This is a genomic window from Marinobacterium stanieri, from assembly GCF_900155945.1.
GTDB lineage: Bacteria > Pseudomonadota > Gammaproteobacteria > Pseudomonadales > Balneatricaceae > Marinobacterium > Marinobacterium stanieri.
The window spans coordinates 449682-506881 of sequence record NZ_FTMN01000001.1 but is presented as its reverse complement, the minus strand read 5'-3'; the positions used below and the strand labels follow the sequence as shown (position 1 = coordinate 506881).

Below are 57200 nucleotides of genomic sequence, written 5' to 3'. Positions count from 1 at the left end.
GCTGGCTTCAAGCGCGTTGACCAGCAGGTTCAGCAGCACCTGTTCCAGCTGGATCTGGTCGCCGCGCACGGCGGGCAGGTTATCGTCCAGCTGGCAGAGGATGCGGACGTTGTGACGCTCGGCGGTGGACTCGCAGAACTCGCAGATGCCATTAACCAGGCGCGCAATATCCAGCTCGGTAACCTGGGGTTCCTGTTTGCGGGTGAAATCCATCATCCGGTGAACAATTTCGCCGGCGCGCAGGGCAGTGCTGATGCTGCGGGTGATGGGCGTTTCGATATCCTGCCAGCGCAGCGATTCTGCGCTGGCGAAGCGGCGCTCGATACCGCGCAGGAAGCTGACCATCGCCAGCAGCGGCTGGTTGAGTTCGTGGGCCAGGCTGGAGGCCAGTTCACCCATGGTGATCAGGCGGCTGGCGTGGTCGATCTCAGCCTGATAATGCTTCATCTGTGCTTCGGCGGCTTTCTTTTCGCTCAGATCACGGGCCACCAGTGACAGGTATTCAATATCGCCGTGCAATGAGCGGTGCACCAGCAGTTCGAGCATCACCGGAATAGGGTTGCCCTCGCGGCTCTGCAGGTTCAGCTCGCTACGCCAGCTGCCCTGTTCCTTGGCGGTGGGCAGGCCATCGGCCAGCAGGGTCTTGAAGCCTTTTTGTGCCATTAGCTCCTGTAAAGACAGCCGGGTGTAGTCGGTATGTTCCAGCGCAAGACAGCGTCGAGCTGCCTCGTTGAGGTGTGTGATCTGCAGGTCCAGGTCGGAAAAGATCACCAGATCCTGAGTGCTCTCCAGCACCCGTGCCAGTCGTCTGTTGGCCTTGTCGGCCTTGATACGGTGTGAGGCATCACGCGACACCACGAGGATCTCCTTGATCTCGTGGGTCTCGGGATCGCGCAGGGTGCGACTGGTACTTTCCAGCCAGGTGTAGTGACCGTCCTTGCAGCGGAACCGGTAGGTATGGGTGTACAGACCACGGTCGTAGGTGACGCTGGGCGCACGGTCCTGAAAGTCCTCCACGTCGTCCGGGTGGTAAAGGTCGTAGGCGGACATGCCGACAATCTCTTCCACTGTAAAGCCCAGCAGGTGCGTTACGGCGGGGGAGGCATAGATGAAGCGCCAGTCGCCGGGCGTATGGCGTGAAATCATGTCGGTGGACTGTTCGGCCATTTCGGCAAGCAGTCGGTTGCGCTCGGCGTCGTCGCTCAGGGCGGAGCGGCCCTGTTCAGGCGTTAAGGGTTTCATCTGCATTCCCTGCTCTGGGTGTGCTGGGCAGGATACAACACAGGCAAGCGGCATGGGGAGAGGGTCTGGCCCCGGCGGACGAGTGCCGGGGCAGTGGGCATCATCAATCAGCGCAGAAACTCCATGCTGAACGCCTTGAATTGGGTTACGTCGGAGCGGCGCATCCACTCAAAGCCGACCATTTCCCGTGTGATCAACTTAACCCCTTCCTTCTCCATGCGACGCAGGGCAATCTCGGTATCGAACGGGTTGCGCGCAGAGATGGAATCGGCGACCACGAACACCTCGTAGCCTTCTTCGAGCAGGCGCAGGGCAGACTGCATCACGCAGGCCTGGGATTCCATGCCGCAGAGGATCGCCTGCTTGCGGTCCAAATCACGGAAGGCGCTGCCGAATTCAGGGTCATCGATGCAGGCAAAATGGGCTTTACCGAAGAGCTGCTCGGCACCAACGAGTTCACGCAGGCTCTCTTCGGTGTGGCCCAGCCCCTGAGGGTATTGTTCAGAGCCAATCACCGGCACTTCCATCAGCTGGGCCAGCCGGGTCAACCACTTGCAGTTGTCCACGAGCCGTTGCTGTTCGTGTACGCCAGGCAGCAGCTTGGCCTGCACATCGATCACGATCAGTACGGACTTATTCTTATCCAACAGCATTCTCAATCACTCCTTGCGCTTGTTTGGGATCAGGCCGGGCGGCGGTCAACCATGTTGGTGGCCATGCCTTCGGCGACAACCTTATCGCCCACACGGCAGATGGTTTCGAGCTTCACGCGACGGCGTTCTTCGTTGATTTCCACCACTGTAGCCGTGGCGACCACTGTATCACCGATATGTACCGGGGCCTTGAACTTGAGCTGTTGGTCCACGTAGATGGCGCCCGGCCCGGGCAGGCGTGTGCCCAGTACGGCAGAGATCAGGGCGGCGCTGAACATGCCGTGCACGATGCGCTGTTCAAACATGGTGGTTTTGGCGTATTCGGCGTTGATGTGCACCGGGTTATCGTCGCCGCTGATGCCGGCAAAGAGGATGACGTCTGCATCGGTGATGGTCTTGGCGTAGCTCGCCTGCATGCCGACTTCCAGATCTTCCAGGTAGTAGCCGTGCAGTGCTTGCATAGAGTCCTGCATGTTATTGCTCATTGTTGTTATCCCATGAATCGATACTTTGGATCTTTAGGTTAGTGGTATTCGTTTAATTAACCAAGGGTTTTTACTTGGTTTTTGAAAATGGCTCTGCTAGCCTCGATGCAAACAATGACAACAAGCACTCTCCAGGAGGGGGTTCCGTTATGCAGACTCAGCCAGCAAACCTGTTTGAAAGGGCATTCAAAAAGCTTGTTCCCTATGGGCTTGAAGCGGTTGCCGGTCGCAGAGCCGTGCCAGACATCATGGGACTGGACCCGGACCTGCCTGAGGTGGACCTGGGGCGTGTGCGTGAGTGGGTCGATAATTGCCTTGATGCCCATGCCGGGCAGGTAGAGGCGCGCAATCGGGCGGCGATGCTGGGGCGGATGTACCTGAATCTTTCGCAGGTCGGCAAGGTCCGCTTTCTCGGCATGCTGGCCGAGGAATACGGTATTGATGATGCAGGCGTTGAGCAGGCAATCAGCAGCTGGCAGAGCGCGCTTAATGGTGAGCGTGCACGTAAAGCTCATCAGCTGCGCAAGGCTCTGGAGCCGGCCCATAATCGCCTGCTTAAGCAGTTCACAGGTGTTCCCTCAGGTGTGAAATTCCTGGTGGATATGCGCGAAGAACTGCTGGGGCTCAAGCAGGAACACAGCGAGCTTGAGTCACTGGAAGCAGACCTGAAAGAACTGCTGGCAACCTGGTTCGATGTGGGGCTTCTGCAGATGGAGGAGATCAGCTGGAACTCCAGCGCGGCATTGCTGGAGAAGCTGATCGCCTATGAGGCCGTGCACGAGATCCAGAGCTGGAGCGACCTGAAAAACAGGCTGGATTCCGACCGCCGCTGTTTCGCCTTTATCCACCCCAATATGCCGGATGAACCGCTGATTTTTGTCGAGGTTGCCCTGGTCAGTGGTTTGGCCGGCAGTGTCCAGAAACTGCTCGATGAAGACGCGCCGACCCAGGATATCGACAGTGCCGATACCGCGATTTTTTACTCCATCTCCAATGCCCAACCGGGGCTTGCCGGGATCAGCTTTGGCAATTTCCTGATCAAGGAGGTGGTGAAGAAGCTCAGCCGTGAATTCCCGCACCTGAAGCAGTTCGCAACCTTGTCCCCCATTCCGGGGTTTGCTCGCTGGCTGGAAAACTGTCCGGCTGCCCAGCTGTGTGAACTGCCTGGCGGTGAGCAATGGCTGAGTTTGCCATCACCGCGGGTGGTCTCGGTTATCGAAGCCAATGAATCCATGGACGTCCGTCAGGAGGCGCTGACAAAGCTGGCCGCGGCCTACCTTTGCCAATGCAAAAAAGGCACGCGCGCGCAGGACCCCGTCGCCCATTTTCATCTCAGCAACGGCGCCAAGGTGGCTCGGCTGAACTGGATGGGCGATGTGTCCCAGAAAGGGCTGAAGCAATCCGCCGGCCTGATGGTGAACTACCTCTACGAACTGCCAAAGATCGAACAGCGCAGTGAGCAGTACACATCGGAGGGCGTGATTTCCCAGTCTTCCGCAATCAAGAAGCTTTTGAAGTAAGCCATTCACAATAAGAAGGAAAACATCATGACGAATCGTATCGCAGTGGTAACCGGCGCAACCGGTGGTCTGGGAACATCCATGTGTCAGGCGCTGGTCGATCAGGGGCGTAAGGTCATCGGTACCCATCTGCCAAACGAGCAGGCCACCGCTCAGGCAGAGGACTGGCAGCAGACCATGAAGAGCCAGGGCTATGCGGTCGAACTGTACCCGCTGGATGTGGCGGATTACGAAGGCTGCCAGGCGTTCGTGAAGCAGGTTGAGTCCGAGCACGGCGCCATCGATATTCTGGTGAACAACGCCGGTGTCACCAGCGATGCCCCGCTGAAGAAAATGGGTGTCGAGCAGTGGAACAAGGTGATCGACGTAAACCTGAATTCCATGTTCAACATGAGCCGTCAGGTGTTTGAAGGCATGTGTGAGCGGGGCTTTGGCCGCATCGTCAACATCTCCTCGCTGAACGGTGAAAAGGGCCAGTTTGGTCAGTGCAACTATGCCGCGACCAAGGCCGGCATTTACGGTTTCACCAAATCCATCGCTCTGGAAGGCGCACGTAAGGGCGTAACCGTTAATGCGGTATCTCCGGGCTACATCGATACCAAGATGGTACGCCAGGTGCCGGAAAAGGTGCTGGAAAGCATTGTTGCCGGCATTCCCGTGGGCCGTCTTGGGCAGCCGGACGAAATCTCTCGGGCCGTTACCTTCCTGACAGCTGAAGAAGCCGGGTTTATCACCGGGACCAATCTGTCGGTAAACGGCGGCCAGTACATGGACTAAGGGAGCAGGCAGCATGAGCGAGTACAGAGCACCCACCCGAGACATGGAGTTCGCACTAAGAAGTCTGGCTGGGTTCGACGAAATGGCCAAGGCCTGCAATTACGAGGATGCCTCGCCCGATGTGGTGGCGGCGATTCTGGAAGAAGCGGCCAAATTCGCCGGTAACGCCATCGCGCCGTTGAACCGCAGCGGTGACGAAACCGGTGTACAACTGGACGAAGGCCGCTGCGTCCAGACCCCGGAAGGCTTCAAAGAGGCCTACCAGCAGTACATTGAAGGGGGCTGGGCCGGCCTGCAGTTTGACGCCGAGCAGGGTGGTCAGGCGTTGCCATTCTCGCTGGCCATTCCGGTGCAGGAGATGATCCACGCGGCCAATATGGCCTGGGGACTCTGTCCGCTGCTGTCTCAGGGTGCCACCGAAGCGCTCAGTGAAAATGCCGACGAACCACTGAAACAGATGCTGCTGCCGAAGATGATCAGCGGCGAGTGGACCGGCACCATGAATTTGACCGAGCCCCAGTCCGGCTCGGATCTGGCTACCATTCGCACTCAGGCACGGCCTGAAGGCGATCACTACCGTATCACCGGCCAGAAGATCTTCATTACCTGGGGTGAGCACGATATGGCCGAGAATATCGTCCATCTCGTACTGGCTCGGCTGCCTTACGCGCCGGCGGGGGTGAAGGGCATTTCCCTGTTCGCCGTGCCCAAGTTTATTCCCGGTGCCGATGGCAATCCGGGCGAGCGCAACGACTGTTACGCCCTTTCGCTGGAACACAAGATGGGCATTCACGCCAGCCCGACCTGCGTCATGAGCTATGGCGAGAACGGTGGTGCGCTCGGTTACCTGGTGGGCCAGGAAAATCAGGGGCTGGCTTGCATGTTCACCATGATGAACAACGCCCGCCTGACCGTTGGTCTGCAGGGTGTGGCGGTGTCCGAGCGTGCGCTGCAAATGGCACGCAGCTATGTTGCCGAGCGTATTCAGGGAACGGCGCCGGGCGACCTCGAGCCTTCACCGATTGTGCGCCATCCCGATGTGCGCCGCATGATGATGACCATGAAAGCCTTGACCGAGGCGGGCCGTGGCCTGGCCTATTCCGGCTGTGTCGCGGTCGATTATGCCAAGCATGCTGAGCTTGATGCCGAGCAGCGTAGCTACTATCAGCGCCGTGCCGATTTGCTGACACCGCTGGTGAAGGGCTGGTGTACGGAGATCGCCCAGGAGGTCACTTCGCTGGCCGTGCAGTGTCATGGCGGCATGGGCTTTATCGAAGAGACCGGTGTGGCTCAGTTATACCGTGATGCCCGCATTCTGCCGATCTACGAAGGTACCAACGGTATTCAGGCGCTGGACCTGATCGGTCGCAAGACCATTCGTGACCGTGGTCTGGCCATGCAGGAACTGCTGGCAGACATGCGAGCGACGGCAGAAGCCGCCAGCACTGTCTCCGCACTGGATGAGCAGCGGGTGCAAGCCTTTGAACAGTCAATTCAGCAACTGGAGGAGGCACTGCAACTGGTGTTGGACAGCAGTGCCAATGAGCATTTCGTGGGCTCATCAGCCTTCAACTTCCTGATGCTCACCTCCACGGTTACGGCCGCCTGGCTGATGCTGAAAGCCACACTACTGGCCAGCCGACAGAGCACCGGGGAGCCGGGCGATGAATTCCTGACGGCCCGGCAGGTGACCACGCATTTCTTCGTCGACCATATTTTGCCGCGTTGTGCCGGTTACCTGGCTTCGGTAAAGGCGGGTGAAGACTCCATCATGGCCCTGCCGGAAACGACGCTCTAACAGGGTCCAGCAGTTAACGGAGAGAGTATGTACATTAATGGACACTGGGTGACTGAACGGAGCCATTTCCCGGTCACCAACCCCGCCAACGGCGAAGTAATCGGTGAAGTGCCCGATTGTACGCCCGAGGATATCGATGCAGCCATCACGGCCGCGAGCAACGCACAGAAGAGCTGGAAACAGACAACGGCCTATGAACGCTCCGGCCTGCTGTATCGTGCCTGGGAGATCATGCTCAGCCGCAAGCAGGAACTGGCCGAACTGATGACGCGGGAGCAGGGCAAGCCGCTCAAGGCGTCACTGAACGAGGTGCAGTACGGCGCCGATTTTCTGCTTTGGTTCGCAGAAGAGTCCAAACGCATAAACGGCCAGACCATTCCGTCAGCCCGGGGCAACCAGCGCTTCATCACCCAGAAGGTACCGGTTGGTGTAGTCGGCGCAATCACCCCCTGGAACTACCCGATTTCGATGATCACCCGCAAGCTGGCGCCGGCACTGGCCGCCGGTTGCACGCTGGTGCTCAAGCCGGCAGAACATACGCCGCTCTGTGCCAAGGCAATGGCGGAAGTGTTCGAGCAAGCCGGTTTTCCGGCAGGTGTGATCAATGTGATCACCAGCCGTGACCCTGCGCTGGTGGGTGAGGCTTTCTGTACTGATCCGCGTATCAGGAAGCTGACTTTCACCGGCTCTACAGCCGTGGGCAAACAGCTCAATGCCCGGGCGGCAGCCAATATGAAGCGGGTGTCGATGGAACTGGGTGGTCATGCACCGGCCATTGTCTTCCCGGATGCGGACCCCGTCCACGCCGCCAAGGGGCTGTCGCTGGTCAAGTTCCTCAATACCGGCCAGGCCTGCATCAGTCCGAACCGCATTTTCGTTCACAAGGATCAGGCTGAAGCCTTCCTGGCCGAACTGACGGCGCGGGCCGCTCGACTGAAAGCTGGCAGTGGCTTTGAAGCGGGTAACAGCATCGGGCCGCTGATCAACGAGGCGGCGCTGCAGAAGGTAGATAGCCAGGTGCAGGATGCGCTGGCCAAGGGCGCTACCCTGCACACCGGTGGTCAGCGTCTGACAGACGGTGAGCTTGCTGAGGGCTGTTTCTATGCGCCCACGGTGCTGGCAGGCGTGACGCCTGAGATGAAAATCTACCGCGAAGAAACCTTCGGCCCGGTTGCACCGGTGGTGATCTACAGCGATGACGACGATGTGCTCGCCATGGCCAACGACACCGAATACGGGCTGGCGGCCTATATCTACAGCAACGACCTGTCGACAGCGTTCAAGGCATTTGAAGCCTTGGAGTTCGGCATCATCGGCATCAACGATATCAACCCCACCAGCGCAGCGGCGCCCTTTGGCGGCATGAAGAACAGCGGCCTGGGGCGTGAAGGTGCACAGGAAGGCATCGAGGAATATCTGGAAACCAAACTGGGAGGTTTCGCGCTCTGATGCCCGGCGCGTCATCACATTTGCAAACACCGTGCTCTTGATAATAAGGATAAGAAAATGGAAAACATGTTTGAGCTTGATCTGGACCCTGTCGAGGCGAACTTCTCGGCACTGACCCCAACCACATTCGTTAAGCGGGCTGCGCTGGCGCATCCCAATCGGACGGCTGTGATCCACGGGGATATCAAGCGCACCTGGCAGGAGACCTACCAACGCTGCCTGAAGTTGGCTTCGGCGCTGCGCAAGCTGGGCGTGAAAAAGGGCGATACGGTCGCGGCGCTGCTGCCCAATATCCCGGAAATGCTGGAACTGCACTTTGCCGTGCCCATGCTGGGAGCGGTGCTGAATGCACAGAACACCCGGCTCGATGCCAAGACCATGACTTACATGCTCAACCACGGCAAGGCCAAAGTCTTTTTCACTGACCGTGAGTACAGCGACCGTGCCAGGGAGGCGCTGGCCGGTTGTGATGCCAAGCCGAAGGTGATCGATGTGGACGATCCGCTGTTCGACGGCGGTGAACTGATCGGTGACATGACTTTCGATACACTGTTGGCGACCGGGGATGATGACTTTGAATGGGAGCTGCCGGGCGAGGAATGGCAATCCATTGCGCTGAACTACACCTCCGGTACCACCGGCAATCCCAAGGGCGTGGTTTATCACCATCGCGGTGCTTTCCTTAGTGCGCTGAGCAACGTGGTCGGCTTCGGCCTGCCGGATGGTGCCGTCTACCTGTGGACGTTGCCAATGTTCCACTGCAACGGCTGGTGTTACCCCTGGGCAGTGACGGCCGTAGCCGGAACCCATGTGTGCCTGCGCCAGCCGCATCCCAAACCGATCTTTGAAGCTCTGGCCCGGCATGGCGTGACCCACTTCTGTGCCGCGCCCATCGTGCTGAACATGCTGATCAATGCCCCCGAAGAGCAGAAGCTGCCGTTTGAGCAGCAGGTTACCGCTGCTACCGGTGGTGCCGCTCCGCCAGCGGCGACCATCGAAGCGATGGAAGAAATGGGCATCAAGGTTGTTCATCTTTATGGTCTGACCGAGACCTATGGTCCCAGTGTGGTCTGTGATTTCCAGGATGAGTGGCACCAGCTGAACCCGAAAGAGAAAGCACGGAAAATGTCCCGTCAGGGCATTCCTTCGCTAACCATGTCCGACATGATGGTTGCTGACCCTTCGACACTAGAGCCGGTCCGGCAAGATGGAATGGCCATCGGCGAAGTGTTTTTGCGCGGTAACTCGGTAATGAAGGGCTATTTGAATAACCCCGATGAAACCCGGAAGGCGTTTTCCGGTGGCTGGTTCCACACCGGCGACCTGGGCGTCTGGCATGCCGATGGCTATATCGAGATCAAGGATCGCTCCAAGGACATCATCATCTCTGGTGGCGAGAATATTTCGACTCTGGAGGTAGAGAGTGCCCTCTACAACCATCCTTCGGTGCTGGAGGCTGCAGTGGTGGCTGCACCGGATGAACACTGGGGTGAAATTCCCTGTGCCTTCATTACGCTCAAGCAGGGGACAGATGAGTTGTCAGAGGATGATGTGATCACTCACTGTCGTGAGCACCTGGCTGGGTTCAAAGTGCCGAAAAAAGTGATTTTCACACCTGCTTTGCCGAAGACATCGACAGGTAAGCTGCAAAAGCACGTGCTTAGAATGCAGTTGGCAGGGTAAGTTTAAACTATGGGGGACGGCACCATGTGGGCGGTGCCGCCTGGATTCTCAGCGCTTGCGCGAACACTCAAAATTGACGCCGTCTTCGTCTTGAGTGATTAGTTTCTGATCGCTCAATTCAACAATAAGGGAGCGGTCTGTATCACCGGTAGGAAACATCTCTGCCAATTCTGCTGCTCCCAGCTTGGAGTTGTTGGTCAGGCTGGTTCCCTGAACATCAGTTGTGGTTTCGAGTAGGTAACCGTCCTGAATCTCCCAGTTTCCCTGGAAATCATACTGATTGGCTAAAACGACCATGTTGCCTACAGTAACTTTCAGGTTGCCAAGACTCCGACTAGTGCCGTTTGAATTGTACGACACATCAAAAATAGCGGAGAAATGCGTACCTTCATCGCTCTCCTCATGGCTGCATGCCCAGTTGCCATAAAGCTTGGCTTCATCAACTGAGGCCGCCTGTACTGATACTGAGCAGACAGAAGCAAGTAATCCCGCAAGCAGAGTGTTAACTGTTTTTTTGCAGCGATTCTGATAGTTAACCACGGACATCTTTCTTTCCCTGAAGAACGTTTAATAAAAGGGTTGAATATTAACTTTGACTGACTTGGTGCACCCAAGAATAGACATGCTACTCCTGACTGGTCCCAGGATGAGTTTTAGGGAGTTACAGGCCGTAATGTGGGCCTTCTGCAACCATGTTTTTCATCGTAGCTCAGATGGTAATGGAGATAAGGGCTTTGATACCAGAAAAATCAAACGATCTTCTGCTGTACTGGGTAGTTTGCATGTTTAGAGTGGAAGCCCTCTGTTGCGATCTGACTGGCCGTGTATCGTTACATTATTGTAAGTTACGAAATCTAGGATTGATTTTATTAAGAGGAACTATAAATAAGAAAAATGGAATTTGGTAGTGTCGTTTTTTGGTTTTTTCTAAATTCAAACTTAATAATTTATTTATATTTTTAAAATATATCATATATATTTAGCATTTGTTTAAATTGAATCTATATATAGCCTTTAACTATCTACAATAAATTCATAATTCCAATTGCTGTTTCCTTTTTAATACCAAATTAAGTTTGAATACTATTTTCTAAGTTGTTATATTTGATGGTAATGGAATTTTTATCATATATATGTTGTCAAGGAGTGACACATGCCTTCAGTTTTCTTCTCGGCCAACCGTAAACCTATCTCCGAAGTTGTAGGAAATGATGCTACTTTAGTAGAAAGCTTTAAAAGAGCTAATGGTATTGCCTCTGGTGATTTTCTTTATACGGGACAAGCATATACTTTAGACTTTGAATCACTAGAGTCTAAGATGATTACATCTAGATTCAATCAAATGTGTCTTAAAGACAGAGTGACACTACAAAGCATGGTCGCCACTAATGGCGAAAATCTGTATAGCGAAATGAGTTTCTATAACCGTTATCTTACTCACGCTGCATTAAGTGATGTTAACAGTCTAATTGGGGTGACAGGAGACGCAAAAAATCCCGTTTGGATGACTTCCAAAAAGCTTTATTGAACTACCAAAATGCTTTGTTAGATTTACAGCAAGGTAAATATAATAAAACCCCAATGCCTTATTCAGGAAAACATTTAGCAGAGACAATGGTGCGCAGAGCATATAAAGAGCTAGTTGAACAGCATAAAACCACCATGCAATCTATCGTTTCAGCAAGCGCGTTAAATCGTAATAAAGGAAATGCTCTGAGTAACGCGGAGAGGGGGGTATTACTTGCAACAAGGAGCCAAGGTCGAAAAGTTGATCCTAGATTGATGGTGCACGATGCTTTTACTGCAAATAAAGTCGCTAAATATGCAGGCGTCATTGCAAAAATTTCTGGGCCCTTAACTTTAGTTGTAGATGGTACTTTGAGATATGGGAATGTGGTCACAGTACGTGAAGCTGGCGGTGACTGGCATAGGGAAAGCGTTATCCAACTTGCTGGCTTATCAGGAGCAGTTACAGGAGCAACCCTCGCTGGGTATGCTGCAGCTTACGCAGGAAAATTCGTGGTTACTGCAGCAGCACTTTCTGGACCCATAGGATGGGCATTAATGGGAATCGTAGTTATTGGAAGTATTGCTTTTAGTTTTTATAGCGGGAATGTCGTAGGATCCAAGTTCGAAAACGCTGCAGCAGTCGGATATGACCTTATTTCCTATGATAATAATGATTATTTGGAATACCTGAAAACATTATGAATATTATTTCCTTGGTTCTTTTGGTATGTTCATTAATTTTTATAATCATGTATTTTTTTATTTCATTCTTTTTGTTTTTCTTTACAGTTCGTAGAATAGAATATAATTTAAAAATAAGTGGATATGACCGACCTTCTAGTTGGGATGTGATAGGCCTTAGAACTTATGTGTATGTTTTTGAGTTGATTCAGCCCAAAACACTTTACTCAAAACCATCACCATTTGACTCATTTACTAGTTCTAAACTAATCCATGAATATAAGCGGCCAATAGATGTAATACTTGCTCGATTATTGATTTTAGATGGGTTTTTATTTGTAGTTGTCCTGTTTGTAAACGATCATTTCTATTTATGATGATAACGAATATTGGGTATAGCTGAGCACACTATGAATACTATACCCTTTATTATTATTGTATTGTCGTTCCTTTTATTAATTATTTATTTGTTATTGTCATTGTTTTTGTTTTTCTTCACGGTTCGTAGAATAGAATATAATTTAAAAATAAACGGGTATGATCGACCCTTTAGCTGGGATGTAATGGGTCTTAGAACATATCTTTATGTTATTGACTTGGTTCAACCTAAAAGACTGTACTCAAGACCATCAGTACTTGACGCCTTTACTACGTCTAAACTAATCCATGAGTACAAGCGGCCAATCGATGTATCACTTGCCAGATTGTTGATGTTGGATGGGGTGTTATTATTTGCTGTCGCGATTGTTAGCGATATGCTATATTTTTGAAAGGGTTTTACTTACCACAGGATCTTTTCGGCTAGGGTTCTAAGAGTGTCTGAAGCAGAGTACCCGGGCAGGGTACTCTGCGGTAGGGCAATTACATTCGCTCAAACACAACCGCGATACCCTGACCACCACCAATACACATGGTGACCAGTGCATAGCGGCCTTCAATGCGTTGCAGCTCATACAGCGCTTTGGTTGCGATGTAGGCACCCGAGCAGCCCACCGGGTGGCCCAGTGCGATGGCACCACCGTTGGGGTTGGTCTTGTCGAGATCCAGCTCCAGCCCCTTGGCTACGGCCAGTGCCTGAGCGGCGAAGGCTTCGTTGGACTCGATCACGTCCATCTGCGCCAGGCTCAGGCCGGCTTTCTGCAGTGCCAGGCGGGAGGCCGGAATCGGGCCTTCACCCATGATTTCGTTGGAAACACCGGCCAGTGCATAAGACACCATGCGCGCGATTGGCTTATGGCCATCACGTTTGGCAGCATCCGCTGATGCCAGTACCAGGTAGGCAGCACCATCGTTGATGCCGGAGGCGTTACCGGCGGTGACGGTGCCATCCTTCTTGAAGGCAGGACGCATGCCGGCGAGTGATTCAGCCGTGGTGCCGGGTTTTACGTGCTCATCAGTGTCGATGATTGTTTCGCCCTTGCGTGTCTTGATGCTGACAGGAGCGATCTGGTCCTTGAAGCGACCGGCTTCAATGGCCGCTGCGGCACGACGATGGGATTCGGCGGCAAAGGCGTCCTGCTCTTCACGGCTAATACCCCATTTCTCGGCCAAGTTTTCGGCGGTAATCCCCATGTGACCAGCACCAAAAGGATCGCTCAGGGTCGCGACCATCATATCGATCATGCTGGTGTCGCCCATGCGGGCGCCGCTGCGCATGGCGGTGGACAGGTAGCCGGAGCGGGACATCACCTCAACACCGCCGCCAATACCGTATTCATAGTCGCCCAGCATGATGGTCTGGGCTGTAGATACCACCGCCTGAAGGCCGGAGCTGCACAAACGGTTCACCGCCATGGCGACAGAGTCCATCGGCAAACCGGCCTGGATGGAGGCAACGCGGGCGACATAGGCAAAGCGGGAATCGGTGGGGATACAGTGACCGGAAGCGACATAGTTGATCGTCTGAGGATCAACACCGGAGCGTTCGATGGATGCCTTCATTACCTGGCCAGCCAGTTCGGCCGGCTCCAGCTGGCTCAGGCCGCCCCCGAATGAGCCGATTGCGGAGCGGGCTGCGCTGAGTACAACAACTTCGTTCGTCGTGGACATGTGGATCTCCATCAGTTAGCGGATTAGAAGTAACAGATACTCGATCCTCCGGTATGACGCCACAAGGTCTGAAGGGACTAGGTTCGTGGGGCCGACCCTTCGCTGTTCCTGCTCGGAGGTACTCCCGGGATATCTCATTAGCTTTTATACGGCAAAAACGGATTCGATATAAGCATGAAGTGTTGAGTCAGGCAGGTGCGCCTCTGTGGCAGGTCTTTATGGGTGAGGTGTCTTGTAATGGTGATGTAAACGTTTACATATTGTAGTTAAACGTTAACAGGGGTGTAAAAAACGGAATCTATAGTGCCTCCAGAACTTAAGGAGGTAGCCCATGGCCAAGGCCGTCACAATCAAGGATATTGCTCAGCACTGCGGTTTGTCCGTTGCGACTGTGTCCCGTGTCATCAACAACAAGGGGGCAATACGTGCAGAAACCGTTGAGCGGGTTGAGGCAGCTGTTCAGGCCCTGGGGTATCGCCCAAGTATGGCAGCGCGGGCACTCAAGTCGGCCAGTAACAGAACTCTGGGAGTAATCATTCCCAGTCTGACTAACCCGGTGTTTGCTGAAACGGCCGCGGGCCTGCAGCAACAGGCACGGTTACTTGGTTACACACCGCTGATTCTGTCGTCTGATTACGATGATGCGCTTGAATCAAGTGCTGTTGAAAACCTGCTGGCCTACCAAGTCGATGGTGTTCTGCTGACGGTTAACGATGCAACATCGAGTGCCGCTTTAGAGCGCCTGGATGAGGCTGGCGTTCCTTACTGCTTGATGCATAACGTGCCGCGTCAGCGTGTCGCCGGCTTTATTGGCGTAGATAACTTTCGTGCGGCTGCTGAAGTGGCGACCCGCATACAGGCTTTGGGACATACCCGCATAGGTATGGTGTCGGGTGACTTCATGCGTACCGACCGTGCGCGTGACCGTTATGCGGGCTTTCTTGCAGGGCTCAAATACGCGGGTGTGGAGCTGGCGCACCTCGTTCAAGTTGACCCGGTGAACGCCACAGGGTTGCAAGAGTCCCTGTCCCGTATTTACAGCCAGGAGGGAAGCCATCCGACAGCCTGGTTTTGCTCCAACGACCTCCTTGCTCTGGCGACTATCGCCCAACTGGAAGCCATGGGGCGCTCGGTTCCTGATGATGTCTCCATTGTCGGCTTTGATGGCATCCAGGCGGGTGCCTTGCGCCAGCCGATGCTTACCAGTGTGCGAACGCCCAATCTTGAAATCGGCAGCGCTTCTGTTGATTTGCTCATGGCCCAGATACATGACACCTCCTCCAATACCGGCCGCAAGCTGGATTACCACTTGATGGAGGGCGGTACGCTGGCTGCTGTATCTGAAATGCCAGACCCCGATTCCGGCAACACCCCTGATCCACACCTTCAATCGCTTGATGAGAGTAAAGACGATGCTTAAACAACGCGTGTTCAAGTTGGCTTCTGCCCTGGCCGTCACGGCGGGCACCCTGAGCGGTTCGGCCCAGGCTGCCGATGCCATCTGTTACAACTGTCCGCCGCAGTGGGCGGATTGGGGTACTCAGCTCAAAGTGATCAAAGAAGAGCTGGGCTACAGCATCCCGTTCGACAACAAAAACTCGGGCCAGACGTTGTCCCAGCTGCTGGCTGAGCAGAATAACCCGGTGGCAGACGTGGCCTACTACGGCGTCTCTTTTGGTATTACGGCTGCCGAGAAAGGTGTGACTGAAGCCTACAAGCCGGCAAATTGGGACCAGATTCCGGAAGGTCTGAAGGACCCTGATGGCGAGTGGTTCACCATCCACTCCGGCACCATCGGCCTGTTCGTGAATGTGGATGCGCTGGACGGCAAACCGGTACCAACGAGCTGGCAGGACCTGCTTGATCCAACCTACAAGGGCATGATCGGCTACCTGGACCCGTCCAGCGCTTTTGTCGGCTATGCCGGTGCCGTGGCAATTAATGGCGCCCTGGGTGGTGACCTGGAAAACTTTGAACCTGGCCTGGATTACTTTGCCAAGCTGAAGCAGAACAACCCTATCGTGCCCAAGCAGACAGCCTACTCACGTGTGCTCTCAGGCGAGATTCCGATCATGCTGGATTATGACTTCAACGCATACCGCGCCAAGTACAAGGATGGTGCCAACATTCAATTTGTCATCCCTGAAGAGGGCAGTGTGGTCGTTCCGTATGTGATGAGCCTGGTGAAAAATTCACCTAACCCGGACAAGGGCCGCAAGATTCTGGACTTCGTACTGTCCGATAAGGGGCAGTCTGTCTGGGCCAACGCTTTCTTGCGTCCGGTGCGACCTGATGCCATGCCTGAAGCTGTGAAAGCCAAGTTCCTGCCTGCGTCTGAGTATGCCCGTGCCAAACCCGTCGACTACAAGAAGATGGCCGAGGTACAGGGGGATTTCCAGAAACGCTACCTTGATCAGATGAACTGATTGACCTGTGGAGGCCGGAGCTGTGTCCGGTCTCCTCTTGATTCCTGTTGTTGAGAACACCCATGTCCCCGCGATTGAACCAACCTCTGTATCTGATGATGCTGCCCGTGCTCATCATTACCTGTGCCTTCTTCCTGATTCCAATGGGCAGACTAATCCTTATTTCGATAAGCGGTGAAGAGGGAAGCATGACCTATTGGTATGCCCTGACCGATAGCCGTTATCTAAACAGCCTGCTGCAGACACTGGTGCTGTCGATTGCAACGACGCTGACGACGCTGGCTATCGCCTTGGTGGTAGGCATGTTCCTGGCACGAAATCGCTTTCCCGGCCGGTCAACGCTGGTGTCACTACTGACCTTTCCGCTGGCCTTTCCCGGCGTAGTGGTTGGTTTTCTGGTGATTATGCTGGGTGGTCGTCAGGGGTTAAGTGCTGAATTGGGGCTGATTTTGGATGGTTCGCGCTGGACGTTTGCCTACTCCATAGTCGGGCTCTTCGTTGGCTACATTTATTTTTCGATTCCTCGCGTTTTGATGACAGTGATGTCAGCTGTGGAAAAGATGGATGTGATGCTCGAAGAGGCGGCACGCTCCATGGGTGCATCGCGGTTGCGAGTGTTGCTGGACGTTATTATCCCTGCATTGAAGCCGGCGCTTATCGCCAGTGGCGCCATCTGTTTTGCCACATCCATGGGGGCCTTCGGCACCGCCTTCGCATTGGCCAGTGGTATCAACGTGATGCCAATGACTATCTACACAGAATTCACTCTGGGCGCCAATGTGGCCATGGCAGCAACATTGAGCATTTTGCTGGGGCTGATCACCTGGCTGGTACTGTTGCTGGCGCGCTCGGTGTCCGGTGCCAATACAACGCCTGCGGCTTGAGGAGTCCCTTATGAAACGATCCCTGTCCTCTTATCTGCAGCTGGCTTTTACTCTGCTGATCTGTGCTTTCATGCTGGTGCCTGTGCTGATGTCTGTCGCTGCCGGGCTCACCAATAACTATTTCCAGGGCCTTTCCAGCGGCCTTACCTTGCGTTGGGTCGAGGAAGTGCTGGCGCTGTACAGCGATACGATTTGGCTGACTTTACAGCTGGCACTGGCGACGCTGCTGATCAACCTGATTGTGGGCGTACCTGCGGCGTATTATCTGGCGTCATCCAACAGCCGCTGGGCTCGGGTGTTTGAAGAGCTCATCGTGCTGCCAGTGGCAATTCCTGGCCTGGCCATCGCGCTGGCGCTGATCATCGCTTATGGCGGGGTTCATGGTCTTCGTACCAGCTGGCTGTTCATCCTGATCGGGCATGTACTTTATACCCTGCCTTTCATGGTACGCGCGGTGCTGGCGGTGTTGCACAGCATTAACTTCAGAACACTGGAAGAGGGCGCGGCCAGTCTGGGCGCCGGGTTCTTCCGCCGCTTTATCGATGTGGTGGTACCCAACTGTAAGGGCGGCATTATCAGTGGTGCCTTGATGACCCTGACCCTGTCGGTGGGCGAGTTCAATCTGACCTGGATGCTGCACACCCCGTTGACCAAGACCTTGCCGGTGGGTTTGGCAGATGCCTATGCGTCCATGCGACTGGAGATCAGCAGTGCCTACACACTGATTTTTCTGGTCATGTTGCTGCCGTTGATGATCGGTGTTCAGTGGAGCGGCTCGCGATTACGCAAGCCCCACGCCTGATGCGGTTACCCGTTTTGTTTTAAATATTTACGCGTTTGCAGGATTCAATCATGAACATCAATGAACATGGCGCCTCCATCCGTCTGGAAGGCTGTACCAAAACCTTTGCTGACGGCACTCTCGCGCTTCACCCGCTCGATCTATCGGTACAGGCCGGAGAGACTCTGGTGCTGCTTGGGCCATCCGGTTGCGGCAAAACCACCACACTTCGATTGATTGCCGGGCTGGAGTTTCCGGACGACGGTGGTCGTATTCTCTTCGATGATGAGGACGTTACCCACACGCCTATCGAGAAACGAAATGTCGGCATGGTGTTCCAGTCCTATGCACTTTTTCCCAACATGACTGTGGCCGAAAACGTGGGTTACGGCCTGAAAGTGCAGAAAGTGAAAGCGGCTGAGGTCAAACAACGCGTCAGTGAAATGCTGGAGATGATGGAGCTGGGCGCGCTGGCACATCGCCGTATCGATCAGTTATCCGGTGGACAGCGTCAGCGTGTAGCGCTGGCACGTGCGATCATCACCAGCCCTCGTGTGCTGCTGCTGGACGAGCCTTTGACAGCGCTGGATGCCATCCTGCGTGACCGCTTGCGAGCGGATATCAACAGCTTGCTGCGCCGCCTGGGCATTACCGCAATCTACGTGACCCACGACCAGGATGAAGCAATGGCGTTGGGTGATCGTATCGTGGTGATGGATCATGGCCGTGTATCCCAGATCGGTTCGCCCAAAGAGATCTACTTTGCGCCCCAGAACGACTTCGTGGCCGACTTTATCGGTCAGATCAACACCTTTGAAGGGCAGGTCAGCTGTTCGGACATGCGTCTGCCGGGTGGTGTTCTTTCAGGTGTTGCGCTGGCGGACGGGCAAGGAAAAGTCTATTGCCGGCCTGAAGATATCGAAGTCATCAATAGCGCTAATGCCGGGCTTCGGGGGCAGGTACATCAGACCCAGTTTATCGGTGATCGCAATCGAATTTGGGTAAAAGGTGCCAACCACGAAAGAGTCGTAATCGATACCGATGGCCGTTCAGAGTTCAAAGTCGGTCAGGAAGTGGGGTTACAAATTCGCCCGGAACAGATGATCGTACTCGACCGTCGGGCGGAGAGTGTTTGAATGATCATCGCACAACTGACCGACCTGCATATCAAGGCCGGCGGTAAAACCGCTTATGCCGGCAAGGTGGATACCTTTGCCAAGCTGCAACGGGCTGTCGAGCATCTGAATGCCATGCGCCCGCAGCCGGACCTGGTTTTGATCACCGGTGATCTGGGCGATTTCGGCCGGGTCGAGGAATACCGGCAGGCGCGGCAGGCATTGGATCGCCTGCAAATGCCGTTCTATCTGGTGCCGGGCAACCATGATGAGCGTCAGGCATTGCGTGATGCCTTTGTCGATCACAGCTATCTTTTTCAGGCTGATACGCACCTGAGTTATGTCATCGAGGGCTTGCCGCTGCGTCTGGTCGGTTTGGATACCAGTGTACCGGGCAAGCCTCATGGAGAACTGGATGGTATGCGCCGGGATTGGCTGGAAACCGCGCTGAGTCAGGCACCGGAGCGCCGCACTTTACTGTTTATGCACCACCCGCCAGTGGCAGTGGGGCTGGACCATATGGATGTGCAGCGTTTGCATGGAAGTGATGAACTGGCGACCGCGCTTCAGCGTCACCCACAGGTGGAATTGATTCTATGCGGGCACCTGCATCGTCCGGTGGAGTTCATCTGGTGCAACCGTCCGGTGTATGTGGGCTCTGCTCACAACCACGCTGTCACTCTGGACCTTACACCCGAAGCACCTTCATCCTTCACGCTGGAACCCGCCATGATTCGGTTGATCTATCTGCACCCGCAAAGCGGCATGATTATGAGTCATCAAAGCCATGTGGGGGACTGCGATGGCCCTCACCCATTCTTTGATGAGCAAGGCAGGCTGATTGACTGATGAAAGCCATACAGCAGTTATCTCGACGCCAGGCGATAGGGGTACGTTACATTTTGACTGACGTGGACGACACTCTGAGCTATCAGGGGCAGTTGTTGCCGGGAACCCTGGATGCGCTCTATGCCCTGCGTGATGCCGGCATTACGGTAGTGCCTATTACCGGAGCCTGTGCGGGGTGGTGTGATGCGCTTGTTCGCTTGCTACCTGTGCAAACCCTGATTGGTGAAGGTGGCGCTTTTCGCTTTCAGCTGGAAGGCATGCAGCTCAGCACAGAGTTTTGGCTGCCTGATGTCGAAAGGCAGGAGCGGCGCTTGCAGCTCGAAGCGGCTGTGAAGGCTGCATTAACCCGGGTTCCGCGTGCCAGGCTGGCTGCTGATCAGCCGTTACGATTGACAGATTTTGCCATCGATATCGGGCAGGCAGTTGAGCTAAGTCTCGAAGAGATTGAGCAGCTTTGTGAAGTGCTGGATGCTTTTGAGGTGAATTATTCAACCAGCTCAATCCACCTCAACGTCTGGGCCGGTGATCATAACAAATGGCGTGCTGCCGAGCGTTACTTTACCGATGTCAGGGGGCTGCAGGCAGAGCACATTAGTGAGCAGGTACTCTGTATCGGTGACTCCGCCAATGACGAGCCCATGTTTCGCGCACTGCCATTGAGTGTCGGGGTAGCCAATATTGAACACAGCCGACACTGGCTTAAAACGCTGCCAACGTTTAAAACCGAGGCGGAAGGAGGCCTTGGGTTTGTTGAAATGGCCAGGCATCTGCTGGCGTTACGGTCGCAGGAGGCCTCAGTAGCCTGAGCCCCTGAGTACTTCGTGATAAGGTTGGCACTGAAGATCCATCCATCCTTAAGGAGTTCAAATGCCCACTACATCCTTGCCGCTGAAAGAACTGCTGCAACAGGTTGACGATATCGCCCGCCGCGCCGGTGATGCCATTATGCAAGTTTACGGTGAAGAGGATTTCGGTGTTGAGCACAAGGACGATGATTCGCCTCTGACGCGGGCAGATTTGGCGGCCAACGCTGTCATTCTTGATGGGTTGAGCCAGTTGCAGCCTCAGTTGCCGATTCTGTCTGAAGAAGCGGTGGATGTGTTTGCCGGACCGGATGCGCAGGGGCGTTACTGGCTGGTGGATCCGCTGGACGGCACCAAGGAGTTCATTAAGCGCAATGGTGAGTTCACCGTCAATATTGCCCTGATTGAACAGGGCCGCGCCCTGTTGGGTGTGGTGTTCGCGCCCGTGCTGAAGACGTTGTGGAAGGGGGCTGAAGGCGAAGGGGCTTTTTGTGTTGATGCAGAAGGGCGCTCTGAGCCCATGCAGGTCAGTACTCACCAACCCGGAACACCCTGGAAGATTTTTGCCAGCCGCTCACATCTGGGCCCGCACACTCTGGCCTGGATGGAAGCCTTGGGTGAATACGAACTTATCCGTATGGGAAGTTCTATCAAGCTGTGTCTGGTTGCTGAGGGCAAGGGCGATCTCTATCCGCGGTTGGGGCCAACCTGTCTGTGGGATACTGCCGCTTCACACGCCATTATCAACGCGGCCGGTGGGCAGCTGTTGACGCCGGAAGGTGTCGAGCTCAGCTATGCCGACACCTCCGAAACACTCAATCCCCATTTTATTGTCTACGGTGGTACGTTGCCGGAGTAAGCGCCTGCTATTATCAAGGCAAAGGAATTGCCTGCGGAGTACCCAAACGTGTACCTGGACCGCGACCAGATGCTGGTGGTGCTGAATGCACTGCCCGATCCGGTGTTCGTGCTGACGGAAACCGGCCTCTATGCTGGCCTTTACGGCCATGCTGATCCCAAGTATTACCATGATGCCAAGGACCTTTTGGGGGCTTCTGTTCGGGATGTCATGCCTGCAGAGGTGGCTGAATCGATCATGGAGCATATCCAGGAAGCCCTGCACCGGAACGGCCTTCTTAAGGTGGAGTATCCGCTGTCATCCCAGCAGGTCAAAGGGCTGGAGAATAGTGCTGGTCCCGGTGGCACACTCTGGTTTGAAGGGCATGTGCAGCCCTTTCCCGGTCTGGTGGATGGCGAGCGAGCGGTTATTTGGGTGGCGCGCAATATTACCCGCCGCAAACAACTGGAAGACGAACTGCTTGAGGCTAGCCAGACCGACCCGCTGACCCATGTGGCCAACCGTCGCCGGCTGATGGAAGTGCTGGAGTTTCACTTTGGTGCCTATCGCCGTTATCGCCACCCCATGGCGTTGATCATGTTCGATCTGGATCATTTCAAGCAGCTCAATGACCGCTTCGGCCACCTGACCGGTGACCGAGTGCTGCGCTGTTTATGTGATTTGTGCCGTCAGGATCTGCGCGAAAATGACCTGTTGGCGCGCTTTGGTGGCGAAGAGTTCATGATTGTCTTGCCCAGTACGACTGCCGAGCGAGCGGCTCAGACGGCCGAGCGTATTCGCACACACATATCGACGGGTGTAGCCGCCGAGTTGGACGAAGAACTCAATGTGACCATCAGCCTGGGTGTGAGTGAATTACTGGAGACTGACACCAGCCTGGAACAGGTTATTCAACGGGTAGATGATGCAGTGTATCAGGCCAAGGATGAGGGCCGTGACCGAGTGGTGGTTAACGCTGCCGGTTGAACAGACCGAAGCCGGTTAAACACAGGCTTCGGTCAGGTATGTGATTACTGTCCGAACACGGTTTCCAGCAAGTCAGTAGTACGGGCGACCGGGTTCACGCGAATTTTCTTCTCTTCCTCTGCCAGGCGCAGGAAGAGTCCATCCAGTGCCGACTCGGTGACATGTTCGCCCAGGTCGGGACTAAAGCCCTTCACCATGGGCACCTGCTCCTCGGCAGCACTCACCAACAAATTATAGGCCTGAGTCACTCCCGCCTTGTCCATGGCCTGCTCGACCAGAGGCTGGATACGGGTAGTGAGTTCGTCACGGGTTTTTTCATCAAAGTACTCAGTGGCTGCCTTGTCGCCGCCGGAGTAAATACGTTTGGCATCGTCCAGCGTCATCTGCTCCAGAGTATCAACAAACACCGGTGTGGCGACGCTGATGGCTTCTTCAGCGGCGCTATTCATGCTGGCTTCAAAGGCGTCCACCTGAGACCCCAAGCCATAGTCACGCATCAGGCCGGCAACGGTATCCAGCATGCCCGGCATGGGAATACGAACATCGGCATGGTTAGCGTAGCCACCGCTGGCTGCCAGGGTATCGATGGCACGCTCACCACCAACGCGCAGCGCTTCCTTCAGGCCCCTGGCCAGGGTGTCGGTATCAACGCCGGCCGGCACGGGTGTACCGCTGCTGCCGGTTCCGGTCTGTTCCTTGAGGATCTCTTCGCCTTGCTTGATCAGGTCATCCAGGCCTGCCTGGGCCGGCTGGATCATTGCCAGAGACAAGGCAAGACCGGTAATGGCGAAACGGATAGGTGTTTTCATGGCAGACCTCATACAGGGTTTGGGGGAAGGGCACAGGTTACAACGGCCAGACCAGCAGCAACAACGGCAGACTGACGATCACCACCAGAATCGAGACCGGCAGCCCGAGGCGCCAGTAGTCACCGAACTGGAAACCACCTGGCCCCAGAATCAGGGTATTGTTCTGGTGGCCAATAGGCGTCAGAAAAGCGCAGGAAGCACCAATGGCGACGGCCATCAGAAATGCATCCGCACTAACACCCAGTGTTGCGGCTGTTCCCAACGCAATGGGGCACATGGCCGCAGCCGTCGCAGCATTGTTGACCACGCTGGAAATCACCATGGTCAGTATCAGAATGAGGCCAAGTGCGACCAGTTCATTGCCCTGGGCTACATAGTTCATCAAGTACTCTGATATCAGTGTAGCCGTGCCGGTGCTTTCCATTACGGCGGCGACCGGCATGAGTGCTCCCAGCAGTACGATCACGGGCCAGTCGATGGCAGTGTAAACGGAACGCAGTGGCAGAGTGCGCAGTGCCATGGAAGCGAGAACACCGGCTGCAAAGGCGATGGCCGTGGGCAATAGCGCAAAAGCCGCAGCCGCCACCGAAGCAACCATGATCAAGCTGGCCTTCAGAGCCTGGCCGGGCTCAGGAAGGCGCAACTCACGTTCTGCCAGCGGGATACAGCTGGTGTCTGCGGCAAACTCCGTTAGCGACTCTTCAGGGCCTTGTACCAGCAAAAGGTCGCCCGGCTTGATTTTCAATGTCTGCAGGCGCGCCCGGAAGCGGGAGCCTTCACGGGATACTGCCAGCAGGTTGAGTCCGTACCGTTCGCGCAATTGGATATCCCGTGCCGAGCGACCCTGCAGGGATGACTCTGTGCGCACTACCAGCTCCATAAGGCCCATGCCGTCGCCGTTACTGCTTGCTTCGGTGGTCTCTTCCTCGGTTTCATCCTCGCTATCGCGAGTGTCATTTTCCTTTTCGTTATCTGCGCTTTTCTTCTCTTCCATTTCGGCTGCCGAAGCCGCTTCTTCAAGCTCCAGTCCGAGGGTGCTGAGCATTGCGGTCAGCGCTTCAACTTCCGCTTCGATCACCAGAATATCGCCGCTTTTGATGCGCCGGTTGGATGCCGGGGCGTGCATGCGAACGTTGTTACGAATCAACCCGATGATCAGGGCTTCAGCGTCTCCCAGCTCCCGTTCCACTTCGCGCAGGTGCATGCCCGAGGCTTTGCTGTCTTCGGGAACGCGGACCTCCGTGATATAGGCACCGGTATCAAAGCTTTCACTGCCGGGCTGTTTCCGTGCCGGGACCAGACGCCAGCCGGGCAGGGCGATGAACAGCACGCACAGGAGTGCTACGGAGAGCCCGACTGCGGTGAAGTCGAACATGCTGTAGTGCTGGCCAATGCTTTCGCTGCGAAAGCCCGACACGATGAGGTTGGGGGGCGTGCCGATCAGCGTGGTCATGCCGCCCAGAATAGTGCCGAATGAGAGGGGCATCAGTACCTGGCCGGGTGTGAGATTCAATCGCCCCGATAGCTGAATCGCAACCGGCATTAACAGTGCCATGGCGCCTACGTTGTTCATGAAGCCGGACAGAAATGCCCCCAGTCCGGTCAGGGCTGCCAGACTGAGCGTGGTCCCTGCCTGTTTGGGCAGTACATGCCGGGCCAGAATATCCACAGCCCCCGATACCTGCAGAGCCCGGCTGAGTACCAGCACGCAAGCGACGGTAACCACGGCGGGGTGGGCAAAGCCGAGGAAGGCGTCCGCAGCATCAATCAGACCTGTCATTACGCAGGCCAATAGCGCGGCACCGGCAACCATATCGTGTCGCCAGCGACCCCAGATAAACATCGCCATGGTGGCAAGCAGGATGAAGATGATCAGCAGCTGGTCGTAATCCATTATCCCTGTCTCGCGTGCTGTCGGAAGGAAGGCGCGATAAGCCCTCATTGCTTTCAGACTAGCACAGAGGGCTGGTGAAGCCTTTGAGGGTTAGTGGGTTTTGGCTGGTATTTCCTTGCGCGAAGGGCGCAACCAGGCACGTACGGCCGGCCAGCGGTTTACCAGCATGGCGAAGAAAATCAGTGCGCAGCCGCTGAACTGCAGCGTTGTCATGGTTTCACCCAGCCAGAGAGCGGCCAGCAGTGCGGTCCAGACCGGCTCAAGTGTCATGATGATGGCCGTATGGCTTGCCGGTGCCAGGCTTTGTCCCTTGGTCTGCACCAGAAAGCGCAGGCTGGTCGCAATCAGCGCACTGGCGACCAGCCAGCCCCAGATGGCCGGTGGCTGATTAAAATTCCAGTCTTCGATCAGCAGTGACACCACGCCAGTGATAATACCTGTGATGATCAACTGGACAGAGGTCAGCGGCAGTACGGGAAGACGGGCGGCAGCACGGCTATTGAGAATAAATGTCATGGAAAACAGCAGTGCCGAAAGCAGGAAGTAGACTTCGGCCAACCCCAAGTGGAACTCTGAATCCAGCGACAGGCATGCCAGTCCCGCGATCACAAACGGAATCGACAGGTACACATAAGGGCCGGAGCGCTCGCCAAACAGCAGGCTGATCAAAGGAACCAGCACCACGCCGAGTCCGGTCAGAAAGGCGCCGACACCTACGTGGGTTGTCATCTCCAGCGCCAGAATCCAGAAAATCATGGCAAACCCAAAGGCACAGCCAACCATGCTGGCACTTTTCCACTGCTCACGAGTGAAATACCGCATGGCGGACCCGCCCAAAGCAATGAGTACCAGGCCTGCGCTGGTGAAACGTAATGCCATAAACAGCAAAGGCTCCAGACCTTGTACTGTTTCACGCGAGAAGATCCAGCCAGCTGCGGCCAGCAGCGTTGTCAGCAGTAACAGCAAATCGGCTTTGTGATGGGTAGACAAGATGAGCGTCCTTTGCGTTGTCGGGTGGCGTGAATCGGCTAAACAAGCTGGCCCCAGGGCCATGCAATCAGCACGGCATATTATCAGAAAGTCGTAGCCGGGCGCTTGACCGAAAATAGCCATTGATTGTCTCGAACGCAGGAAGCAGTGGCGGAAATGACACTCAAGTTATCCGATCTGACGTAACGCCTATTCTCTTTGCCAAAGCCTTTAGCTGGCTGCTGCATCCGTTCAAACCCGTTATTAGACTCAAGCGGTTTTTTAATGGATGTAAGGCAATAGCCGCACAAGGACAGATACATGCCAGCCATATCTCGTTTTTACCTTGAACCCTTGCTCAGAACACTGGTTGCTTTGCTGGGCGGATTTCTTTTGACGCGCTGGTTCAGTACAGCGGTTCTGGCGCTGGCCTGGTCCCCGGAGCAAGCGGTTGTGACCGGCATGCTGCTCGGCTTTGCTGTTTTTTCCGCGACGGTGATCTGGGTGTTTGTTGCCGCCAGTTTGCGTAATGCCTGCCTGGGGTTGGTGCCGCCTGCGCTGATACTGATTTACTTGAACAATGGAGTGGGTCTGTGATTGCGCCTTTGGGAGCACGTGTACGCCAACGTATGGCTCAGCTGCATCGGTGGACCGGTTTACTGTTGGGCTGGTTGCTGTTTGTTATTTTCCTGACCGGAACACTGAGTTTTTTTCGTCAGGAGCTAACCCTGTGGATGCAGCCCGAGCGACCTTTCATCGTCGAGCCGATTCCTTCAAGTATTGCGCTTGAACAGGCCCATCGATACCTGCAACAGACGGCACCTGAGGCGAGTTTCTGGACCATAACACCGCCGGGATCACGAGACCCGCTGCTTGATGTGAGCTGGCGAGGGCCCGACGGACAGGGGCAGACCCTGCTCAATCCCGCAGATGGTGAAAGGGTAGACGTCAGAGATACCCGTGGTGGAGATTTCTTTTACCGGTTCCATTTTCAGCTGCACTACTTACCGGTGCTGTTTGCCCGATATCTGGTTGGCATTGCGGCCATGATGATGCTGATTGCACTCATTACCGGGGTTATAACGCACAAGAAGATCTTCAAGGACTTCTTCACCTTTCGTTGGGGAAAGGGCCAGAGGTCCTGGCTGGATGCTCACAATGGTTTTTCGGTGCTGGCCTTGCCGTTTCACTTGATGATCACGTACACCGGTCTGGTTACTCTGATGATGTTGTTCATCCCCTGGGGAGTGGAAAAGGCCTTTCCGGAGCGGGAACAGCGCCAACATCTGGTCACGGATGTATTTGCATTTTTGCCTGCTGAACCAGGCTCAGATGAACGGGCCTCTATGCTGTCATGGTCTGAGTTGTTGGCGAAAGCTGAAACGCACTGGCAAGGGGCTGAATTGGGGCGTGTTCAGATTGCCAACCCCGGGGACAGGAATGCCAAAATTCTTTTGCAAGCACACAGCGATCAACCGGATATTTTGGGTGTATCAGGGCATCCGCCTTTCATGGTGCTTAACGCTGTGACGGGGGGGGTGCTGCGAGAAAAGGTTTCAGCACCTGCCTACGATAGCTACGGCATTTTGCTGGGACTGCATCTGGGGCGTTTTGCCGATTGGCCGGGCCGATGGCTTTACGTGCTTTTGGGAGGGGCTGGGTGCGGCATGCTGGCCACAGGCCTAGTACTCTGGACCAACAAGCGGCGCAAGAAAGCGGATCATTCTCGCATAGGTCTCGCTCTGGTCGACACGCTTAACGTCGCCACTCTTGCCGGGTTTCCTGTGGCGCTGCTGGGTCTGTTCTGGCTCAACCGCATTTTGCCAAGCACGCTGCCAGCGCGCGCAGACTGGGAAATCCACGGGCTGTTTATGGTTTGGCTGCTGATGTTTGTACATGCCGTCATACGGCCGCGTACACAAGCATGGCGAGAGCAATGGTGGCTGGCAGGTGTGCTGCTGCTGGGGCTTCCCGTACTTAATCTGGTAACAACTGATAGAGGAGGGCTGACCGCCTGGATGAATGGCGACTGGCTGTACGTGGGGTTTGATATTGCATCCTTCATGATGGCGGCATTGGCCTTCAGGTTTGCACGGCAGGAGCAAACAGCATGATGCTGCATCTGGCAATTCTGGCCCTGTCCATTGGCGGGTTTCAGTTACTGGCACTGGCGCGCTCTAAAATCACCGCTCGGAGGCAGAAAATGCTGTTCTGGCTGGCCTGGTTACTGCTACTGGTTGCCTTTACGTTGTCGGTATCCTGCTGGCGTCTTGGCCCCGGGCTGGCGCTATGGACGGGATATCTGAGTGCAGGAGCCGGCACGGTTTTTCTGTTGCGGTTGATACTGGCCAGGTTTGGGCTCGAAGTGAAGTAAGAAGGCTGGCTTCAATTCATCGGTTTTAATTGATAATTGTTTGTATTTGCATTCATTGTTTTGGTTAGGCTAGGATGGGGTTAAATCCCCACCTTAGTCGTGTAACCATCTATGCAGTACAGCCATTCAGCGGGTGTATTCGATACCCGTACTTTCACTGATCAGGATCTGCTCACATTCGGCAAGCGTTATGCACTGGATTACCGTTTTCCGGATGCACTCCGTTCCAGCAACATTCTTGAAGGGCAGGTAAGAGAGTTGAGCCTGCGCTCGGGTATGCAACTGGTTTACTCGAATGTTCAGGTCATGGAGACCTACGCGTCCAGTTCGTTGGATCCGGCACCGCTCAATATCATTATCATGCTTCAGGGGAGCGTCAGTCTGAGCCTTGGTCAGGAGCGCGTTGAGCTCAGAGAGAAAATGGCACTTACGCTGAGCCTGGAACGTGAAATGCAATTGGATGCGCTTCAGTTGAGCGGCCAGAACCTCAAAGTGCTGACCCTGAGCCTTGATCGGGCTGCATTGGCTAACTTGCAGGTGCCAGAACAACGAAAAAGCGGCTGGACTGTCTGGCGCTTGCCTGAATATCTGTATCAGGGGCTGGTGCAATTTCGGGGTGATATGAGTCTTTCTCAGATGTACCTGGAAGGCTTGAGTCTGCAGATTTTATCTAAAGGGCTGGTGCTCGATAATTCATCCGCAAAATCAGAAGATGTTCGTTTACCGCCCCAGGAACGCCTGCGTCTGGAGAGGGTACGTGACCTGATTGTGGCCAGCCCTCAAGAGGGCTACAGCTTAAGTGAGCTGGCACAGATTGCTGCCATGAGTCCCAGTAGCTTGCGCAGCAAGTTCAAGGCCTGTTACGGCCACACGCTATTCGACTTCATCAAGGAACAGCGCCTGCAAAGGGCACGGGACTATTTGCTGCAAGGATTCAGTGTGCAACAGGCGGCCAACTTCTCCGGTTACAGTTATGCTACCAATTTCACCACCGCCTTTCGCAAGTACTTTGGCGTTGCTCCCAGCTCGCTTATCAGGTGAACCTTCTGCGCCTGAATAGACATTCTGTCATCTGGCATAGCTCAAACCGCATCGAATATTAAATAATAACAATTCTTATTCACGGTGGCTTTCGACCCGATAACTCACCCCAATGGGGACGGAAGCAACAGGATATTCAATGCGGTTTGGAGAAGTAGCTCTATGTTTCTTGATCCCTTATCACACAGGCGTGCAGGCCGATTCAGCGTACTCACAGCCCCTCTCTTGCTCAGTGTGCCTGTGTTGGCTGAAACGACTCAGCTTGAGCAGGATACGGTTGTTGTAACAGGTCGTCAGCTATCGGCTGACTCAGAGCAGCGAGACAGTTATGCCCCTGGCGCCAGTACGACTGCAACCAGCCTTCCGCTCTCTATCAAGGAGACCCCTCAGGCTGTCAGCGTTCTCACACACCAGCAGATAAAAGACCAGGGGCTCAATACCAGCGGTGACATCATGCACCGTGCCCCCGGTGTCTCGATGACCCGGAGTGACAGTAACCGCTTTAACTATTCAGCCCGTGGTTACTCAATCAGCACCTACCAGTTCGACGGTTTGATGACCCCTATTCAGGGCTACTGGAATTTTGGTGATACTGACTGGGACAGTGCCATTTATGACCGCATTGAGGTTGTTCGAGGCGCAACAGGTCTTCTCACCGGAGCCGGTGATCCCTCTGCCAGTGTCAACTTCATCCGCAAGAAACCACTACTGGAATCGGCTGCCAGCCTCAGTGGTGATATTGGACGCTGGGATAAGCGCCGAATAGTCGCAGACGTATCCACGCCTTTTGGTGAGTCGGGGCGAACCGCTGCGCGCTTCATAGCCGTCCGGGATCAGCAGGACACGCATGTGGATGGCATGGAGCATGACAAGGAAACCTATTACGGTGTCATCAATTCACAGCTCACCGCCCGAACCGATGTCAGCCTGGGAATAGAGTACCAGCACAACCAGACGGATGGCGCCGGTGCCGGTTTTCCCATGTTTTATGCTGACGGCAGTTTGACCGACTTTGACCGGTCGGCCAGCAACAATACGGACTGGTCTCGCTTTTTTAACGAAACCACACGTGCATTCATGGATGTGAACCACTACCTGGATAATGGCTGGCGACTGCGTGCGGCCTATAGCTATGACGATGGCAACTATGGTCTGTCTTACCTGTTCCGGGGCGGTTTTCCTGATCAGGAAACAGGCGAGGGCATGACAGCCTATTTTGCCAATTATCGAGGAGATCGCAGTCGTCAGGATCTGCACTTTACTGCAGAGGGCCCCTTTGAGCTTTGGGGCCGAGAGCATGAAGCTGCTTTCGGCTGGGTGCGTACGCAGGATGATCTGGATATGCGTTTAGCCTCACCGGTCGGGGCCGCGCCAGGTATTGGTGGCTACTTCGATGGCAAGGGTGACCCTGTGCTTGAACCCGAGTGGAGCGCCTATGGCAGTGTCGATGACAGCAAACTGGTTCAAACAGGGGCTTATGGTGTCACTCGCTTGTCTCTGGCCGATCCTCTGCATCTTGTAGCGGGCATGAGATTCAGTGACTGGAAGTTGAAGCAGGACTATTACGGTGACCACCGCAGCTACTCCTATAGTAACGAACTCACGCCCTATGCGGGGTTGATCTACGATTTTGATGATCGCTTCAGTAGCTATGTCAGCTATACGGAAATTTTCCAGACGCAGAATGTCCGCTCTGCCAATGGCTCCCTGCTGGATCCGATCACCGGGCGCAACTATGAAGTTGGTTTGAAGGCTTCATTGGCAGAGGAACTTGATCTTAACCTGGCGGTCTTCCGCAGCGAGCAGGACGGGCTGGGAGAAGCGATCCCCGGAGAAACGGTGAATGGTCGCCCCGATACACAGGCATATAGGGCCACTGAGGGTGCCACCGTGGAAGGTTTTGAGGCAGAGCTGGTCGGTCGTCTGGCACCGGGCTGGAACCTGAATGCCAGCTATACTATGGCAAGCCCCAAAACCGCCGAGGGGGACCGTATGAACACGACCCATCCGCGTCAGCAGGCAAAACTGTTTACCAGCTACCAGTTCGCGGATGACTGGCGTGCGTTGCGCGTGGGCGGTGGTGTGCGTTGGCAGAGTGATATCTACCGCAATACCCGTGGCCCGAATGGCACAACGCGAGTGTCACAGGGCAGTTATTCCGTAGTTGATCTGATGGCGCGTTATGAGTTTACGCCGGACCTCAGTGCTCAGCTGAACCTGAATAACCTGTTCGATAAGGAATATTACGACCAGGTAGGCTTCTACAGTCAGGCCTGGTGGGGGGCGCCGCGTAATGTGCGACTCTCTTTGAGCTACGATTTCTAGAGACGGGATAACTGGCGTGTGCCAGCGTCAGTCGCATGGATGCTTGATAAGGACCGGTCATTGACCGGTCCGACTTTATCTATAGGTAAACGAATAGCGCTATCAACCGTCAGCGTTAATACGAGTGATCAGTTCTTTCAGTACGGTTTCAGCACGGTCATTTTCCACCTGGCAAGTGCCGGCTGCGTGGTGACCACCACCGCCATATTCCAGCATCAGCTCACCTACATTGGTTTTGGAGCCGCGGTCGAAAATGGACTTGCCGGTAGCGAAAACGGTGTTCTGCTGTTTAAGCCCCCACATGACGTGGATGGAAATGTTGCACTCAGGGTAAAGCGCATAAATCATGAAGCGGTTACCGGCCCAGATCTGCTCTTCATTGCGCAGGTCCAGAACGACCAGGTTGTTGTGCACGGTGGCACAGCGTTTTACCTGTTCCTTGAACTTGGCTTCCTGCTCGAAATACAGCTCTACACGCTCTTTGATGTCCGGCAGGCTCAGGATCTCTTCGATACTGTGGTTTTTGCAGTAGTCGATCAGGTCCATCATCAGGGCGTAGTTGGAGATGCGGAATTCGCGGAACCGGCCCAGGCCGGTGCGGGCATCCATCAGGAAGTTAAGCAGCACCCAGCCTTTGGCGTTAAGGACTTCATCCTGAGTGAACTGTGCTGAGTCACCCTTGTCCACGGCTTCCATCATTTCATCCCAGGCAGCCGGGAAAGCATCATGGCCACCGTAATGCTTCCATACCACGCGTGCTGCTGAAGGCGCATCGGGATCGATAATGTGGTTGTCCACTTTTTCGTTTCGGATGGTTTCAGAGAGGTGGTGGTCAAAGGCCAGGTTAACGCCTTTCACGTAAGGGAGGTTGGTGGTGATATCACGGTCAGTAATATCGACTTTTCCATCCTGCATGTCCTTGGGGTGAACAAACTTGATATCGTCAATCAGATCCAGATGTTTAAGCAATACGGCACAGACAAGGCCGTCAAAATCACTGCGTGTAACGAGGCGAAATTTATCAGCGGACATCAGCAACAGCTCCCAGTGTTAAGTTGACCGTAGCAAGAAAGTAACACAGCCGCATGAACGGCTGAAGCCTGAGCGTACTGCGGGAGTACAAATATACTGCAATAGACTGGCTCCGGCGCTGCAACTCAAGTCGATTAATGGGCCTTGAATGGCATTCCCCGGCTGTCTTGCGTGCAGATTTCCAGAATGCGTTCCAGACGTTCAGGTCGGCTGAAGTAATACCCCTGAAAACGGCGGCACCCCATGCTCATCAGTTTTTCAGCCTGCGCCTGCAGCTCAACGCCTTCAACAACTACATCCATTGCGTGGCTTTGCGCAATAAAAATGATGCTGCGAATCATGTTAGCTGCTCGCGGATCATCCAGCATGCTATCCACGAAACTCTTATCCACCTTCAATTCATTCAGTGGCAGGTCTCGCAGCAGGCTGAGCGAGGAAAAGCCGGTGCCGAAATCATCCATGGACAGGCGGATACCTTGATCCTGCAGTCGCTTGATGGTATTGAGCACCTGGTCGACGTTGGTCATGACAAGGCTTTCGGTAATCTCCAGTACCAGCTCCTGTGGCGGAACCTGGTGGGTGTGCAGCAGGTGCATCACCTCTTTGACAAACTGTGGCTGTTCGAACTGGATCACCGAAATGTTGATGGCCAGATCGAGCCCATGACCAAGCTTTTCGCGCAGTTCTGCATACTCCTTGAGGCTGGTATCAAGCACGAAGTGTCCCAGAGAGAGCATCAAGCCACTTTGTTCTGCGACACCGACAAACTCCTGAGGGGAAACGGCACCCAGCTCTTCATCCTGCCAGCGGACCAGGGCTTCAAGGCCGACCACAAGGCCCTCATTGTCTACCTGTGGCTGATACACCATATGCAGATGTTTATCGGTAAGCGCCAGGCGCAGGCGCTGTTCAACCACCAACTGGCGCAAGTAATCCATCTCCATCTCGGAGCGGTAAAGGCTGACAGAGTTCCGATTGTTCTTGGCTCGATACAGCGCCAGGTGAGCACTGCGCAGCAGCTTGCTGGTGGAGTCTCCGTGCCCCGGGTAGAAGGCAATACCGGCACTGGCGGTCAGTTGCAGGTTGAGGCGTCCGATGGCCATGTTGGTTGCCAGATCCTTCAACAGCTCTTCACAGACTCTTTGCTGCTCATCGGGATCCGTGTTCTCGCTGACAACAACAAACTCATCACCGCCCAGGCGGGCCAGGTGGTTGCCGGGGTTAGTACCACAAAGAGCGGTCAGTTGATCACTGAAGGCCACCAGGGTTTCATCCCCGATATCCTGCCCAAAACGGTCATTAATGCCCTTGAAATGGTCAATGTTGATGATAACAAGACAGAATGAGTGCTGGCGCTCGACCTGCTCATCCAACACCTGGAACAGACCGGCGCGGTTGAGCAGTCCGGTCAGGTCGTCATGACAGGAGTGGTATAGCAGCTCTTCGCGGCGCTCACGTTCGGCACGGTGAATAACACGGAACAATGCGTACAGGACGCCAAAGATCAGGATGAAGACGGTCAGGTATTGCAGGAGTGTGGCGCGAAACTTGGCTTTTAATGGCGTGAGGCTGGTTTCGGACAGTGTCCAAAGTTGATAGCGCCGGTTGAATATGGCGGCTGTGATATAGGCTTCGCCATCGTACTCATTGGAGAATGAGACGGCACGATCCAGTGCTTTCACTTCATCGACCGTCATGCCGATTTCTTCGGTATAGCCCTGCCGGTTCTCGTCCCGTTGTTCGGTTGTTATCTGTGGCCGTGTATAGATCGCCGGCCCCACCGCGTTGGGCGCGATGTACTGTAAGTAGCCATCGGCTTCACGGTACAGCTTGATAATATCGTTTGGTCTGTTGCGCACACTGGAGCTGAACACGCTACCGGGTGTATTCATCCGCAGGCCGCCAGTCATCACGGCCAGCACTTCACCATTGGGTGAGCGCAGTGCCTTGCGAATGGGGATCACCCAGGCGTCAAGAGCAGGCAGGAAGTAAGTACGGCCCAGCACCATTTTGTCGGACATCAGAGCTTGTTCAAAACTGGCAGCGCTTTCGGGCTGGGTGCGCAAGTTGGGCAGTTTGCTGAGGTCCAGATTGGAACTGACTCTGACCAGAGTGCCGTCAGGCCGGGCCAGGCCAAACCCGAGCATGCTTTTGTCGACTGCCAGGATATTATCCAGCAAGGGGAGCTGCTGGCTGTTATCAAACATCTGCTCGTTGGAAATAAGCTCCCGGCCAATGACATCCAACACAAGCTCCTGAGTGTGGAGCACGCTGTTGACGGCCTGGGAGATCAGTTCGGCTCTGTTTTGATGGTAGGTTCTGTGTTCATCGTAGAGAGATTGCCAGCGCGCATACAGAATGACGCTCAGCAGCACTGCGCCTCCGAGAAGGATAAGCCAGAAGAGGGTCCATAGATTGCGCTTCAATGCTGCCATCTGAATTCCTGATTGTGGGGGATTCCTGTCTCACCCTTTCATTCACAGTACCATTTAAGGCTAAATTTTATACAGCAGGCAAGTGACCGGCATCATGTAAATGCGGTATCAAGTTCAAGTACACAGCGCGAATAGCTGGGCCCGGCTGGAAATTCCCAGCTTTTCGTAGGCGCGTTTTCGATAGGTAATGACGCTGCTGACAGCTACATCAAGCTCGGCGGCAATGGCTTCATTTTTCTTGCCCCTCAGCACCGCCTGACATACTTGCTGTTCGCGTTCAGACAGAAAGGCGAGAGGCCCTTCCTGGCGCAGGTGCTCATTGAGTTGAAAATGCTTGCTGACCAGAATGCTGATGAGTCCACATACCGTATGCTCGAAACTCTTGTCGTCAAAGCGCTCATCAAAGCCGGGGTCACGGCGGTACAGGTTGATGTAGTAGTTTCCCTGCTCGGTCCCGCGGAGAATGGAAATTTTGTCGCTGAAGCCCGGCGTTTCAAAGAATGCCTTGCGGTAATGGAGACCCATATCGCCACTTACTGAATTGAAGCGCACGATTTCAACATCACCGGGCCTGAGTGTTTTGAGCAGCTGAAAGTTGGGGTCCTGAAGATAGTGGCGCTCGCTCACATAGGCTTCAGCCAGACGTTTGCCCGAGGCCTCACGGGCATAATCCTTGTAGATCAGTGTTGAGACGCGCTCGCCATCCGGGCAGTAAAATACCATGCACTGCTCGGTGCCGAATTCTTGTTGCAGCCAGTTGAGAAAAATATCGTAAAAGGCCGCCGTTCCCAGCTGCTCCAGGGTCTTGAGTACATCAACTGAGGGTATCCAGCCTGAGGCTAACGTATGGAGCTGTTTTGTATCCGGCATTGCGTCGAGGGGACTCCTGTCAGCGCCTGGCATTAAGGCGCATGTGTTTGTCCCCTTGATTATAACCTCATAGAGCTTGCTAGAGCGTCATGCCGGCCATCAACAAGGGCGCGCTGCTGAACAGCAGGTTGATGAGGGTAATCCAGTGCCAAATCAGCAATGCCAATGGCAACAAGGCAGGGATGAGTAGCCACCTGGGGCTTTTGGGTGGTGCCTTACCGAAGCGGTTATCGTCCCGGTCGCCGGGCACTGTTGCCAGAATCAGGTAAATAAAGGGAGCTGCGGGAGGGATAAGGTAAGTAAGCGACCAGAAGCCACTGGCACCGGCGTCACGATAACGCTGAGCGGCCATTTTGAGGGCGACCAGGTTGAATACAACGACCGTGGCAAGGGTGAAGGTCAGAAGACTGGAGTCCTCGGGCGTGGCCAGAAGTGCCCAGAGTGTCAGAGGCGCGAAGGCAAGCAGGTGCCAGAGGTTGAAATACGCCATGAAGCGCAAACGGCTGAGCCGTCCGAAGCCCAGAACAAGTTCCTTTTTCATAATATATCCTTCAAATGGAGGCTGGAGCTTATGATAGAGAGTGATTGAAAGTCGAGGCAAGGCCCAGGTGTTGAACGGAGGTGAAAAAAACAATTGTGTACCTAAAACAGAGACATATTTGTGCTTATTAAATTGATCAGCGGTCTTAAAGACTCAAAACTATCTGTAACCCCCACAGCTACTGGTCTTTAAGCTTTGGGTTGGTGTAAGAGTAGGAAGGTGCATTCGGGAAAAAGGGGGGCTATCATTATGTTTAATGGTGTGTTTACTGTAGTCACTTATTGGGTTGGGTAGTATTAAATGACTTTTTTGGAGCTTCTCAAGTTCATGGTAAAGCGGCATGCATCGGACTTGTTCATTACTGCTGATGCTCCTCCTGCCATTAAAGTCAATGGAACAGTTAAGCCGTGGGGTAACAAAGCGTTAAGTGATGAAACAGCAACAGCTGTCATCATGAGCGCAATGAATGACCTGCAGAAGCGAGAGTATGAAGAAGAATGTGAATGTAGTTTTGCACTCAATCAGCCCAATCTTGGCAGGTTTCGTATAAGCGTTTATCAGCAGCGGTCAATGCCAGCGATGGTAGTTAGACGAATCCAGGGATTTATTCCCAGCTTGGGCGATCTGAAGCTGCCTGCAACCCTCAAAGAGCTGGTTATGGCCAAGCATGGTCTCGTGCTGGTGGTAGGGAGTACTTCGTCAGGGAAATCGACAACGCTCGCATCTTTGATTGACTATCGAAACCAGAATAAGACAGGTCACATTATTACTATTGAAGATCCTGTCGAATTCATCCATACCCATAAGAAAAGTATTATTGCCCAGCGGGAAGTTGGAATTGACACGCCTTCATTTGCCAAAGCGCTGAAAAGCGCTCTGCGTCAGGCCCCAGATGTAATCCTTATGGGAGAAATACGAGATGCTGAATTAATGCAGCATGCGCTGGCTTTTGCTGAGACAGGTCACCTTTGTCTTGCAACCTTACATGCCAATAATGCCAGTCAGGCACTAGACCGTATTTTGTCATTTTTTCCTGTAGAGCAACACAATCAGGTGTGGATGGATCTTTCCTTTAACCTGAGGGGGATAGTGGCCCAGATGCTTTTGCCGACGGTAGGGGATGTCTCAAGGCGTGTTGCAGTAGAAGTTATGACGTGTACTCCGGTCATAAAGGAGTTAATCCGCAAAGGGGATGTGCACTCAATTAAAGACATTATGAAAGCTTCAGGCGATGCGGGAATGCAAACGTTTGACCAGGCGTTATTTGAGTTGTTCAGTGACGGTATTATTAGTTATGACACTGCAATGTCCCATGCCAATTCAGAAAATGATCTGCGCCTGATGATTGAATTGTCAGATTCTTCTATTTCTCTGAATGAAATAGGCTCTGATACTGATACCCAGGATTCAATTTTCAGGACAAGAAAGCTGCCACTTGCTGCAGAGCTCTCCTCTGAGCCCAAAAGCGTCTCTCTGTCGGGAGTTACATTATTACCACCAGATCACTCTACGGAGCCCGCCCCTCTGTATGCATATAGAGAGCCCAAAGTAGAAGGGGAGTTCAATTTTTTGCCCGCGGATGACGATGAAGAAAAATAACGTTTATAAATCGTCACAAATCACATCGCTGATATACAGGGTCTCCAAAACTTGTTGTCGAATCCAAGATGTCCCTGGGACAGTTTGATAGACAACCTGGCCCAGGGCTAAATGACATGTAATCACTTAGTTAGCGGCGAGGGTGCTCAGTACTTTTTTGAAGGTGGTCAGCTCTTCATCGCTGAACTGACTGAACATCTTGTCCTGCTCTTCTTCAGACAGGCGCCACAGGGCTTCTGCCTGCTCGTTACCCTGTTCTGTGATGTCGTAGCAATCGTCCGCAGAGGTAATCAGGCCTTTGCGCTGCAGAATATCGGTGGCTTCTTTTACCTCGATATCCGGCATGTTGACCTCTTTGAGCAGGTCTTTCAGGCTCAGTTTCGGGTTGGCCTGCAGCACCATCAGCATGCGTGCTTCGCTGGTGCGCAGTCCGGTGGACAGCTGCAGCGGGGCGTAGTCAGCCTGGTAGCTGCGTACTGCCTGGGTCATCAGGTAGTACAGGTTATCGCTCAGGCGGCCTTCCAGTTTCTGCACGGCTTCCGGCTGTTCTTCGGTGTTGGCCGGGAAGCGGGAGTGCGGCATGACAACAGAGTAGCTGCCCTGGTGGTATACCAGCGGGGCGCGGCCAGCATCTTCAAATGCGACAACCTTGCCGATCAGGATCCAGTGGTCGCCACCGTCTAGGGTTTCATAGGATTCACACTGAAAGCAGGCAGAGGTGTGCGGCAGTACCGGTGCGCCGCCGAAACCTTCGCTGTATTCAACGCCAGCGAATTTGTCATCGCTGGGGCGAGCGAAGTGGTTGGACACGTCAATCTGGTCAGCAGCCAGGATGTTAACGGCGAAATGCGACGCCTGTTCGAAAATCTCGCAGCTGCCGGAGCGCTTGTCGATGCTCCACAGGATCAGTGCGGGATCCAGAGATACCGAGTTGAAGCTGTTGGCAGTAACGCCAGTCTTTTCACCAGAGGGAGTCTGGGCGGTAATAACCGTGATACCGGTGGCAAAGTTGCCCAGTGCACGGCGGAAGGCTTTAGGATCGAATTCAGTGACTTGATTGCTCATGGCAGCACCTGGATGTTGGGTTCTTATGGTCGGCTACAAAACCGTATACAGCATATGACGAGAGCAGGCGGGGTAGGGTCGCCTGCGGTTTTGCAGATTGCCCCTGAAACAGAGGCAGGGCGCGCATCTGGACGTGCGCGCCCGAGGACATGCCTTGTCCTGAAGGGATTACAGCAGAGCGGGATCCGGCTCCAGGCCCAGGATTTCACGACCGATGATCTGGGCACAGACATCGTAGTCGGTGTAAGCGTGAGCGGCGGTCATGTTGGATTCGCGCCACAGACGCTGACCTTCACGGTCGGCCAGCCAGTTGGAAGCGCCCATCACAGCCCAGAGGCGGTTAACGGCTTCAACACACATTTTGATGGCGTAAGCCTGGTTGGTACGCCAGTGAGCCAGGGTGTAGCGGTCCGGGTACTCGTGACGCTCACCGTACTCCTTGTGCTCGTTCCAGGTTTTTTCCAGGTAAGCACGGGCAGCGCATACCTGCTGGTAGGACTCGGCTACACGCAGGATCGGCGGGATAGAGGCTTTAACCTGAGCACCGGTGTAGGCACGTACACGGTTCTTGGTCATTTCCTTGTAGACGTCGATCATGCGCTCAGCAACACCCAGGCTCATGGCGGCGAAGCCACAGGCGAAGTACGGACGGTACGGGGTGTGGTAGATCTTGCTGTCCGGATACAGAGAGCGACCTACATGGCGGCCTTCCATCATGTCGCCAGCTGCCTGGATGCGGTGCTCGGGTACAAATACACCTTCGATGCGGGCGGTTTTGGTGCCGCTGCCTTCCATGCCGGCAGAGTACCAGTCGTCGATGATGGTGAATTCTTTCTTCGGAATAACCGCGAAGCTGTAGATCTTTTCGCCAGCATCGTTGAAACGGTTGAAGCCAACGATGATCCACTGCGCGTGGTCAACACCGGAGCTCCACTTCATGTCGCCGGTGAAGATGATGCCGCCTTCGGTTTCTTCGTGCTTACCGAAGGGTGCGATAGAGCTGGAAGCGACAGTATCCGGGTTTTCGCCCCAGAACTCTTCCTGAGCTTCCTTGGAGAACATGGCCATCTGATGGTTGTGTGTGCACAGCAGGCTGTAGGCCCAGGCAGTGGAGCAGCAGGCGCCAGCCAGTGCCGCGATGCAATCAGTAAACTCAGGCAGGCTCATTTCCAGGCCGCCATATGCTTTCGGCAGGAAGGCGCGGTTCAGGCCAATGCCGTGCAGCATATCGATGTTTTCCTGCGGCACCTGACGCAGCTCTTCCGCCTTGCTGGCGTTGGCGCGGATGGCCGGGAGGATCTCGTTGAGTTTCTCAAGCATCGGGTTGTGAGTAGTCATCAGGATCTTCTCTCTTTTAATAATTGGTATCCGGTCCTGTGGGGTGTTGGGATGGGTGAGACTGCCCAGCTAACGTAAACGTAAAAGCTCCCCACAAGCGTTGGGGCGATTATGCGGGGTGAGGGCTCTGGAGAAAATGTAATATTCTTGTTTGTTATTGCACTTTTCTTCAAAAGGGCCCCGCTTTGGGGCCCTTCCGGGCAGGTGTGCAAAATGGCCGGCTGGCCGGGTCAGGCGGGGCGCGAGTGTCGAGTGGGAATCAGTGCCAGCAGGCAGCCGATGCCGGTCAGGCCGATAATCAAGGCCATGGGCAAAGGGGTACCGTCATGAAAGCGACTGGTGGCCGAGCTGGCCAGTGCGCCCAGGCCAAACTGGGTGGCCACGGCCAGGCCCGCTGCAGCGCCGGCTTGATTCGGGTAGCGAGCCAATAGGCTGGCCATGCAGTTGGCGCCCATGACACCGGTTACGCTGACATAGCCCAGCAATGCAGCTACTACCAGCCAGAGTCCGCCGGTACCGGTCATTCCGCCAAACAGCAGGACAGCGCCGGACAGCGTCGCCAGCACGGCTGAAGCTACCAGCAGCTTCTGGGTTCCGACTTGCTTCACGTAACGGGCATTCAGGCTGACCAGCACGATGATGCCACCGATATTAAGACTGAACAGCCAGGCGAAGTTTTGTGGTGCTACGCCAAAGTACTCGATGTACACGAAAGGAGAGGCGGTGATGTAGGCAAACATGCCGGCAAAGCAGAGCGACATGCACAGGATGTAACCCAGTGCTACCGGTTGCAGAGCGATGTGCAGGTAAGCCTTGAACACGGCCAGAATGCTGGCATTGCGTGAATCACCATGGTGGGTTTCCGGAATCTTCCAGGCACTGAACACCAGCATCAGGGCAGCAAAGATAAACAGCACCACAAACAGCGAACGCCAGCCGGAAACCAGAATCAGATAACCGCCGACTAGCGGTGCAACCAGCGTCGCGATCATGGTCACCAGGTGCATTAATGAGAGTACGCGTGCGGCTTCATTAATGGGGAAAAGGTCACGCACAATAGCGCGGGCAAGGACCGAGGCTGCAGCTCCACCCAGCGCTTGCAGGAAGCGTGCTGCGATCAGCGTATCGGCACTGTCGGCAAGGATGCAGCCGATACTGGCGACCAGATAGAGACTGATACCGCCCAACAGCAGGCCCCGACGGCCAAACTTGTCCGACAGTGGGCCATAGAACAGCATGCCGATAAACAGCCCGACCAGAAAGGCACTGATGGTGAGCTGAATACTGGATTCAGGTGCTTCAAGGTCTGCTGCAATTAATGGCAGGCTGGGCAGATACATGTCGATCGACAACGGGCCAAAGGCGACAAGCGCGGCCAGCAGCACGATCAGGCGATGGGGGTTGGCTACCGATGACATCAGGGGCTCCCGGTTGGGTATTGAGTTGTTATGGGTGAAATAATACCACTGCTGATATTTTATTTAATATATTAAATAAAACAGGAGTTCCAAAGGCTGCATCTGGCTCGATGACATCCAGGGGAGTTTGGAGCCGGGTGCAGAAACCAAAACGGCCTGCAAATGCAGGCCGTTTCGGGAGAAAGGAGACGGATTTACAGACGGCTGGAGCCGGGTGCAAATGTCTCGGTAACGGATGCCTGAGGCCCCGGTACCTTGTCGCCACTCACCGGAGAAACCGGGAAGATGGCGTTGATCTGGCCGGTGCCGGAGCTGCCGAAGTAAGGTGTGACTACTTCCGCTTTCTGGTCGTATTCAGACCACCCCAGAGCACCCAGCAGCATAGCGGTGTCGTGCATGAAGCCTTCGCCATGACCTTTTACGGCGTACTCGGGCAACATTTCGCAGAAGTCTTCCCATTCCGCGTTTTCCCACATGCGCACCACGTCGTGGTCCAGGCGTTCCAGGAACGGAGACCAGGTCTTGGTGGCGAAGTCCGGTGCCTGACCGTTCTGCGCGAAGCGGTGTGACAGGGAGCCGGACGCCAGGATGGCGACGGTGCCGTCATACTTCTCTTCGATTGCTTTACGCATGGCCCAGCCCAGACGCGCACTGTCGTTCAGGTAATGCACGGTGCACATGGCTGAAACCGAAATCACCTTGTAGTGACGATCCTGGTTCATATAGCGCATGGGAACCAGTGTGCCGTATTCCGGATCCAGTGTAGTGGAGTCGTGTGCCAGGGTTTCAACGCCCTGAGCATTACACTCTTCTGCCAGGATGCGGCCCAGTTCCGGGTTGCCGTCGTATTCGAACGGCATGTTGGAAATGAAGTGGGGCAGCTCGTTGCTGGTGTAGTTACCGGCCCAGTGCTCAGCACAGTTGATGTGGTAACTGGCGTTTACCAGCCAATGGGTATCGAACACGATGATGGTGTCGACGCCCAGTTCACGGCAGCGACGATCAATTTCCTTGTGGCCGTCGATGGCGGCTTGACGGAAACCCTTCTTTGGGCCGTCCAGTTCAGACAAGTACATCGAAGGTACATGCGTGATCTTTGCAGCTAATGCGAGTTTACCCATGAGGCTTACCTCTTGTTATGACTGCGGGGCAATTGAGCCCCTGTTTAGAAACTGTATGTTGAGAATGGCTGATTTGTCGACTCATGCGGTCACCTCGGCCTTTTGGCGAGCATGCCAGTGCGCGGCTAATGCCAGTAGCGGCGCCAGCAGGATGCAGCTGAACAGCGTGGTCAGCCCCAGTTGCATCAGCGAAGGTACCAGCTGAGCAATGGCCGCACCGGTAAGCAGCTGAATGAACCCCATCAGGCCCGATGCGGTCGCAGCGGCGCCTGGAGCACAGCTGATGGCGGCCGATTGAGCGTTGGGTTGGCTCAGTCCGCGGCCAAAGGTGACCAGCGCCATCGGCAGAAACAGGCTGGCAAAGCTCAAAGCCTCCCACCAGGCCAATACAACCAGTGCAGCGGCACCCAGCAGGGACAGACCGTTCCCCAGCAGCACCATCTGGTCCACATTGAAACGGCTGGCCAGTCGGGTGGAGCAGAAACTGCCCAGCATGAATGCCAACGACACCGCCAGGAACCAGGTACCAAAGTCAGCGGAGTCGCCGCCCAGCTGGTCCACCACGATATAGGGCGCACTGCCGACAAACAGGTAAAAGGCCGTGGCAATAAACGTGGTGGAAAGGGCGTAACCCAGGTACTGACCGGAGCCAAGCACGCCGCCATAACTGCGCAAAACCCGCCCCAAGCGCAGGTTATCACTGCGTTCGGCACAGGTTTCAGGCAGCAGGCGCAGGGCCAGCAGCCACACCAGCCCACCCATCAGAATCGACAGGTAGAAGATGGCGTTCCAGCCGCCCCAGAGGTTGATATAGCCTCCCAGTGCAGGCGCGATGGACTGGGCGATGGCAATGGCCATCACCACATATCCCATGCGACCGGCGGCACCGGCACGGCCGTGTACATCCAGAATAATGGTACGGGCCAGCACCATGGCGGTACTGCCTCCCAGTGCCTGAAGCACACGTCCGGCAACCAGCAGCATCACGCCATCGGCCGAGGCCGCCAGGCAGCTGCCGGCTACATGCAGGCCGAGTCCAACCAGCAGCACAGGGCGGCGACCGAAGTAATCGGCCAGAGGCCCTGAAATCAGCTGACCAAACGCCAGGGTGAGAAGATAGGCGGTAAAGGTCAGCTGAATAGTGCTGATATCAGCATTCAACGCCCGCGCAGCATCCGGCATTGCCGGCACAAACGCATTGAGTGCCAGCGGACTCGCCATGGCAATGGCGACCAGCAGAGGTAGAGCGGGCGTGGTTTTCATCGCTTACTTGGGATCGCGAACGACCAGCAGGCGCAGCTCGGTCATGTCTTCGATGGCGTAACGAACGCCTTCACGACCCAGACCGCTGTCCTTCACGCCGCCGTACGGCATGTGGTCCACACGCCAGGACGGCACGTCACCGATGACAACGCCGCCGACTTCCAGCTCGTCCCAGGCTTTCTGGATCTTGTAGATGTCACGGGTGAAGATACCGGCCTGCAGACCGAAGTCAGAGTTGTTGACCTCTTCCAGCGCAGCATCGAAATCGCTGAACTTGGACAGGATGGCAACCGGACCGAAGGCTTCCTGGGTGCAGACGTTCTGGTCGGCATCCACGTCAGCCAGCAGAGTCGCCTGCAGCATGGCGCCTTCACGCTCGCCACCGGCCAGGACGGTGGCACCGGATTCTTTCGCTTCCAGTACCCAGTTGTGCAGACGGGTCGCTTCCTTCTCGGAGATCATCGGGCCGATAAAGGTGTTTTCGTCTTTCGGATCACCGTGAACCAGGCCGTTTACAGCCTTAGCCAGCTTCTCGCGGACTTCGTCGTAGTGGGCTTCGTGCACCATGATGCGCTGAACGCTGATACAGCTCTGGCCAGACTGGTAGTAAGCGCCGAATACGATACGGGCAACGGCATCGTCAATGTCAGTGCCTTCGTCAACCACGCAGGCCGCGTTGCCACCCAGTTCCAGTACGACAGGCTTCTTGCCGGCCTTGGCTTTCAGCTGCCAGCCAACATCCGGAGAACCGGTGAAGCTCAGCAGTTTCAGGCGGTCGTCGGTCGTGAACAGGTCGGCACCGTCACGGTGGCACGGCAGGATAGAGAACGCGCCCTTGGGCAGATCGGTCTCGGCCAGGATTTCACCGATGATGATGGCACCGATCGGCGTCAGGCTGGCAGGCTTGAGGATGAACGGGCAGCCTGCAGCGATGGCCGGTGCCACCTTGTGCGCAGCCAGGTTCAGCGGGAAGTTGAACGGTGAAATGAAAGAGCAGGGACCGATGGGTACGCGCTTCCACATGCCGGTGTAGCCTTCGGCACGGGGGCTGATATCCATGGGCACGACTTCACCACCGATGCGGGTAGCTTCTTCCGCCGCAATGCGGAAGGTGTCGATCAGACGGGTAACTTCACCGCGAGCATCCTTGATCGGCTTGCCGGCTTCGATGCACAGGGCAACGGCCAGTTCCTCGGCGCGCTCTTCAAAACGCTTGACGCAGTAGTACAGGATTTCCTGACGCTTGTACGCCGGAATCTTGCGCATCGGCTCGGCTGCAGCGTCAGCGGCTGCGATGGCCTGGTCGATGGCCGCAGCGTCTGCCATGGCAACACGGGTTGCGACTTCGCCACTGAACTTGTCGGTCACCGCCAGATCCTGGTTCGGTGCCTGAGCTTCGTTGGCCAGATAGTAAGGATAGGATGCTTGCAGCATGAGATCTGTCTCCGCCTGCTTGTTAGTGTTGGATTACTGTTTATTTGTATTGACCTCCAGCCGAAGCCGGAGGTCGTTGTTAATTTAGTCGATCGGGAAAATAACGTTGGCCTGACCGGTGCCGGAGCTAGGGAAATATTCGCCCAGCAGCTCGCCCTTGCCGGTGTACTTGTCCCAACCCAGTGCACCGAACAGCATGGCTGTATCGTGCATGCCGCCTTCACCACAGCAGTACTCGGCGTATTCCGGCAGCATCTTCAGGAAGGTATCGATCTCACCGTTCTGCCAGAGTTCCAGTACACGCAGGTCGACCTGGCGGTTGAACTCGCGGGAGATGGTGAAAGTGCCGTTGTTGGCTTCGTACAGATCGTTTTCCCAGATCTTGTGCGACAGGGAGCCGGACGCCAGCAGCAGTACCTTGGCATCGCTCTCTTTCACGGCCTCGGTGATCGCTTCACCCAGCTTGCGTGACGATTCGATGCTGTGCACGGTGCACCAGCCTGCAATGGATACGATCGGCATGTCGCCCGGTTCCATGAAGTGCATGGGTACCAGGGTGCCGTATTCCAGGTCCAGGGTATCCACCTGGTGCGACAGGGTGAACACGCCTTTTTCGGTCGCTTTTGCCGCGATGGCATCACCCAGTTCCGGGTTGCCGCGGTAGTCGTATTCCAGGTTCTGGATGAAGTGCGGAAATTCGTGACTGGTAAAGGAACCCTTGAAGCGGGAGTTGCTGTTGATATGGTAGCCCGCGTTCACCAGCCAGTGGGTATCCAGCACAATCACGGTATCGGCACCGGCTTCACGTGCACGACGCATGATTTCACGCTGGCCATCGATTGCCTGTTGGCGGCAGCCCTGCAGTTTCCCCGGTTGCTCGGACAGCAGCATGGTCGGGACATGTGTAATTTTTGCAGCTAGTACGATTTCGCCCATGGTCACACCTTCTTTTTCTTAAGGGTTGGCGGATCTGGTCTGGGAGGCAATGAGGCTTGCCTGGGGGCAAACAGATCAATCCGAATAGTGTTCGCACTTCGTTAACATGTTAACTAATGCTAGTTAACATGTTATCTAATGTCAACGACTCCCCGAAAGGGGCGTCGTTTAACAAAAGGCGGGATTATTGACGGGTGTCAGGGTTTGATCTGGCAGAGCTTGTTCAGCAGTTTGTCCAGCTGCTCCATGCTCTCGGGCGAGAACTGGCGCGTGATCTCCTGGTAGGTTTCCTGCAGCGTCGGGCTGATGCGGGCAAACATCTCTTTTGCCTCTTCGGTCAGGCTGATCAGCACGCGGCGCTGGTCTTCCGGCGAGCGGCGACGCTGGATGTAGCCCTGCTGCTCCAGCCGGCTGATGATGCCGGTCAGGCTCGGGCTGAGGATACAGCAGAGCTCAGCCAGCTGTTTGGATTCCAGCTCTTCATATTCATCCAGGGCACGAATGACTCGCCATTGCTGCTCGGTCAGCGGTATTTCCTGCAGGACAGGGCGGAAGAAGGCCATGGTGACTTCGCGGGCCTTGAGCAGTTTAAGCGGGATGGAGTCTTCGTATTTACGCATGGATTCAATATTTTCTGTTTGGATGACAGGGCTTCAGTGGATACCCAAGTAGTGCATCATATAGATCAGCACGGTGGCTGCAAGCAGCATAACCAGAGTATAGGGCAGGTTCGTACGCAGTATGCCGCGTCCTGAACAATTGAAGCGAGCCTGTAGTATGAAGTTTACACCACTGAACAGGCTACCGGACATGGAGGCTGAGGTGGCGACAATGTAGGCGATGGCCATCTGTGTGGGGGCCGTGGTGACATCAGCCAGCATGCCGGCAAAGATGGCGACCAGGGCAAACTGGTGGATACCCATATGTGCCAGGATGGTGATGGTCCAGAGGACAAAGACCGCAACGCCCGGGCTGGTATAGGTAAATGGCAAGCTGAACAGGCCCGCGCTGAGGCATGCTTTTACAGCCGCTGCCAGAAAGCCGGCACTGAGGAACAGGCTTATTTCGCCACGTGTATCTGCAAGACGTTCGACAATGTGGCTGCCGAACCGCTGCGCGGCTTCCCCTGGCCCCTGTTTCAGAGTCAGCAACAGCAGTGGGGTCAGCAGCGCCATCAGGGCCACGACGCCCACCGTGGGCAGATCCGGCTGCAATGCGCTGACTATCAGGATGGCGACAATCAGGGTCAGAGGCAGCAAAAGAGTGCCGGAGGTCATCGGGTAGCCCTGGTATGCATCCAGTTCACGCTCATGACGGAAGCGTGCATCGAGCAAGGTATAGGCCAGCCCGAACAGCGACAGCCCCAGGGTGAACGGCAGAATGTTATACAGCTGGGTACCCGGCACTTGCTCAAGGGTCAGCGGCAAAATGCTGAGGAAGGGCGACCAGAGTACGGCCAGGCTGAAGCCCCGTGCCAGAATCATGCTGGAGAGCGGTGACAGCGTCTGCTTGCGCTTGAGTTGCTCTCCGACCAGCAGCATGGAAGAGAAGTTGGCTACGGAGGAAAGCAGGTGCATGCCACCCAGGGTGGTGAGAAAGCTGCCCAGGCCCGGGTTGCCGGTGTTGCTCTGTAGCTGGGTGCTCAGGCGGATAAAGTTGACCGCGGCAAGCAGCATGGCCAGTTTCAGGTGTTCGCCCAACAGGTCGAGCGGGTGCAAGGGCACGCCTGCAAACCAGCTCCAGGTAGCGAAGACCACGCCGGCACCCAGCAGTAAATAGATGGGCAGGCGCTGTTTGGACGTCAGGCGGCCAAACTCAAGTGCGACAAAAGCCCAGGCCGTCAACGTTGCCGGCTCGGTGAGATTGGCAAGATCAAAGGTATCCAGCAGAGCCATGCACAGGGTGGCGAAAATCAGCAGGCCTGACAGGGCGTTGCGGGTACACAGAAGCGCGATACGGGACTGGGCGGAAGTAGTCATACCGCTATTTTATTAATATGTTAACTAGTAGTCCAGTTGTCTTTCTTGTGTCGCTGCCGAAACTGCTGTGCCGTGAGGCCTGTGAGCCGTTTGAAGAAACGGGAAAAATAGGCCGGGTCGCTGAAGCCCAGCTGATAACAGATATCGTTGCTGGAATGCTCGGTAAACACCAGCAGGCGCTTGGTTTCCTGAATGATGCGGTCGTGAATCAGCTTTTTGGGTGAACGGTTGGACACCTTCTGGCAGATCTGGTGCAGCCGGCTTTCGGATATTCCCAGCTCACGGGTGTATTCGGGCAGGTGCAGGTGCTCCCGGTAGTGTTCCTCAATCAAGTCCGAGAAACGGCGGAAGATGCGCAGGTCATCATTGTTTAGCGAGGTGGTTTCAGCTTCCTTGGGAGAGAGGCGTGAGATCTGGATCAGCAACAGCCTGACCAGTGTGTGCAGCGTCAGACGCTTGGCCAGGCGCTCGCGATACCACTCTACCTTGATATTCCGCAGGGTCTGGGTGATCAGCGGCCATTGCTGGCGTTGATCATCTTCCAGCTCGTCGCGCACGATACACAGGCCCCGGTTGAACTCGGTATCCATCTCTTCCTGCAGGCCGTCGCGCAGCAACTGCCAGGCGAGCGACTGGTGAATGGTGAGCACGTGCCCCCGTGCGCTGTTTTCGGTCAGAAATGAGTGAGGAACGGACGGCGGTGTCAGCAGCAGTGCCGGCCCCTCGGCGTGATAGATCCGGTCATCGATATGGAAACTGATTTCACCGCGGTCAATGTAATGCATCTGCAGATACTGGGCGTGACGGTGCACAGGCATATCACGACCATAGAAGTCGGCCAGGTTTTCCAGCACGTCATAGTGGATCGGCGCATCGAGATATCGACGGTCGTAATCCTGTCCCAGAATAATGTTGGGAATCCATTCACTGTGGGAATGTTCGCTCATGAGGCGACTATAGCAGATGCGGGGAAGAATAAAGGAAGGGGCCGGAGCGACGTGCTGATGCACGCCCTCCGGCAGGTTCTGCCAGGGTAAGCAGATAAATCAGCCTTTGCCGAGCTGCGGTACCTTGTGAGTACCGTGCGCGATGCAGACGTTCTTGGTTTCCATGTAGAAGTCGAAGCTCCAGTCGCCACCATCCCGACCGATACCGGACATCTTGATACCACCGAACGGAGACGGCAGGTTACGGTTGTTCTCGGAGTTCACCCACAGCATGCCGGCTTCGACGTGCTTGGCCATGCGCATGGCGCGGCCGGTGTTCTCGGTCCAGATGTAACCGGACAGGCCGTACTGGGTGTCGTTGGCAATCGCGATCGCTTCTTCTTCGGTGTCGAAGGTGATAGCGGTCAGAACCGGACCAAAGATCTCTTCCTGAGCGATGCGCATCTTGTTGTTGGCACCGGTGAACAGGGTCGGCTCCAGGTAGTTGCCAGCCGGATCAATGTTGCCACGGGCTTCTTCGATACGCTTGCCGCCTACTGCAACATTGGCGCCGTCTTCTTTGGCGATGTCGAAGTAGCTCAGTACCTTGTTGTAGTGCTCTGTGGCAACCAGCGGGCCTACTTCGGTGTTCGGATCCAGAGAGTGACCAACCTTCAGGTTGCGTACACGCTGTTCCAGGGCTGCCATGAACTTGTCACGGATACCGCTCTGGATCAGCAGACGGCTGGAGGAGGTGCAACGCTGGCCGTTCAGGCTGTAGATCATGAAGACAACAGCATCCAGGGCACGTTCGAAGTCGGCATCGTCAAATACGATAACCGGGTTCTTGCCGCCCAGCTCGAAGTGCATGCGCTTCAGGGTGTCAGCACCCTGACGCATGATGTGAGAACCGGTGGCAGATTCGCCAACCAGGGCAACGGCTTTGATGGCCGGGTGCTCGGTCATGCGCTTGCCGGCTGTTTCGCCGAAACCGTTAACCATGTTCCACACGCCCTTGGGCAGGACTTCGTCCGCGATTTCGGCCAGGATGTAGGCGCTCAGCGGGGTCAGTTCAGCCGGCTTGTGAACAACAGTACAGCCTGCAGCCAGCGCCGGAGCAATTTTCCAGGTGGACAGCATGAACGGCGTGTTCCACGGCGTGATGATGCCAACCGGACCGATCGCTTTACGGACGGTGTAGTTGGTGTGCTCGTCCTGGTGCAGGGCCAGACCATTCTGCGCTTCAGGTGCCTTGTCAGCGAAGAAGCGGAAGTTGGCAGCGCCACGGATAGCGGCCTGCTTCATGAAGCGGATCGCCTGACCGCAGTCCATGGACTCAACCAGGGCGATCTCGTCAGCGCGCTCAACCAGACGGTCAGCGAATTTGTTCAGCAGACGCTTGCGCTCGGCACCCGGCATGGAAGACCATTCTTCAAACGCATTTTCAGCGGCTTCACAGGCGGCGTCCATGTCGGCAACAGAGCCGGCCATGACTTTACCGATAGAGCTGTTGTTGGTCGGCGTGTAGTTGTCGTACTCGCTACCGCCGTTACCAAGGGTGAATTCACCGTTGATGTAGTGGCCGGTAGTGTTGTTCTTGAAGCGCTCCAGGTATTTCTGTGCGCGTTCCAGGTTGGTGTCCAGAGTATCGCTCATGATGCTTCTCCCGTTTGGTTTGGATCCCGGGGCCGGTCGAGGCCTGGCGCCCGGGACGGGTCTTATTCTCAGTATTTGTCGCCGTAGAATTCCTGCTCGCTGACCATGCGGGTCTCAAGTGAGCAGACATCTTCAATGGAGCACACGATGGTGTCGCCCGGCTGGCAGTCAACGATGCCGTGCGGTGTACCGGTGCAGATCATGTCACCCGGGTTCAGGGTCATGATTTTGCTCAGGTATTCGATCACGAAAGGCACGTCAAAGATCATGTCTTTGGTGCTACCGTCCTGAGTCACCTTGCCGTTCACGGTGGTGGTCAGCTTCAGTGCGTTGGCATCAGGGATGTCAGCGGTATCGACAATCCAGGGGCCCATCGGCAACAGAGAGTCACGGCTCTTCACGCGCAGGTTGGGGCGGTAGTAGTTTTCCAGGTAGTCGCGGATGGCGAAGTCGTTACACACAGTGTAGCCGGCAACGTAATCCAGCGCGTCTTCACGCTTGATGTTCTTGCCGGTTTTGCCGATCACCGCAACCAGTTCGCACTCGTAGTGCTGGTATTCGATGCCGTCCGGACGGTAGCTCACCTGCTTGTGGCCGGTCAGCGTGTTGGCGTGTTTGATAAACACCAGCGGCTCTTTCGGCGGCTCGAATGCCAGTTCGCTGGCGTGATCCGCGTAGTTGATGCCCAGTGCGAAGATGGTGCCCGGTGCTTTGACCGGCGGCAGCCAGGTGATCTGGTCAGAGTCCAGCGCCACGTCCAGCACTTCACCTTCGGAAGTGGTGATGCGGTCGTTGGGGTCAATGTCGATGTCCAGCTCGCGGCCGTCAAATACGATACGTGCGTGTCTCATGGCTCAGGCACCTCCCAGCGTGTTGTTCAGGGTGCCGACACCCTCGATGCTTGCTTCAACCTTGTCACCCTTGGCAACGGCTACACGGTCACCGGCAAAGCCGACCGCGATGATTTCACCGGCCTGCAGGGTCATGATGCGCGAGATGATGCTGATCAGCTCGGCAATGCTGCGCTCCATGTTGGCCAGTTCAAATACGCTCTTCTGTTCGCCATTTACGCTGACAGTGACGGTCAGTGCGTTCGGGTTGGCAACCTTGTCGGCCGTGACGATTTCAGGGCCTACCGGGGCAGATGTATCCAGGCACTTGCCCTTGATGTCCGGGCGGTAGTAGCTCTCTTCCGGCAGGGAGAAGTCGCTTACGATGGTGTAACCGCCAACGTAGTCCAGCGCTTCATCAGCGGATACACGGCAGGTTTCCTTGCCGATCACCACGCCCAGGCTGGCGCCTACGGCCATGGCCGCTACGTCGTTACCGTCGAAGTCCTTGGCCCACTCGACTTCAGCACCGTCAACACTCCAGGTGTTGCGCGGCTTGTAGTAGAGCACCGGCTGAGTCGGCGGCTTCTTGTACGGGGCTTCGTTGAATGTCCCATCCAGGGCAGCCAGCTGAGCCTTGTCGTTCAGCGCGACGCAGACCAGCTTGCTGTTGACCAGAGTGTTTGCAGTCATGATTAACCTTCTCTTGTTATGACCGGATCAGTAACCGGCCTGAGGCTTTTCGTCTTCAACCGGAGCGCCCTGTTTAAAGCGCTGTGCCAGCTTGCGGGTTTCGTTGGCCAGGATCATGGTGTCGACACCGACACCCACGAAGTTGGCACCCTGCTGGACGTAGGTTTCTGCCAGGGACGGGTCCAGGCAGAGGAGACCGGCGTACTTGCCGGCATCGCGAATCTTGTTGAGACCTTTGTTAATGGTCTCGACTACCACCGGGTTACCGGCATCGCCGATATAACCCATGGAAGCAGACAGGTCTGACGGTCCGATGAACACGCCATCAACGCCTTCAACTTCCAGAATGGCGTCCAGGTTTTCCATGGCGCTGGCGGTTTCCACCTGTACGATCAGGCAGATTTCATCGTTGGCCTTTTTCAGGTAACCCGGTACCTGGTTCCAGCGCGCTGCGCGGGCCAGGGATGTACCCAGACCACGGATGCCCTGCGGCGGATAGCGGACGGCCTGAACCAGCTGGGCCGCCTGTTCGGCAGTTTCCACCATCGGAACCAGCAGCGTCTGAACGCCGATGTCCAGCAGCTGCTTGATCAGGGCCGTGTCGCCTTCAACACAGCGCACGATCGGTGCGGTGTCGTACGGGGCGATGGCCTGCAGGTGGCTCATGATGGTACGCAGATCGAAGGGGGCGTGTTCGCCATCGATCAGCAGCCAGTCGAAACCGGCAACGGCGGCAATTTCAGCGGCGCTGTTGTCCGGCAGACCCAACCAGAGACCGTACTGGGTTTCGCCAGTGGCCAGGCCCTGTTTGAAACGGTTTTTTGGCAGTTCCATTCGAATAGCTCCAGTGATCGATTATTCGAAGTTCAGGGTGACGCCACCCAGGCTGCCGAAGTCGGCGTGAACGGTATCGCCTGCTTTAACCGGTACCGGACGGGTGAAGGAACCGGACAGGATGACCTGGCCCGGCTCCAGGCCGATGCCGTGCGGAGCGAAACGCTTACACACCCAGGTGATGCCTTTCAGCGGGTTGCCCAGAACGCCGCCGGCCAGGCCGGTCTCTTCGATCTGGCCATTCAGGTACAGCATGCAGCCGGCCCAGCGCAGGTCGATATCCATCGGCTTGATCGGGCGACCACCCATCACGATGCCGGCGTTGGCCGCGTTATCAGAGATGGTGTCGTATACCTTGCGGGTGTAACCGGTTTCCGGATCGGTACGCAGGCAGCGTGCAGCGATCAGTTCCAGTGACGGGATGACATAGTCGGTGGCATCGATAACGTCGAAAATAGTGACGTTTTCGCCGAACAGCGGCTTCTTCAGTACGAAGGCCAGTTCAACTTCGATACGCGGATCCAGGAAGTCGGACGCCTTGATGGTGGCACCATCGTCAAACAGCATGTCGTCCAGCAGGACACCGTAGTCGGGCTCGTCGATGTTGGAGGACATCTGCATGGCACGGGAGGTGAGGCCGATCTTGTAGCCGATAACCTTGCGGCCATCTTCGATCTTGCGATCTACCCAGGCTTTCTGCACGGCGTAGGCATCCGCCATGGTCATGTCCTGGTGCTCCAGAGTCAGCGCCGGAATCTGCTTACGGTTTACTTCTGCTTCGTACAGGCGATCCGCGGCGGCCTTGATCTGCTCTTTGGTCAACATGCGAGACGTACCTTCTTCTTGTCTGTGTTTGTTCATGGCGACCCGGCCGGCTGTCGTTCTTAACACGCTGACAGGGGAGGGTGCCGATCATCTGCTTTGCATTTTAGTTAACATCTTAACTAAGTCAATACCCGGTCACTCAGGGCACCACTTTTTGATGCGTACTAATCTTTATAGACCCATCACGGTAAGATGACAGTCTGTTGACAAAAGTTAATATGTTAATTAGATTTCGTGCGTTTGCCTTTCCGCAACCACGTTCTGTAACCACATCGGCACCCCTCTATCAGTGGTGTCCGAACTCAGGGGAGTACACAAGATGCCGCATTTCGTTGTTGATTATTCTGGCAATCTGCATGACCGCTTGGACTTTCAGGCGCTGTTCAAAGACCTGCACGAGTACGTGGTATCGACCGGTGCGTTCCCCATCGGTGGTGTTCGCAGCCGCGCAATCCGCTGCGATGACTTTCGTGTTGCGGATGGCCGCGAAGATTTCGCTTACCTGAACTTGAGCCTGAAGATCGGCCACGGCCGAGATATGGAACTTAAGAAAGAAGTGGCCGAGCAGGTGTTCAAGATCCTGTGCGACTGGATGAAGCCCATCACGGATGAAAGCTATGTCCAGATCTCGTTTGAGATGACCGAGCTGGACCCGGTACTCAAGTTCAACAAGAACAATATTCATCCGCTGTTTAAAAAGGACTAGGCCCGACAGGGACACTGGTCGACAGCCTGCCCGGTCTCCCCGGACCGGGCAGATTAATAATAAGCCGGCAACCGGCACATCCGACTGTAGCAACAGACTCTTTCAAGTGGAGATCACCGTGAAAAAAATGATCAAATCTCTGGCCGGCGCAGCAGCCCTGGCCCTGGGTATGACTGCCTCAGCAACTGCCTCGGCTGAGACGACTCTGATCGTGGGTACCTGGCAGCCGCCGGGCAACCCGATGAATGCTATCGTTTGGCCGACCTGGGCCGAGTGGGTAGAAGAAGCGACCGAAGGTCGCGTCAAAGTGAAAATCGAGCAGGATGTAGGCCACCCCAAAACCTACTTCCAGCTGGTTGAAGATGGCGTAATCAACGCTGGCTGGAGCTACCACGGTTATGGTCCGGGTCGTTTTAAACTGCCGGTAGCGGTTGAGCTGCCGGGTCTGAATGTGAGCGCTGAAGCAGCCTCCGTTGCCCTGTGGGAAGTTCAGGAAAAGTACTTCGCTGACGCCAATGAATTTGAAGGCCTGCAACTGCTGGCAACCCTGACTCACGGTCCGGGCCAGCTGCATACCATCGACCCGATCAATAGCTTCGATGACCTCAAGGGCAAGAAGATCCGCATCGGCGGTGGTGTTCAGACCGAGCTGGGCGAGCGTATGGAAATTACGCCGGTAGCCGCACCGGGTTCCAAGGTATACGAAATGATGCAGCAGGGTGTGATCGACGGTGTGTTCATGCCGGTCACTGAGCAGAAGTCTCTGCGTCTGCACGAAGTCGCTCCGAACCTGACTGTATTCCCGGGTGGTCTGTACCTGGGCAGCTTCTCCATGTTTATTGACCCTTACTTCCTGGAAGACCTGGATCCGAAGGATGCTGAGGCTATCCTGAGTGTATCCGGTGCTAAGCTGTCTGCACTGGCTGGTCGCGCCTGGGATCAGGCTGATGTGGAAGGCTTTGAAGCGGCGCGCGCTGCGGGTGTCACCATCAAGGAGCTGGGTCCGAACGACCCGATGACGCTGGAATTCCGCGAAATGATCAAAGGCATGGATCAGGCCTGGATCGACAGTGTAGCTGACCGTGGTGTCGATGCTGCTGCCGCTCTGGAAGAGCTGCGCACCATTGCTCGCGAGTACGAAGCTCAGAAGCAGGAGTAATCCATGTCATTCAGTGCCTGGTTCAATGAGCACTATGACGAGAAGGGGCCAGTCAAGTGGCTGGCCTTTTTCCTCGAGGCTGTATCTTCATTAGTGCTGTTTACCCTGATGGCGTTGACCTGTGTCGACGTGGTCGGGCGTTACCTCTTCAACAGTCCGCTGCATGGCGGCACCGAGCTGACCGAGATCGGTCTGGCGGTGATGGTATTTGCGGCCATGCCGGTGATTACCTGGCGCGGCGGTCATATCGTGGTTGATCTGCTGGACCGCTTCCTGGGCTCCAAGGTCGTCAAGGCGCTGTCGCTGTTTGCCGCGCTGGTGATGTCCACCTCGCTGTACTTCCTGGCGCTGCGTATCTTCGAACTGGGTGAACGCTCCATTCGTCGTGGTGTAGTGACCGAGTTTCTGGCGATGCCTACGGGGTACATCGTGCAGTACATCGCGATCATGAGCTGGGCCACAGCGGCGGGTATGATTACCTATGGTGTCTACCGCATCCTGTTCCAGAGTAAAGACTAACCGAGGCGGTATCTCCTTATGTCCGTTATTCTGATCGGCTTTGCCGTTCTCCTGTTTCTGATCATTGTGGTGCGAATGCC

General features: G+C 55.4%; 52 protein-coding genes (1 of these 52 only partly in view). 25 read left to right on the top strand and 27 right to left on the bottom strand.

What is annotated here, in order from left to right:
- From BW956_RS02375 to BW956_RS02365, 3 genes are all read right to left on the bottom strand, one after another.
- Nucleotides 1-1242: the 5' portion of a PAS domain-containing sensor histidine kinase gene (locus BW956_RS02375; RefSeq protein ID WP_244894311.1), read on the bottom strand. Its footprint begins 276 nt before the window's first position; 1242 of the gene's 1518 nt are visible here — the first part of the coding sequence; it begins with the start codon at nt 1240-1242; the stop codon falls past the left edge of the window.
- 107 nt (nt 1243-1349) lie between these two features.
- Nucleotides 1350-1895, bottom strand: a complete 546-nt coding sequence (locus tag BW956_RS02370) for a hydrolase (protein WP_076460498.1) — start codon at nt 1893-1895, stop codon at nt 1350-1352.
- Nucleotides 1896-1924: 29 nt separating this feature from the next.
- Nucleotides 1925-2356 (bottom strand): MaoC family dehydratase, encoded by a 432-nt coding sequence (locus BW956_RS02365; RefSeq protein WP_076461284.1) that lies wholly within the window; start codon nt 2354-2356, stop codon nt 1925-1927.
- A gap of 173 nt (nt 2357-2529) precedes the next feature.
- Between BW956_RS02365 and BW956_RS02360 the strand changes: the two genes are divergently transcribed.
- From BW956_RS02360 to BW956_RS02340, 5 genes are read left to right on the top strand one after another with little or no spacing between them, the layout of a single operon-like run.
- Nucleotides 2530-3900, top strand: a complete 1371-nt coding sequence (locus BW956_RS02360; protein WP_076460496.1) for a malonyl-CoA decarboxylase — start codon at nt 2530-2532, stop codon at nt 3898-3900.
- Between the two features lie 27 nt (nt 3901-3927).
- Entirely contained in the window at nt 3928-4677 is a 750-nt protein-coding gene (phbB, locus tag BW956_RS02355) for an acetoacetyl-CoA reductase (RefSeq protein ID WP_076460494.1), read from the top strand.
- A gap of 13 nt (nt 4678-4690) precedes the next feature.
- Nucleotides 4691-6475: an acyl-CoA dehydrogenase gene (locus BW956_RS02350; RefSeq protein WP_076460492.1), complete on the top strand. Its 1785-nt coding sequence runs from the start codon at nt 4691-4693 to the stop codon at nt 6473-6475.
- A 27-nt stretch (nt 6476-6502) separates the two neighbouring features.
- Nucleotides 6503-7924, top strand: a complete 1422-nt coding sequence (locus BW956_RS02345; protein WP_076460490.1) for an NAD-dependent succinate-semialdehyde dehydrogenase — start codon at nt 6503-6505, stop codon at nt 7922-7924.
- 57 nt (nt 7925-7981) lie between these two features.
- The gene (locus BW956_RS02340; RefSeq protein WP_076460488.1) at nt 7982-9607 is read left to right on the top strand and encodes an acyl-CoA synthetase; all 1626 of its coding nucleotides are present in this window, start codon (nt 7982-7984) and stop codon (nt 9605-9607) included.
- Nucleotides 9608-9655: 48 nt separating this feature from the next.
- On the opposite strand, the gene BW956_RS02335 is transcribed toward BW956_RS02340, so the two are convergent.
- Nucleotides 9656-10153 (bottom strand): hypothetical protein, encoded by a 498-nt coding sequence (locus BW956_RS02335; RefSeq protein ID WP_076460486.1) that lies wholly within the window; start codon nt 10151-10153, stop codon nt 9656-9658.
- Nucleotides 10154-10760: 607 nt separating this feature from the next.
- Here BW956_RS02335 and BW956_RS22165 point away from each other — a divergent pair.
- Nucleotides 10761-11135: a hypothetical protein gene (locus BW956_RS22165; protein ID WP_139327106.1), complete on the top strand. Its 375-nt coding sequence runs from the start codon at nt 10761-10763 to the stop codon at nt 11133-11135.
- On the top strand, nt 11108-11818 hold the full coding sequence (locus tag BW956_RS02330) for a hypothetical protein (RefSeq protein WP_076460484.1): 711 nt from the start codon (nt 11108-11110) through the stop codon (nt 11816-11818). Before BW956_RS22165 ends, BW956_RS02330 begins: the two co-directional genes overlap by 28 nt.
- 840 nt (nt 11819-12658) lie before the next feature.
- On the opposite strand, the gene BW956_RS02320 is transcribed toward BW956_RS02330, so the two are convergent.
- The gene (locus BW956_RS02320; protein WP_076460480.1) at nt 12659-13846 is read right to left on the bottom strand and encodes an acetyl-CoA C-acyltransferase family protein; all 1188 of its coding nucleotides are present in this window, start codon (nt 13844-13846) and stop codon (nt 12659-12661) included.
- A gap of 331 nt (nt 13847-14177) precedes the next feature.
- Between BW956_RS02320 and BW956_RS02315 the strand changes: the two genes are divergently transcribed.
- The 9 genes from BW956_RS02315 (at nt 14178) to BW956_RS02275 (ending at nt 22529) form a co-directional block, all read left to right on the top strand.
- Entirely contained in the window at nt 14178-15266 is a 1089-nt protein-coding gene (locus BW956_RS02315; protein ID WP_076460478.1) for a LacI family DNA-binding transcriptional regulator, read from the top strand.
- Complete coding sequence (locus BW956_RS02310) at nt 15259-16272, top strand: ABC transporter substrate-binding protein (protein ID WP_076460476.1); 1014 nt, start codon at nt 15259-15261, stop codon at nt 16270-16272. Before BW956_RS02315 ends, BW956_RS02310 begins: the two co-directional genes overlap by 8 nt.
- Nucleotides 16273-16334: 62 nt before the next feature.
- Nucleotides 16335-17156 carry an ABC transporter permease gene (locus BW956_RS02305; RefSeq protein WP_076460474.1) on the top strand — a complete coding sequence of 274 codons (822 nt, stop codon included), beginning with the start codon at nt 16335-16337 and terminating at the stop codon, nt 17154-17156.
- A 10-nt stretch (nt 17157-17166) separates the two neighbouring features.
- Nucleotides 17167-17958, top strand: a complete 792-nt coding sequence (locus BW956_RS02300) for an ABC transporter permease (RefSeq protein ID WP_076460471.1) — start codon at nt 17167-17169, stop codon at nt 17956-17958.
- 50 nt (nt 17959-18008) lie between these two features.
- Nucleotides 18009-19073 carry an ABC transporter ATP-binding protein gene (locus BW956_RS02295; RefSeq protein WP_076460469.1) on the top strand — a complete coding sequence of 355 codons (1065 nt, stop codon included), beginning with the start codon at nt 18009-18011 and terminating at the stop codon, nt 19071-19073.
- The gene (locus BW956_RS02290) at nt 19074-19901 is read left to right on the top strand and encodes a phosphodiesterase (RefSeq protein ID WP_076460467.1); all 828 of its coding nucleotides are present in this window, start codon (nt 19074-19076) and stop codon (nt 19899-19901) included.
- Entirely contained in the window at nt 19901-20707 is an 807-nt protein-coding gene (locus tag BW956_RS02285; RefSeq protein ID WP_076460465.1) for an HAD-IIB family hydrolase, read from the top strand. Before BW956_RS02290 ends, BW956_RS02285 begins: the two co-directional genes overlap by 1 nt.
- 61 nt (nt 20708-20768) lie before the next feature.
- Nucleotides 20769-21563, top strand: a complete 795-nt coding sequence (cysQ, locus tag BW956_RS02280; protein ID WP_076460463.1) for a 3'(2'),5'-bisphosphate nucleotidase CysQ — start codon at nt 20769-20771, stop codon at nt 21561-21563.
- Between the two features lie 48 nt (nt 21564-21611).
- A complete protein-coding gene (locus BW956_RS02275; protein WP_083702899.1) occupies nt 21612-22529 on the top strand; it encodes a sensor domain-containing diguanylate cyclase in 918 nt (305 codons plus the stop codon).
- A 44-nt stretch (nt 22530-22573) separates the two neighbouring features.
- Here the strand turns inward: BW956_RS02275 and BW956_RS02270 are convergent, their stop codons facing one another.
- The 3 genes from BW956_RS02270 to BW956_RS02260 all read right to left on the bottom strand — a co-directional run bounded on the left by BW956_RS02270 (nt 22574) and on the right by BW956_RS02260 (nt 26222).
- The gene (locus tag BW956_RS02270) at nt 22574-23338 is read right to left on the bottom strand and encodes a DUF4197 domain-containing protein (RefSeq protein WP_076460461.1); all 765 of its coding nucleotides are present in this window, start codon (nt 23336-23338) and stop codon (nt 22574-22576) included.
- Nucleotides 23339-23375: 37 nt separating this feature from the next.
- Nucleotides 23376-25232, bottom strand: coding sequence for an SLC13 family permease (locus BW956_RS02265; RefSeq protein ID WP_076460459.1), 1857 nt, complete (start codon nt 25230-25232; stop codon nt 23376-23378).
- 90 nt (nt 25233-25322) lie between these two features.
- Nucleotides 25323-26222, bottom strand: coding sequence for a DMT family transporter (locus BW956_RS02260; RefSeq protein ID WP_076460457.1), 900 nt, complete (start codon nt 26220-26222; stop codon nt 25323-25325).
- A gap of 300 nt (nt 26223-26522) precedes the next feature.
- Between BW956_RS02260 and BW956_RS02255 the strand changes: the two genes are divergently transcribed.
- The 5 genes from BW956_RS02255 (at nt 26523) to fauA (ending at nt 31941) form a co-directional block, all read left to right on the top strand.
- Complete coding sequence (locus BW956_RS02255; protein ID WP_076460455.1) at nt 26523-26798, top strand: hypothetical protein; 276 nt, start codon at nt 26523-26525, stop codon at nt 26796-26798.
- Nucleotides 26795-28315: a PepSY-associated TM helix domain-containing protein gene (locus BW956_RS02250; RefSeq protein WP_076460453.1), complete on the top strand. Its 1521-nt coding sequence runs from the start codon at nt 26795-26797 to the stop codon at nt 28313-28315. The genes BW956_RS02255 and BW956_RS02250 overlap by 4 nt, the downstream gene beginning before the upstream one ends.
- The gene (locus tag BW956_RS02245) at nt 28312-28575 is read left to right on the top strand and encodes a DUF3325 family protein (RefSeq protein ID WP_076460451.1); all 264 of its coding nucleotides are present in this window, start codon (nt 28312-28314) and stop codon (nt 28573-28575) included. The genes BW956_RS02250 and BW956_RS02245 overlap by 4 nt, the downstream gene beginning before the upstream one ends.
- A 111-nt stretch (nt 28576-28686) precedes the next feature.
- Nucleotides 28687-29616: an AraC family transcriptional regulator gene (locus tag BW956_RS02240; protein WP_076460449.1), complete on the top strand. Its 930-nt coding sequence runs from the start codon at nt 28687-28689 to the stop codon at nt 29614-29616.
- Nucleotides 29617-29778: 162 nt separating this feature from the next.
- Complete coding sequence (gene fauA / locus BW956_RS02235) at nt 29779-31941, top strand: TonB-dependent alcaligin siderophore receptor FauA (protein WP_076460447.1); 2163 nt, start codon at nt 29779-29781, stop codon at nt 31939-31941.
- A 102-nt stretch (nt 31942-32043) separates the two neighbouring features.
- On the opposite strand, the gene BW956_RS02230 is transcribed toward fauA, so the two are convergent.
- The 4 genes from BW956_RS02230 to BW956_RS02215 all read right to left on the bottom strand — a co-directional run bounded on the left by BW956_RS02230 (nt 32044) and on the right by BW956_RS02215 (nt 36819).
- The gene (locus BW956_RS02230; RefSeq protein ID WP_076460445.1) at nt 32044-32973 is read right to left on the bottom strand and encodes an exopolyphosphatase; all 930 of its coding nucleotides are present in this window, start codon (nt 32971-32973) and stop codon (nt 32044-32046) included.
- A 134-nt stretch (nt 32974-33107) separates the two neighbouring features.
- Entirely contained in the window at nt 33108-35408 is a 2301-nt protein-coding gene (locus tag BW956_RS02225; protein ID WP_076460444.1) for a bifunctional diguanylate cyclase/phosphodiesterase, read from the bottom strand.
- A gap of 114 nt (nt 35409-35522) precedes the next feature.
- Complete coding sequence (locus BW956_RS02220) at nt 35523-36278, bottom strand: LuxR C-terminal-related transcriptional regulator (protein WP_076460442.1); 756 nt, start codon at nt 36276-36278, stop codon at nt 35523-35525.
- A 79-nt stretch (nt 36279-36357) separates the two neighbouring features.
- Nucleotides 36358-36819: a DUF805 domain-containing protein gene (locus BW956_RS02215; RefSeq protein WP_076460440.1), complete on the bottom strand. Its 462-nt coding sequence runs from the start codon at nt 36817-36819 to the stop codon at nt 36358-36360.
- Nucleotides 36820-37119: 300 nt separating this feature from the next.
- Here BW956_RS02215 and BW956_RS02210 point away from each other — a divergent pair, with 300 nt between their 5' ends.
- Nucleotides 37120-38418 carry a PilT/PilU family type 4a pilus ATPase gene (locus tag BW956_RS02210; RefSeq protein ID WP_076460439.1) on the top strand — a complete coding sequence of 433 codons (1299 nt, stop codon included), beginning with the start codon at nt 37120-37122 and terminating at the stop codon, nt 38416-38418.
- 126 nt (nt 38419-38544) lie between these two features.
- On the opposite strand, the gene BW956_RS02205 is transcribed toward BW956_RS02210, so the two are convergent.
- From BW956_RS02205 to hpaH, 15 genes are all read right to left on the bottom strand, one after another.
- Complete coding sequence (locus tag BW956_RS02205) at nt 38545-39483, bottom strand: p-hydroxyphenylacetate 3-hydroxylase reductase component (protein ID WP_076460438.1); 939 nt, start codon at nt 39481-39483, stop codon at nt 38545-38547.
- Between the two features lie 168 nt (nt 39484-39651).
- Nucleotides 39652-40821: a p-hydroxyphenylacetate 3-hydroxylase oxygenase component gene (locus BW956_RS02200; protein WP_010324192.1), complete on the bottom strand. Its 1170-nt coding sequence runs from the start codon at nt 40819-40821 to the stop codon at nt 39652-39654.
- Between the two features lie 230 nt (nt 40822-41051).
- Entirely contained in the window at nt 41052-42239 is a 1188-nt protein-coding gene (locus BW956_RS02195; RefSeq protein WP_076460437.1) for a Bcr/CflA family multidrug efflux MFS transporter, read from the bottom strand.
- Nucleotides 42240-42433: 194 nt separating this feature from the next.
- Complete coding sequence (hpaD, locus tag BW956_RS02190) at nt 42434-43360, bottom strand: 3,4-dihydroxyphenylacetate 2,3-dioxygenase (RefSeq protein ID WP_029511222.1); 927 nt, start codon at nt 43358-43360, stop codon at nt 42434-42436.
- 81 nt (nt 43361-43441) lie between these two features.
- Complete coding sequence (locus BW956_RS02185; RefSeq protein ID WP_076460436.1) at nt 43442-44623, bottom strand: multidrug effflux MFS transporter; 1182 nt, start codon at nt 44621-44623, stop codon at nt 43442-43444.
- A gap of 3 nt (nt 44624-44626) precedes the next feature.
- Nucleotides 44627-46057 carry an aldehyde dehydrogenase family protein gene (locus tag BW956_RS02180; protein ID WP_076460435.1) on the bottom strand — a complete coding sequence of 477 codons (1431 nt, stop codon included), beginning with the start codon at nt 46055-46057 and terminating at the stop codon, nt 44627-44629.
- A gap of 84 nt (nt 46058-46141) precedes the next feature.
- The gene (gene hpaD, locus BW956_RS02175; RefSeq protein WP_076460433.1) at nt 46142-46993 is read right to left on the bottom strand and encodes a 3,4-dihydroxyphenylacetate 2,3-dioxygenase; all 852 of its coding nucleotides are present in this window, start codon (nt 46991-46993) and stop codon (nt 46142-46144) included.
- A gap of 197 nt (nt 46994-47190) precedes the next feature.
- A complete protein-coding gene (hpaR, locus tag BW956_RS02170) occupies nt 47191-47613 on the bottom strand; it encodes a homoprotocatechuate degradation operon regulator HpaR (RefSeq protein ID WP_076460432.1) in 423 nt (140 codons plus the stop codon).
- A gap of 33 nt (nt 47614-47646) precedes the next feature.
- The gene (locus BW956_RS02165; RefSeq protein ID WP_076460430.1) at nt 47647-48972 is read right to left on the bottom strand and encodes a hypothetical protein; all 1326 of its coding nucleotides are present in this window, start codon (nt 48970-48972) and stop codon (nt 47647-47649) included.
- 20 nt (nt 48973-48992) lie between these two features.
- A complete protein-coding gene (gene hpaA / locus BW956_RS02160; RefSeq protein ID WP_010324200.1) occupies nt 48993-49919 on the bottom strand; it encodes a 4-hydroxyphenylacetate catabolism regulatory protein HpaA in 927 nt (308 codons plus the stop codon).
- 99 nt (nt 49920-50018) lie between these two features.
- Entirely contained in the window at nt 50019-51554 is a 1536-nt protein-coding gene (hpaE, locus tag BW956_RS02155) for a 5-carboxymethyl-2-hydroxymuconate semialdehyde dehydrogenase (RefSeq protein ID WP_076460428.1), read from the bottom strand.
- Nucleotides 51555-51622: 68 nt separating this feature from the next.
- Nucleotides 51623-52405 (bottom strand): fumarylacetoacetate hydrolase family protein, encoded by a 783-nt coding sequence (locus tag BW956_RS02150; RefSeq protein WP_076460426.1) that lies wholly within the window; start codon nt 52403-52405, stop codon nt 51623-51625.
- A gap of 3 nt (nt 52406-52408) precedes the next feature.
- Entirely contained in the window at nt 52409-53077 is a 669-nt protein-coding gene (locus tag BW956_RS02145; protein ID WP_076460425.1) for a fumarylacetoacetate hydrolase family protein, read from the bottom strand.
- 27 nt (nt 53078-53104) lie between these two features.
- Complete coding sequence (gene hpaI, locus BW956_RS02140; RefSeq protein WP_010324204.1) at nt 53105-53911, bottom strand: 4-hydroxy-2-oxoheptanedioate aldolase; 807 nt, start codon at nt 53909-53911, stop codon at nt 53105-53107.
- Between the two features lie 21 nt (nt 53912-53932).
- A complete protein-coding gene (gene hpaH / locus BW956_RS02135) occupies nt 53933-54736 on the bottom strand; it encodes a 2-oxo-hept-4-ene-1,7-dioate hydratase (RefSeq protein ID WP_010324205.1) in 804 nt (267 codons plus the stop codon).
- A 319-nt stretch (nt 54737-55055) separates the two neighbouring features.
- Here hpaH and BW956_RS02130 point away from each other — a divergent pair, with 319 nt between their 5' ends.
- From BW956_RS02130 to BW956_RS02120, 3 genes are all read left to right on the top strand, one after another.
- Nucleotides 55056-55442, top strand: coding sequence for a 5-carboxymethyl-2-hydroxymuconate Delta-isomerase (locus BW956_RS02130; protein ID WP_076460423.1), 387 nt, complete (start codon nt 55056-55058; stop codon nt 55440-55442).
- Between the two features lie 127 nt (nt 55443-55569).
- Nucleotides 55570-56601 (top strand): TRAP transporter substrate-binding protein, encoded by a 1032-nt coding sequence (locus BW956_RS02125; RefSeq protein WP_040886328.1) that lies wholly within the window; start codon nt 55570-55572, stop codon nt 56599-56601.
- 3 nt (nt 56602-56604) lie between these two features.
- Nucleotides 56605-57120 carry a TRAP transporter small permease gene (locus BW956_RS02120; RefSeq protein ID WP_010324208.1) on the top strand — a complete coding sequence of 172 codons (516 nt, stop codon included), beginning with the start codon at nt 56605-56607 and terminating at the stop codon, nt 57118-57120.
- Nucleotides 57121-57200: the final 80 nt, after the last annotated feature.

What these genes read in the sequence shown, in the direction of transcription:
- cysQ (WP_076460463.1), top strand. Translation starts at nt 20,769, where the DNA reads ATGCCCACTACATCCTTGCCGCTGAAAGAACTGCTGCAACAGGTTGAC.
- BW956_RS02320 (WP_076460480.1), bottom strand. Translation starts at nt 13,846, where the DNA reads ATGTCCACGACGAACGAAGTTGTTGTACTCAGCGCAGCCCGCTCCGCA.
- BW956_RS02290 (WP_076460467.1), top strand. Translation starts at nt 19,074, where the DNA reads ATGATCATCGCACAACTGACCGACCTGCATATCAAGGCCGGCGGTAAA.
- hpaR (WP_076460432.1), bottom strand. Translation starts at nt 47,613, where the DNA reads ATGCGTAAATACGAAGACTCCATCCCGCTTAAACTGCTCAAGGCCCGC.
- BW956_RS02180 (WP_076460435.1), bottom strand. Translation starts at nt 46,057, where the DNA reads ATGCTGCAAGCATCCTATCCTTACTATCTGGCCAACGAAGCTCAGGCA.
- BW956_RS02200 (WP_010324192.1), bottom strand. Translation starts at nt 40,821, where the DNA reads ATGACTACTCACAACCCGATGCTTGAGAAACTCAACGAGATCCTCCCG.
- BW956_RS02285 (WP_076460465.1), top strand. Translation starts at nt 19,901, where the DNA reads ATGAAAGCCATACAGCAGTTATCTCGACGCCAGGCGATAGGGGTACGT.
- BW956_RS02370 (WP_076460498.1), bottom strand. Translation starts at nt 1,895, where the DNA reads ATGCTGTTGGATAAGAATAAGTCCGTACTGATCGTGATCGATGTGCAG.
- BW956_RS02215 (WP_076460440.1), bottom strand. Translation starts at nt 36,819, where the DNA reads ATGAAAAAGGAACTTGTTCTGGGCTTCGGACGGCTCAGCCGTTTGCGC.
- BW956_RS02335 (WP_076460486.1), bottom strand. Translation starts at nt 10,153, where the DNA reads ATGTCCGTGGTTAACTATCAGAATCGCTGCAAAAAAACAGTTAACACT.
- BW956_RS02210 (WP_076460439.1), top strand. Translation starts at nt 37,120, where the DNA reads ATGACTTTTTTGGAGCTTCTCAAGTTCATGGTAAAGCGGCATGCATCG.
- BW956_RS02120 (WP_010324208.1), top strand. Translation starts at nt 56,605, where the DNA reads ATGTCATTCAGTGCCTGGTTCAATGAGCACTATGACGAGAAGGGGCCA.
- BW956_RS02310 (WP_076460476.1), top strand. Translation starts at nt 15,259, where the DNA reads ATGCTTAAACAACGCGTGTTCAAGTTGGCTTCTGCCCTGGCCGTCACG.
- hpaD (WP_029511222.1), bottom strand. Translation starts at nt 43,360, where the DNA reads ATGGGTAAACTCGCATTAGCTGCAAAGATCACGCATGTACCTTCGATG.
- BW956_RS02255 (WP_076460455.1), top strand. Translation starts at nt 26,523, where the DNA reads ATGCCAGCCATATCTCGTTTTTACCTTGAACCCTTGCTCAGAACACTG.
- BW956_RS02150 (WP_076460426.1), bottom strand. Translation starts at nt 52,405, where the DNA reads ATGAGACACGCACGTATCGTATTTGACGGCCGCGAGCTGGACATCGAC.
- BW956_RS02245 (WP_076460451.1), top strand. Translation starts at nt 28,312, where the DNA reads ATGATGCTGCATCTGGCAATTCTGGCCCTGTCCATTGGCGGGTTTCAG.
- hpaA (WP_010324200.1), bottom strand. Translation starts at nt 49,919, where the DNA reads ATGAGCGAACATTCCCACAGTGAATGGATTCCCAACATTATTCTGGGA.
- BW956_RS02300 (WP_076460471.1), top strand. Translation starts at nt 17,167, where the DNA reads ATGAAACGATCCCTGTCCTCTTATCTGCAGCTGGCTTTTACTCTGCTG.
- hpaI (WP_010324204.1), bottom strand. Translation starts at nt 53,911, where the DNA reads ATGGAACTGCCAAAAAACCGTTTCAAACAGGGCCTGGCCACTGGCGAA.
- hpaD (WP_076460433.1), bottom strand. Translation starts at nt 46,993, where the DNA reads ATGGGCGAAATCGTACTAGCTGCAAAAATTACACATGTCCCGACCATG.
- BW956_RS02265 (WP_076460459.1), bottom strand. Translation starts at nt 25,232, where the DNA reads ATGGATTACGACCAGCTGCTGATCATCTTCATCCTGCTTGCCACCATG.
- BW956_RS02305 (WP_076460474.1), top strand. Translation starts at nt 16,335, where the DNA reads ATGTCCCCGCGATTGAACCAACCTCTGTATCTGATGATGCTGCCCGTG.
- BW956_RS02185 (WP_076460436.1), bottom strand. Translation starts at nt 44,623, where the DNA reads ATGAAAACCACGCCCGCTCTACCTCTGCTGGTCGCCATTGCCATGGCG.
- hpaH (WP_010324205.1), bottom strand. Translation starts at nt 54,736, where the DNA reads ATGTTGACCAAAGAGCAGATCAAGGCCGCCGCGGATCGCCTGTACGAA.
- BW956_RS02195 (WP_076460437.1), bottom strand. Translation starts at nt 42,239, where the DNA reads ATGTCATCGGTAGCCAACCCCCATCGCCTGATCGTGCTGCTGGCCGCG.
- BW956_RS02315 (WP_076460478.1), top strand. Translation starts at nt 14,178, where the DNA reads ATGGCCAAGGCCGTCACAATCAAGGATATTGCTCAGCACTGCGGTTTG.
- BW956_RS02360 (WP_076460496.1), top strand. Translation starts at nt 2,530, where the DNA reads ATGCAGACTCAGCCAGCAAACCTGTTTGAAAGGGCATTCAAAAAGCTT.
- BW956_RS02205 (WP_076460438.1), bottom strand. Translation starts at nt 39,483, where the DNA reads ATGAGCAATCAAGTCACTGAATTCGATCCTAAAGCCTTCCGCCGTGCA.
- BW956_RS02350 (WP_076460492.1), top strand. Translation starts at nt 4,691, where the DNA reads ATGAGCGAGTACAGAGCACCCACCCGAGACATGGAGTTCGCACTAAGA.
- BW956_RS02225 (WP_076460444.1), bottom strand. Translation starts at nt 35,408, where the DNA reads ATGGCAGCATTGAAGCGCAATCTATGGACCCTCTTCTGGCTTATCCTT.
- BW956_RS02145 (WP_076460425.1), bottom strand. Translation starts at nt 53,077, where the DNA reads ATGACTGCAAACACTCTGGTCAACAGCAAGCTGGTCTGCGTCGCGCTG.
- BW956_RS02165 (WP_076460430.1), bottom strand. Translation starts at nt 48,972, where the DNA reads ATGACTACTTCCGCCCAGTCCCGTATCGCGCTTCTGTGTACCCGCAAC.
- BW956_RS02230 (WP_076460445.1), bottom strand. Translation starts at nt 32,973, where the DNA reads ATGTCCGCTGATAAATTTCGCCTCGTTACACGCAGTGATTTTGACGGC.
- BW956_RS22165 (WP_139327106.1), top strand. Translation starts at nt 10,761, where the DNA reads ATGCCTTCAGTTTTCTTCTCGGCCAACCGTAAACCTATCTCCGAAGTT.
- BW956_RS02340 (WP_076460488.1), top strand. Translation starts at nt 7,982, where the DNA reads ATGGAAAACATGTTTGAGCTTGATCTGGACCCTGTCGAGGCGAACTTC.
- BW956_RS02345 (WP_076460490.1), top strand. Translation starts at nt 6,503, where the DNA reads ATGTACATTAATGGACACTGGGTGACTGAACGGAGCCATTTCCCGGTC.
- BW956_RS02240 (WP_076460449.1), top strand. Translation starts at nt 28,687, where the DNA reads ATGCAGTACAGCCATTCAGCGGGTGTATTCGATACCCGTACTTTCACT.
- BW956_RS02270 (WP_076460461.1), bottom strand. Translation starts at nt 23,338, where the DNA reads ATGAAAACACCTATCCGTTTCGCCATTACCGGTCTTGCCTTGTCTCTG.
- fauA (WP_076460447.1), top strand. Translation starts at nt 29,779, where the DNA reads ATGTTTCTTGATCCCTTATCACACAGGCGTGCAGGCCGATTCAGCGTA.
- BW956_RS02125 (WP_040886328.1), top strand. Translation starts at nt 55,570, where the DNA reads ATGATCAAATCTCTGGCCGGCGCAGCAGCCCTGGCCCTGGGTATGACT.
- BW956_RS02365 (WP_076461284.1), bottom strand. Translation starts at nt 2,356, where the DNA reads ATGCAAGCACTGCACGGCTACTACCTGGAAGATCTGGAAGTCGGCATG.
- hpaE (WP_076460428.1), bottom strand. Translation starts at nt 51,554, where the DNA reads ATGAGCGATACTCTGGACACCAACCTGGAACGCGCACAGAAATACCTG.
- BW956_RS02130 (WP_076460423.1), top strand. Translation starts at nt 55,056, where the DNA reads ATGCCGCATTTCGTTGTTGATTATTCTGGCAATCTGCATGACCGCTTG.
- BW956_RS02220 (WP_076460442.1), bottom strand. Translation starts at nt 36,278, where the DNA reads ATGCCGGATACAAAACAGCTCCATACGTTAGCCTCAGGCTGGATACCC.
- phbB (WP_076460494.1), top strand. Translation starts at nt 3,928, where the DNA reads ATGACGAATCGTATCGCAGTGGTAACCGGCGCAACCGGTGGTCTGGGA.
- BW956_RS02295 (WP_076460469.1), top strand. Translation starts at nt 18,009, where the DNA reads ATGAACATCAATGAACATGGCGCCTCCATCCGTCTGGAAGGCTGTACC.